The organism is Rhodococcus opacus (assembly GCF_012396235.1).
GTDB lineage: Bacteria > Actinomycetota > Actinomycetes > Mycobacteriales > Mycobacteriaceae > Rhodococcus_F > Rhodococcus_F opacus.
In genome coordinates this window covers 230686-287434 of sequence record NZ_JAAXPA010000009.1, presented here as the reverse complement: position 1 = coordinate 287434, position 56749 = coordinate 230686, and the positions used below count along the sequence as shown (strand labels likewise).

Annotated in this window: 57 protein-coding genes (2 of these 57 running past the window's edge); 34 read left to right on the top strand and 23 right to left on the bottom strand. The window is 68.1% G+C overall.

Translation table 11 applies throughout. The features are described from left to right. The 3 genes from HGB39_RS15245 to HGB39_RS15235 all read left to right on the top strand — a co-directional run. Positions 1-425: the end of a PucR family transcriptional regulator gene (locus HGB39_RS15245; protein WP_005564613.1), read on the top strand. Its footprint begins 814 nt before the window's first position; only the last 425 of its 1239 coding nucleotides appear in the window; the start codon falls outside the window, past its left edge; its stop codon occupies positions 423-425. A gap of 151 nt (positions 426-576) precedes the next feature. After that, on the top strand, positions 577-2223 hold the full coding sequence (locus HGB39_RS15240; protein WP_005564612.1) for a substrate-binding and VWA domain-containing protein: 1647 nt from the start codon (positions 577-579) through the stop codon (positions 2221-2223). Positions 2224-2293: 70 nt separating this feature from the next. Next, on the top strand, positions 2294-2707 hold the full coding sequence (locus tag HGB39_RS15235; RefSeq protein WP_005263040.1) for a DUF1622 domain-containing protein: 414 nt from the start codon (positions 2294-2296) through the stop codon (positions 2705-2707). An 18-nt stretch (positions 2708-2725) separates the two neighbouring features. Here HGB39_RS15235 and HGB39_RS15230 read toward each other — a convergent pair whose 3' ends face one another. Together HGB39_RS15230 and dapD are read right to left on the bottom strand one after the other, a co-directional pair. Further along, positions 2726-4117 carry an amino acid permease gene (locus tag HGB39_RS15230; RefSeq protein WP_005263042.1) on the bottom strand — a complete coding sequence of 464 codons (1392 nt, stop codon included), beginning with the start codon at positions 4115-4117 and terminating at the stop codon, positions 2726-2728. 4 nt (positions 4118-4121) lie between these two features. After that, the gene (dapD, locus tag HGB39_RS15225; RefSeq protein WP_037206621.1) at positions 4122-5075 is read right to left on the bottom strand and encodes a 2,3,4,5-tetrahydropyridine-2,6-dicarboxylate N-succinyltransferase; all 954 of its coding nucleotides are present in this window, start codon (positions 5073-5075) and stop codon (positions 4122-4124) included. 140 nt (positions 5076-5215) lie between these two features. Here dapD and HGB39_RS15220 point away from each other — a divergent pair, with 140 nt between their 5' ends. The 11 genes from HGB39_RS15220 (at position 5216) to HGB39_RS15170 (ending at position 14678) form a co-directional block, all read left to right on the top strand. Beyond that, positions 5216-6169 carry an SMP-30/gluconolactonase/LRE family protein gene (locus tag HGB39_RS15220; RefSeq protein ID WP_005263044.1) on the top strand — a complete coding sequence of 318 codons (954 nt, stop codon included), beginning with the start codon at positions 5216-5218 and terminating at the stop codon, positions 6167-6169. Between the two features lie 41 nt (positions 6170-6210). Continuing rightward, complete coding sequence (dapE, locus tag HGB39_RS15215; RefSeq protein WP_005564609.1) at positions 6211-7284, top strand: succinyl-diaminopimelate desuccinylase; 1074 nt, start codon at positions 6211-6213, stop codon at positions 7282-7284. A 42-nt stretch (positions 7285-7326) separates the two neighbouring features. Continuing rightward, the gene (locus HGB39_RS15210; protein WP_005564607.1) at positions 7327-8124 is read left to right on the top strand and encodes an LOG family protein; all 798 of its coding nucleotides are present in this window, start codon (positions 7327-7329) and stop codon (positions 8122-8124) included. Beyond that, positions 8124-8681, top strand: coding sequence for a cytokinin riboside 5'-monophosphate phosphoribohydrolase (gene log / locus HGB39_RS15205; protein WP_043788732.1), 558 nt, complete (start codon positions 8124-8126; stop codon positions 8679-8681). The genes HGB39_RS15210 and log overlap by 1 nt, the downstream gene beginning before the upstream one ends. A gap of 84 nt (positions 8682-8765) precedes the next feature. Next, the gene (locus HGB39_RS15200) at positions 8766-10541 is read left to right on the top strand and encodes a long-chain-acyl-CoA synthetase (RefSeq protein WP_043788729.1); all 1776 of its coding nucleotides are present in this window, start codon (positions 8766-8768) and stop codon (positions 10539-10541) included. Positions 10542-10635: 94 nt separating this feature from the next. Further along, entirely contained in the window at positions 10636-11535 is a 900-nt protein-coding gene (gene folP / locus HGB39_RS15195; protein ID WP_005264628.1) for a dihydropteroate synthase, read from the top strand. Continuing rightward, positions 11532-12491 (top strand): glucosyl-3-phosphoglycerate synthase, encoded by a 960-nt coding sequence (locus HGB39_RS15190; protein WP_011598038.1) that lies wholly within the window; start codon positions 11532-11534, stop codon positions 12489-12491. The genes folP and HGB39_RS15190 overlap by 4 nt, the downstream gene beginning before the upstream one ends. A 52-nt stretch (positions 12492-12543) precedes the next feature. Beyond that, entirely contained in the window at positions 12544-12855 is a 312-nt protein-coding gene (locus HGB39_RS15185; RefSeq protein ID WP_005239244.1) for a DivIVA domain-containing protein, read from the top strand. After that, entirely contained in the window at positions 12852-13427 is a 576-nt protein-coding gene (locus HGB39_RS15180) for a DNA-3-methyladenine glycosylase I (RefSeq protein WP_005573402.1), read from the top strand. The genes HGB39_RS15185 and HGB39_RS15180 overlap by 4 nt, the downstream gene beginning before the upstream one ends. A 150-nt stretch (positions 13428-13577) precedes the next feature. Next, a complete protein-coding gene (locus HGB39_RS15175; RefSeq protein WP_003936084.1) occupies positions 13578-13745 on the top strand; it encodes a DUF3117 domain-containing protein in 168 nt (55 codons plus the stop codon). Positions 13746-13835: 90 nt separating this feature from the next. Beyond that, positions 13836-14678 (top strand): putative RNA methyltransferase, encoded by an 843-nt coding sequence (locus HGB39_RS15170; RefSeq protein ID WP_043793466.1) that lies wholly within the window; start codon positions 13836-13838, stop codon positions 14676-14678. A gap of 9 nt (positions 14679-14687) precedes the next feature. Here HGB39_RS15170 and glgA read toward each other — a convergent pair whose 3' ends face one another. Continuing rightward, positions 14688-15857 (bottom strand): glycogen synthase, encoded by a 1170-nt coding sequence (gene glgA / locus HGB39_RS15165; RefSeq protein ID WP_005264634.1) that lies wholly within the window; start codon positions 15855-15857, stop codon positions 14688-14690. A 121-nt stretch (positions 15858-15978) separates the two neighbouring features. Here glgA and glgC point away from each other — a divergent pair, with 121 nt between their 5' ends. Next, a complete protein-coding gene (gene glgC, locus HGB39_RS15160) occupies positions 15979-17193 on the top strand; it encodes a glucose-1-phosphate adenylyltransferase (protein ID WP_005239253.1) in 1215 nt (404 codons plus the stop codon). A gap of 24 nt (positions 17194-17217) precedes the next feature. Here the strand turns inward: glgC and HGB39_RS15155 are convergent, their stop codons facing one another. Beyond that, on the bottom strand, positions 17218-17856 hold the full coding sequence (locus HGB39_RS15155) for an O-methyltransferase (RefSeq protein ID WP_005239255.1): 639 nt from the start codon (positions 17854-17856) through the stop codon (positions 17218-17220). Positions 17857-18139: 283 nt separating this feature from the next. Between HGB39_RS15155 and sigE the strand changes: the two genes are divergently transcribed. The 4 genes from sigE to tatB all read left to right on the top strand — a co-directional run bounded on the left by sigE (position 18140) and on the right by tatB (position 21264). Then, complete coding sequence (gene sigE, locus HGB39_RS15150) at positions 18140-18772, top strand: RNA polymerase sigma factor SigE (RefSeq protein WP_005239257.1); 633 nt, start codon at positions 18140-18142, stop codon at positions 18770-18772. A gap of 16 nt (positions 18773-18788) precedes the next feature. Further along, complete coding sequence (locus HGB39_RS15145) at positions 18789-19151, top strand: DNA-directed RNA polymerase sigma-70 factor (RefSeq protein WP_005264635.1); 363 nt, start codon at positions 18789-18791, stop codon at positions 19149-19151. Positions 19152-19245: 94 nt separating this feature from the next. Continuing rightward, on the top strand, positions 19246-20769 hold the full coding sequence (locus HGB39_RS15140; RefSeq protein ID WP_064080477.1) for a S1C family serine protease: 1524 nt from the start codon (positions 19246-19248) through the stop codon (positions 20767-20769). 69 nt (positions 20770-20838) lie between these two features. Next, positions 20839-21264 (top strand): Sec-independent protein translocase protein TatB, encoded by a 426-nt coding sequence (gene tatB, locus HGB39_RS15135; RefSeq protein WP_005264637.1) that lies wholly within the window; start codon positions 20839-20841, stop codon positions 21262-21264. 66 nt (positions 21265-21330) lie between these two features. Here tatB and HGB39_RS15130 read toward each other — a convergent pair whose 3' ends face one another. The 5 genes from HGB39_RS15130 to HGB39_RS15110 all read right to left on the bottom strand — a co-directional run bounded on the left by HGB39_RS15130 (position 21331) and on the right by HGB39_RS15110 (position 26739). Then, entirely contained in the window at positions 21331-22467 is a 1137-nt protein-coding gene (locus tag HGB39_RS15130) for an Mrp/NBP35 family ATP-binding protein (protein WP_005573467.1), read from the bottom strand. Between the two features lie 23 nt (positions 22468-22490). Then, complete coding sequence (locus HGB39_RS15125) at positions 22491-23369, bottom strand: lytic transglycosylase domain-containing protein (RefSeq protein ID WP_005573468.1); 879 nt, start codon at positions 23367-23369, stop codon at positions 22491-22493. Between the two features lie 294 nt (positions 23370-23663). Continuing rightward, complete coding sequence (locus HGB39_RS15120; protein ID WP_043793477.1) at positions 23664-24833, bottom strand: lytic transglycosylase domain-containing protein; 1170 nt, start codon at positions 24831-24833, stop codon at positions 23664-23666. 116 nt (positions 24834-24949) lie between these two features. Beyond that, complete coding sequence (locus tag HGB39_RS15115; protein ID WP_005264640.1) at positions 24950-25471, bottom strand: DUF1003 domain-containing protein; 522 nt, start codon at positions 25469-25471, stop codon at positions 24950-24952. Then, complete coding sequence (locus HGB39_RS15110; RefSeq protein WP_005264648.1) at positions 25468-26739, bottom strand: magnesium transporter MgtE N-terminal domain-containing protein; 1272 nt, start codon at positions 26737-26739, stop codon at positions 25468-25470. Before HGB39_RS15110 ends, HGB39_RS15115 begins: the two co-directional genes overlap by 4 nt. 71 nt (positions 26740-26810) lie before the next feature. On the opposite strand from HGB39_RS15110, the gene HGB39_RS15105 reads away from it, so the two are divergent. The 6 genes from HGB39_RS15105 (at position 26811) to HGB39_RS15080 (ending at position 32904) form a co-directional block, all read left to right on the top strand. After that, entirely contained in the window at positions 26811-27773 is a 963-nt protein-coding gene (locus HGB39_RS15105) for an HpcH/HpaI aldolase/citrate lyase family protein (protein WP_005573471.1), read from the top strand. Positions 27774-27840: 67 nt separating this feature from the next. After that, the gene (locus tag HGB39_RS15100) at positions 27841-28332 is read left to right on the top strand and encodes a general stress protein (protein ID WP_005239275.1); all 492 of its coding nucleotides are present in this window, start codon (positions 27841-27843) and stop codon (positions 28330-28332) included. Positions 28333-28582: 250 nt separating this feature from the next. Beyond that, the gene (locus HGB39_RS15095; protein ID WP_005573472.1) at positions 28583-29947 is read left to right on the top strand and encodes an ABC transporter substrate-binding protein; all 1365 of its coding nucleotides are present in this window, start codon (positions 28583-28585) and stop codon (positions 29945-29947) included. Continuing rightward, entirely contained in the window at positions 29944-30891 is a 948-nt protein-coding gene (locus HGB39_RS15090) for a carbohydrate ABC transporter permease (protein WP_005573473.1), read from the top strand. The genes HGB39_RS15095 and HGB39_RS15090 overlap by 4 nt, the downstream gene beginning before the upstream one ends. A gap of 2 nt (positions 30892-30893) precedes the next feature. After that, on the top strand, positions 30894-31730 hold the full coding sequence (locus HGB39_RS15085) for a carbohydrate ABC transporter permease (RefSeq protein WP_005239292.1): 837 nt from the start codon (positions 30894-30896) through the stop codon (positions 31728-31730). Between the two features lie 4 nt (positions 31731-31734). After that, entirely contained in the window at positions 31735-32904 is a 1170-nt protein-coding gene (locus HGB39_RS15080) for an ABC transporter ATP-binding protein (protein WP_005573474.1), read from the top strand. On the opposite strand, the gene HGB39_RS15075 is transcribed toward HGB39_RS15080, so the two are convergent. Then, positions 32874-34409 (bottom strand): MFS transporter, encoded by a 1536-nt coding sequence (locus HGB39_RS15075; protein ID WP_005573475.1) that lies wholly within the window; start codon positions 34407-34409, stop codon positions 32874-32876. The two genes, HGB39_RS15080 and HGB39_RS15075, sit on opposite strands and share 31 nt — an antisense overlap. 90 nt (positions 34410-34499) lie before the next feature. Here HGB39_RS15075 and HGB39_RS15070 point away from each other — a divergent pair, with 90 nt between their 5' ends. Then, on the top strand, positions 34500-35591 hold the full coding sequence (locus tag HGB39_RS15070; RefSeq protein ID WP_043793479.1) for a winged helix DNA-binding domain-containing protein: 1092 nt from the start codon (positions 34500-34502) through the stop codon (positions 35589-35591). Here HGB39_RS15070 and HGB39_RS15065 read toward each other — a convergent pair. Further along, positions 35581-36447 (bottom strand): hypothetical protein, encoded by an 867-nt coding sequence (locus HGB39_RS15065; RefSeq protein ID WP_005264657.1) that lies wholly within the window; start codon positions 36445-36447, stop codon positions 35581-35583. The genes HGB39_RS15070 and HGB39_RS15065 overlap by 11 nt on opposite strands. After that, positions 36437-37132: a metallophosphoesterase family protein gene (locus HGB39_RS15060; RefSeq protein WP_005264659.1), complete on the bottom strand. Its 696-nt coding sequence runs from the start codon at positions 37130-37132 to the stop codon at positions 36437-36439. Before HGB39_RS15060 ends, HGB39_RS15065 begins: the two co-directional genes overlap by 11 nt. A 65-nt stretch (positions 37133-37197) precedes the next feature. Here HGB39_RS15060 and HGB39_RS15055 point away from each other — a divergent pair, with 65 nt between their 5' ends. Continuing rightward, positions 37198-37785: a suppressor of fused domain protein gene (locus HGB39_RS15055; RefSeq protein ID WP_169695219.1), complete on the top strand. Its 588-nt coding sequence runs from the start codon at positions 37198-37200 to the stop codon at positions 37783-37785. Here the strand turns inward: HGB39_RS15055 and corA are convergent. Continuing rightward, on the bottom strand, positions 37782-38873 hold the full coding sequence (corA, locus tag HGB39_RS15050; protein WP_005571688.1) for a magnesium/cobalt transporter CorA: 1092 nt from the start codon (positions 38871-38873) through the stop codon (positions 37782-37784). The genes HGB39_RS15055 and corA overlap by 4 nt on opposite strands. Positions 38874-39019: 146 nt before the next feature. On the opposite strand from corA, the gene HGB39_RS15045 reads away from it, so the two are divergent. The 3 genes from HGB39_RS15045 to HGB39_RS15035 all read left to right on the top strand — a co-directional run bounded on the left by HGB39_RS15045 (position 39020) and on the right by HGB39_RS15035 (position 41800). Continuing rightward, positions 39020-39874: a PHP domain-containing protein gene (locus tag HGB39_RS15045; protein WP_005571687.1), complete on the top strand. Its 855-nt coding sequence runs from the start codon at positions 39020-39022 to the stop codon at positions 39872-39874. Further along, positions 39871-40230 (top strand): hypothetical protein, encoded by a 360-nt coding sequence (locus tag HGB39_RS15040; RefSeq protein ID WP_005571685.1) that lies wholly within the window; start codon positions 39871-39873, stop codon positions 40228-40230. Before HGB39_RS15045 ends, HGB39_RS15040 begins: the two co-directional genes overlap by 4 nt. Before the next feature lie 376 nt (positions 40231-40606). Further along, a complete protein-coding gene (locus HGB39_RS15035; protein ID WP_005571683.1) occupies positions 40607-41800 on the top strand; it encodes an NAD(P)-dependent malic enzyme in 1194 nt (397 codons plus the stop codon). An 82-nt stretch (positions 41801-41882) separates the two neighbouring features. Here the strand turns inward: HGB39_RS15035 and HGB39_RS15030 are convergent, their stop codons facing one another. The 4 genes from HGB39_RS15030 to HGB39_RS15015 are packed head-to-tail and all read right to left on the bottom strand — an operon-like array spanning position 41883 to position 45427. Beyond that, positions 41883-42587, bottom strand: a complete 705-nt coding sequence (locus HGB39_RS15030; protein WP_005560757.1) for an ABC transporter permease — start codon at positions 42585-42587, stop codon at positions 41883-41885. Further along, the gene (locus HGB39_RS15025; RefSeq protein ID WP_005560756.1) at positions 42584-43282 is read right to left on the bottom strand and encodes an ABC transporter permease; all 699 of its coding nucleotides are present in this window, start codon (positions 43280-43282) and stop codon (positions 42584-42586) included. Before HGB39_RS15025 ends, HGB39_RS15030 begins: the two co-directional genes overlap by 4 nt. Positions 43283-43286: 4 nt before the next feature. Further along, positions 43287-44444 (bottom strand): ABC transporter ATP-binding protein, encoded by a 1158-nt coding sequence (locus HGB39_RS15020; protein ID WP_005560755.1) that lies wholly within the window; start codon positions 44442-44444, stop codon positions 43287-43289. Between the two features lie 11 nt (positions 44445-44455). After that, complete coding sequence (locus tag HGB39_RS15015) at positions 44456-45427, bottom strand: ABC transporter substrate-binding protein (RefSeq protein WP_005560754.1); 972 nt, start codon at positions 45425-45427, stop codon at positions 44456-44458. 143 nt (positions 45428-45570) lie between these two features. Between HGB39_RS15015 and HGB39_RS15010 the strand changes: the two genes are divergently transcribed. Continuing rightward, on the top strand, positions 45571-46512 hold the full coding sequence (locus tag HGB39_RS15010; RefSeq protein WP_005560753.1) for an ABC transporter substrate-binding protein: 942 nt from the start codon (positions 45571-45573) through the stop codon (positions 46510-46512). Here the strand turns inward: HGB39_RS15010 and HGB39_RS15005 are convergent. The 3 genes from HGB39_RS15005 to HGB39_RS14995 are packed head-to-tail and all read right to left on the bottom strand — an operon-like array spanning position 46471 to position 49827. Beyond that, positions 46471-47391: an alpha/beta hydrolase gene (locus HGB39_RS15005; protein ID WP_005560751.1), complete on the bottom strand. Its 921-nt coding sequence runs from the start codon at positions 47389-47391 to the stop codon at positions 46471-46473. The two genes, HGB39_RS15010 and HGB39_RS15005, sit on opposite strands and share 42 nt — an antisense overlap. Before the next feature lie 7 nt (positions 47392-47398). Then, the gene (locus tag HGB39_RS15000) at positions 47399-48229 is read right to left on the bottom strand and encodes an SDR family NAD(P)-dependent oxidoreductase (protein ID WP_005560749.1); all 831 of its coding nucleotides are present in this window, start codon (positions 48227-48229) and stop codon (positions 47399-47401) included. Beyond that, positions 48226-49827 (bottom strand): flavin-containing monooxygenase, encoded by a 1602-nt coding sequence (locus HGB39_RS14995; RefSeq protein WP_005560746.1) that lies wholly within the window; start codon positions 49825-49827, stop codon positions 48226-48228. The genes HGB39_RS15000 and HGB39_RS14995 overlap by 4 nt, the downstream gene beginning before the upstream one ends. A gap of 70 nt (positions 49828-49897) precedes the next feature. Here HGB39_RS14995 and HGB39_RS14990 point away from each other — a divergent pair, with 70 nt between their 5' ends. The 3 genes from HGB39_RS14990 to HGB39_RS38650 all read left to right on the top strand — a co-directional run bounded on the left by HGB39_RS14990 (position 49898) and on the right by HGB39_RS38650 (position 51610). Then, positions 49898-50545: a TetR/AcrR family transcriptional regulator gene (locus HGB39_RS14990; protein ID WP_005239342.1), complete on the top strand. Its 648-nt coding sequence runs from the start codon at positions 49898-49900 to the stop codon at positions 50543-50545. A gap of 93 nt (positions 50546-50638) precedes the next feature. After that, positions 50639-51052, top strand: a complete 414-nt coding sequence (locus HGB39_RS38655; protein ID WP_247607419.1) for a hypothetical protein — start codon at positions 50639-50641, stop codon at positions 51050-51052. Between the two features lie 90 nt (positions 51053-51142). Beyond that, positions 51143-51610 (top strand): hypothetical protein, encoded by a 468-nt coding sequence (locus HGB39_RS38650; RefSeq protein WP_247607418.1) that lies wholly within the window; start codon positions 51143-51145, stop codon positions 51608-51610. Here HGB39_RS38650 and HGB39_RS14980 read toward each other — a convergent pair. From HGB39_RS14980 to HGB39_RS14970, 3 genes are all read right to left on the bottom strand, one after another. After that, positions 51607-52323, bottom strand: a complete 717-nt coding sequence (locus HGB39_RS14980) for an AAA family ATPase (protein ID WP_039950361.1) — start codon at positions 52321-52323, stop codon at positions 51607-51609. The two genes, HGB39_RS38650 and HGB39_RS14980, sit on opposite strands and share 4 nt — an antisense overlap. 8 nt (positions 52324-52331) lie before the next feature. Further along, positions 52332-56108 carry a multifunctional oxoglutarate decarboxylase/oxoglutarate dehydrogenase thiamine pyrophosphate-binding subunit/dihydrolipoyllysine-residue succinyltransferase subunit gene (locus tag HGB39_RS14975; protein ID WP_043786942.1) on the bottom strand — a complete coding sequence of 1259 codons (3777 nt, stop codon included), beginning with the start codon at positions 56106-56108 and terminating at the stop codon, positions 52332-52334. 111 nt (positions 56109-56219) lie between these two features. Beyond that, positions 56220-56749, bottom strand: the final stretch of a protein-coding gene (locus tag HGB39_RS14970) for an ABC transporter ATP-binding protein (protein WP_081276557.1). 3343 nt of this gene lie beyond the right edge of the window; only the last 530 of its 3873 coding nucleotides appear in the window; its start codon lies beyond the right edge, outside the window; the stop codon is at positions 56220-56222.

Here is a 56749-nt window from a genome sequence, read left to right as displayed (position 1 = left end):
TTCCGCTCACCGCCACGGCAACCCGGGTTCGCACCGCCGGTATCCCCGCGGCTGCCGACCAGGTCCACGAACTCCTCGACCTCGCCCATCAGCTGGCGCTGGAACCGGGTCTCTACGAGATGGACGATCTGGCGCTCGAATACCAGCTCACCCGGCCCGGACCGGGCAGAAGCCACCTGGCGCGGCTCCTCGAGCCGTTGCAGGGCTCACCCGAACTGATCGAAACGCTCGAGGTGCACATCGGCCACGATCTCAATCGGCAGCGCACCGCGAAGCAGATGCACCTTCACACCAATACGGTGGACTACCGGCTCAAGCGGGTGGCGCAGCTGACGGGCTGCGATCCGACCCGCCCGTCCGGGCTGCGGCAGATCCAGGCCGCGCTCGTCGCCCGCCGGCTCGAGGTCGCACAACTCGAGCGCTGACTCGCTGGTCGCCCCCGAGGCGGAAGAGGGCACCGCCCCGTCACTAGCGCAGCATCGTACGCTGCACCGTTCGCTACGATGTGGGGCGGATCATATTCGGTCCGGGTGTGTCGGTGGTCGTCTCGTGACCGAAATGTTAGGGAGGCAGACGATGGCCGGAGGGCGTCATTCGAGCGCGGGGCAGGAGCGCGGTGGTCGCTCGCCCGGGTTCTACGCGGTGTGCGCCGCTGTCGTGATCGGGCTCGTGGCCTCCGTGGTCGTCGTCGTTCAGGCGGTGCGCTCCTGGGCCGACGACTGCGATCAGGTCACCGACTACACGCTCGCCGCCGACCCGAGCATCGTGCCCGCTCTGAACCGCATTCTCGGCGAGGCGAAGGACACCGACCTGGGCTGCGCGAACGTCGCTGTCAGCGGCGCGACGTCCGGCGACATCGCGGGACGGCTCGGCAAGGGGACCGACGCCCCGGATCTCTGGATCCCCGACACCGGCGCCTGGGTGGGCAAGGCGGCACTCACCGCAGCCGGTCCGGTCGAGGTGATGTCGGGTTCGATCGCATCGTCGCCCGTTGTCCTGGCGTCCCGCGAGGCGGACGCCCCCACGGCGCCGACGTGGCTCGCGGCCCTCCAGATCAAGGACATCCAGCTGGGCAACCCCCTCGTGACCGGGGTGGCGCAGGCTCCGATCAACGCGGCACTCGCCGAGGGCCAGGCCGATCCCGTGTCCGCGGGGACGGTGCGGGCGGCGCTGGTCCCGCTCGCGCAGGAGGAGAGTGCACGCACCGCGGACGAGCCCGTTGGCGAGGAGATGCTGCAGGGCGTCGTCGACAACGGCGGAGTTGCCGTGGCCACCGAACAGTCCGTGCTCGACTTTTCCGACGGTGACGGCGCGCGCACGCTCACCGCGACGGTGCCCCCGACGGGCAGCAACTTCATGAACTTCCCGCTCGTCGTCACGTCGCCGGCCCCCGACCGGCACTACAAGGCCACCCAGGTGGCACGTGCCGTCGCCGCGGTTCTCGGTGGCGAGGAGGCCCGCGCGGTACTCGCGGAGCACGGATTCCGCGGACCCGACGGGAGTCCACTGGCCGACGGCCGCGGTGTCGGCAGGGTCACCAAGCTCGCGCTCGAGGACGAGTCGGCACTACAGGACGCCCTCGGCGGGTGGGCGTTGATGGCATTACCCATTCGCACGCTCGTCGCGATCGACGTGTCGGGGTCGATGGAGACCCCCGCAGGCAGCCGGTCGCGCATGGATCTCACGGTCGATGCCGCACTCGCCGGCAATGCGATGTTCCCGGACAGCGTGTCGGCGGGGTTGTGGGCGTTCTCGCAGGGCCTCGGTGGGGGACCGCAGGACTACAAGGAGATGGTCTCGATCCGCCGCTACGACACGGTGGTCGACGGTCTCACGCAGCGCCAGCTGATGGCGCAGCAGGCGGGGAAGGTCGACGCGCTGATCGGCGGCGGCACCGGTCTGTACGACACGACGCTCGCCGCGTTCCGGACGGTGCAGGAGACGTACGACCCGCGCGCTGTGAACAGTGTGATCATCCTGACCGACGGCGCCAACGAGGATCCGGACTCCATCACGAAGGAACAGCTCCTGAGCATCCTGCAGCGTGAGACGGATCCGGCCCGGCCCGTCATCATCGTGACGATCGGCATCACCGACGACGCGGACGCGGCCACGCTCGCCGAGATCTCGCGGGTGACCGGAGGATCGAGCTACGTCGCGAAGGATCCCGCCGACATCGCCAACGTGTTCGTCAACGCGTTGGCCGCCCGCGGTCGGAGCTAGACGCCTGGCGTGATGCTTGGAACGACCGGGCTCGACTGCGAACACCGTCCCGAACAGGAACACTCACACCATGGACACTGTCAGGTTCTTCGAACTCGCAACCGAAGTGTTCGAAGTGCTCGGTGTCCTCGCGATGATTGTCGGGTTCCTCTTCGCCTTCTTCCTCGCGGTGCGCGCGTGGAAGCGGACCGGAGACGGCACTCAGGCGTTCAAGACCCTGAGGGAGTCGCTCGGCGGCGCGATCCTGCTCGGCCTGGAATTGCTCGTCGCGGCAGACATCGTCAAGACGGTCACGTCGACACCGTCACTGACCGATGCCGCCGTCCTGGGAGTGATCGTGCTGATCCGCACCGTGCTGAGCCTGTCCATCGAGATCGAAATCGACGGTGTCGCACCGTGGCGGAAGGCGTTCGTGACCGGACCGCAGGTGCTCGCCCATGCGGCGCGCTCGTCCGCGGGGCAGGAGTCGAGTTCGGGCCGGTGAGTCGCCGGCCCGAACCGGTCACACCGTCTGCGACCGCTTGCGCAGCCGGGTGTTGAGCACACCGAGCGCCGCGATCGCGAGGAACAGGACGCACGTCGAGATCAGCTGGGTGCGGGCGTCGGTGTCGAAGAGCATGAGCACGACGAAACCGGCGAGCATTGCGAGCGTGACGTAGCTGAGCCACGGGAACAGCCACATCCGCACGGTCAGCTTGCCCTCGCGTTCGAGCCGCGGGCGCAGTCTCAGATGCGAGACGACGATGAAAATCCAGATGACCAGGAGCGCCGAACCGACGGCGTTCAGGAGAAGTCCCAGGAGGTCGTCCGGCAGCCACCAGTTGAGCAGGACGCTGACGAAACCGAAGAACACCGACAGCAGCACCGCATTGAGGGGTACCCCGGAATTCGAGATCCGGGCCATGAACGCGGGACCGTCGCCGCGCCGGGACAGCGAGTACGCCATCCGCGACGTGCCGTAGATGTTGGCGTTGAACGCCGACAACAACGCGACCACGACCACCAGTTCCATGAACCCGGCCACGTACGGGATGTGCGCCTGGTTGAGGACGGCCACGAACGGTCCGCTCTTGAGGTCCGAGGAATCCCAGGGAAGGACGAGGACCATGATCGAGATCGAACCGAGGTAGAAGACGCTGATACGCCAGACGACGCTGCGCACCGCCACGGCGATCGACCGCTCGGGATCCTCGGATTCGGCGGCGGCGATGGTCACGATCTCGATGCCGCCGAAGGCGAACGCCACCACCAGCAGTCCCGCGGCGACACCGGCGAAGCCTTCCGGCATGAAGCCGCCGTGGCCGAAGAGGTTGGTGGTGCCCACCGGTTCGGTGTCCGGCAGCAGGCCGAACACCAGCAGCACGCCGATCACCAGGAACGCGATGATGACGGTGACCTTGATGGCGGCGAACCAGAACTCGAACTCGCCGAAGTTGCTGACCTTCGCGAGGTTGACGGCCGCGAAGAAGATCACGAACACGAGGGCGACGACCCACTGCGGCACGCCGGGCAGCCAGCCGCTCACGATGCCGGAGGCGCCGGTGATCTCGGCGCCGAGCACCATGATCAGCATGAACCAGTAGAGCCAGCCCATCACGAATCCGGCCCACTCGCCGATGCCGATCCGCGCGTAGTGCGAGAAGGATCCGCTGGCGGGGATCGCCGCTCCCATCTCGCCGAGCATCCGCATCACGAAGACGACGATGATGCCGGCGAGAAGGTAGGAGACGAGGACGGCGGGACCGGCGGTCGCGATGCCGACACCGGTGCCGAGGAACAGTCCGGCACCGATCGCGGAACCGAGGCCCATCATCGTGAGGTGACGGACCTTCAGGCCCCGGCCCAGGGTGCTGGTCGAATCGCTCACGGTGCCGGGTGTTCGCGTACCGCTCACCGGGTCAGTCGTTTGCGTGCAGAGCGGCGTTCAGTTCCACGCCGGTGCCCTTCCACGGCACGACCTCGACGGCTCCCGACACGGAGTTACGACGGAACAGCAGGTTGGACTGGCCGTTGAGTTCCTTGGCCTTCACGACGGTGCCGTCCGGCCCGGTGACCTTGGTGCCCGCGGTCACGTACAGGCCGGCCTCGAGGACGCAGTCGTCGCCGAGCGAGATGCCGAGACCGGCGTTGGCGCCGAGCAGGCAGCGCTTGCCGACGGAGATGGTCTCCTTGCCGCCACCGGACAGGGTGCCCATGATCGACGCACCGCCGCCCACGTCGGATCCGTCGTCGACGACGACGCCCGCGGAGATACGGCCTTCGACCATGGAGTTGCCGAGCGTACCGGCGTTGAAGTTGACGAAGCCCTCGTGCATCACGGTGGTGCCGCTTGCCAGGTGGGCGCCGAGGCGGACGCGGTCGGCGTCGGCGATGCGGACGCCGGACGGCACGACGTAGTCGACCATGCGCGGGAACTTGTCGACACCGAACACGGTGACCACGCCGCGGATGCGCAGACGCGACCGCACCTTCTCGAAGCCCTCGACCGCACAGGGACCGAAGTTGGTCCACACCACGTTGGACAGCAATCCGAACAGACCGTCGAGGTTGACGCCGTGCGGGGTCACGAGGCGATGCGAGAGGAGGTGAAGGCGCAGGTAGGCGTCGTGGGCGTCGACCGGCGGCGCCGACAGGTCGGCGATGGTGGTGCGCACCACGACCTGGTCGACCTCACGCGCCTCGTCGGGTCCGGCGAGAAGTGCCAGATCGGAGGGGATGTCGCCACCCTCGATCCGCACGGTGCCCGCGTCGTCGAAGTTTCCCAGCTCGGGCGCCGGGAACCAGGTGTCGAGGACCGTGCCGCCGACGGTCACGTTGGCGATGCCTACTGCTGATGCTCCCTGTGTGCTCACGGCAGTAAAGGTTACTGCCTCATTACTCGGGCATTCCCAGCGGTCGTTATCGGGCGTGATCGAATCGAAACCGAGCGGGTTCCGGCGATGTGGGGGACCATGCACGGGGCACGTGGGACACACCGGGAAAGGTCGTGGGAATGCGCATGTCGCACTGGGGTCGATTCATCGGAGGAGGCGTCCGGGCCGTGGCCGCGGGTGCGCTGCTCGCCGGGGCCGTGTCGGTGGTGGCGCCGCAGACCGCGTCCGCCGCTCCGGTGTGCCCGGGCGCCGGCCAGGCACCGGTCCTCGTCGGGCGGGTGCCGGGAGCGGCGCTCGAGGGAGTCGCCGTGGACGGCGGCGGCCGTCTTTACACGACGGACCTTCTGAGCGGGCGGGTGTTCCGCCTCGACGCCCCGGGAGCCCCCGCGGTCCCGGTCGCGACGGTGCCGGACGGCGGGGCCGGGGCGCTGGCCTGGGCGTCGGACGGTTCACTGCTGGTGGGGTACGGCGCGGACGCCCGCGTGTTCCTCGGCGACATCCTGCGTCCGGGTGCGATCGCGAAGCTGAACACCGCGACCAACGTGCTCACCCCGTTCGTATCGGGACTGAGCGCGGCGAACGGACTCGATGTCGCCGCCGACGGAACCGCATACGCCACCAACGACTTCGGAACCCAGATCGGACGGGTGTTCCCCGACGGGCGGGTGGAGCCCCACTGGGCGACGCTGCCCAGCGCCAACGGCGCGGTGCTCGGCGCGGACGATCGGTACCTCTACGTGTCGCGGACGTTCGTGAATCCGGGCGTGAGCCGGATCCCGCTCTCGAACCCCGGAGCGCCCGAGAGCATCCTCGACCTGTCCGGTCTCGACACCTTCGCCGCACCCGACGGTCTGGCCCTGGACTCGAGAGGCCGTCCGGTGGTCCCGGCCAACGTGCGCGGCGAGATCTGGCGCCTCGACTCGCCGGGGCGGTACTGCGTGCTGGCGTCCGGTCTGCCGACGTCGAGCATGGTCGTCTACGGGCAGGGGTCCGGCGGCTTCTCGGCGGGACGGCTGTTCCGCATCGGTTTCGACGGTGCGATCTACGAGATCCCGGGCGGCTTCGACGGGTAGCAACGCCCGAGCGGGCGGACGGGTCGGCTTAGGGTGGACGGGTGAGCCCACTCGACCTCCACGCCGATCCCATCGACCTCACCGCCGCCCTGGTGGACATCCCGAGCGTCTCGCACGACGAGTCGGCGATCGCCGCCGCCGTCGAGTCGGCGCTGCGGGAGCAGACCACCGGTTTCGAGATCATCCGAAACGGCAACGCCGTGCTCGCCCGGACCGATCGGGGACTGCCGAGCCGGGTGATGCTCGCCGGTCACCTCGACACGGTGCCGATCGCGGACAACGTGCCCTCGCGGCGTGAGGGCGATCTGCTGCACGGATGCGGAACGGTCGACATGAAGTCGGGTGACGCGGTGTTCCTGCACCTCGCCGCAACCATCGAGAACCTCGCGCACGATCTGACCCTGGTGTTCTACGACTGCGAGGAGATCGCGGCCGTCCACAACGGGCTCGGACGGATCGAACGCGAGAACCCCGACTGGCTGCGCGCGGACGTCGCGATCCTCGGCGAGCCGACCGGAGGCCTCATCGAGGCGGGGTGCCAGGGCACGTTGCGGGTGACGCTGACCACCCGCGGCACCCGTGCGCACTCCGCGAGATCGTGGCTGGGCGACAACGCGATCCACCGCTTCGCCCCGGTTCTGCAGCGGCTGTCGGACTACACCGCGCGGTCGGTGGACATCGACGGCTGCGTGTACCGGGAGGGGTTGTCCGCCGTGCGGATCGCCGGTGGGGTCGCGGGAAACGTGGTTCCCGACGCGGCGGAGATGGACGTGAACTTCCGCTTCGCCCCCGACCGCAGCGCCGAGCAGGCCATCGACCACGTGCGGGAGGTCTTCGACGGCCTCGAGCTGGGTTTCGAGGTCACCGACCTGTCGCCGGGAGCCCTGCCCGGGCTGAGCGATCCCGCGGCCGCGGCCCTGATCGAGGCGGCGGGCGGCGAGTTCCGCGCCAAGTACGGGTGGACCGACGTGTCACGGTTCTCCGCCCTCGGCATCCCGGCCGTCAACTACGGTCCCGGCGATCCGAACCTCGCACACAAGCGGGACGAGCACGTGCCCGTCCAGCAGATCACGGACGTGACGACCGTGCTGCGCGCCTACCTGAGCGCCCCGTGACTGCCCGGTGCCCCGAACGGGCCACCCGCTAGCCTGGGGCGCATGGCACCCGAGAAGAACACTCACGGCCGGAAGTCCTCGTCCGTGAAGCACCGGGGTCCGGTGCAGTTGAGGCGCGCCCGCAAGGACGACACCACCACCGACGAGCGGTTGCTCGACGAGCGGGGCTCGACCGACTGGGTGCACACCGACCCCTGGCGCGTACTGCGGATCCAGAGCGAGTTCGTCGAGGGGTTCGGTGCCCTGGCCGAGGCGCCGCGCGCGGTCACCGTCTTCGGTTCCGCTCGCACACCGGACGGCCACCCGGAGTACGAGGCGGGACGGGCGCTGGGTGCCCGCCTGGCCGAGGCCGGCTACGCCGTCATGACCGGCGGCGGCCCCGGCGTCATGGAGGCGGCCAACCGCGGCGCCAGCGAATCGGGTGGTTACTCCATCGGCCTCGGCATCGAGCTGCCGTTCGAGGAGGGCCTCAACGAGTGGGTCGACCTCGGCATCAACTTCCGCTACTTCTTCGCGCGCAAGACGATGTTCGTGAAGTACTCGCAGGCGTTCATCTGCCTGCCCGGCGGGTTCGGGACGCTCGACGAACTGTTCGAGGCGCTGACTCTGGTGCAGACGCGCAAGGTCACGAGATTCCCGATCGTCCTGTTCGGCACCGAGTACTGGTCCGGGCTCGTGGACTGGTTGCGGGGAACTCTCCAACGCAGCGGCAAGATCTCGGAAGGTGACGTCAATCTCTTGCACGTCACGGACGACGTGGAGGAAGCAGTGCAGATCGTCATACGGTCGCAGCAGGGTGTCGACGAAGCTGCCCTGCTCGGGACGGAGGACCAGTGGTGATGCCGGAAACTGTTCCACCGCAGCCGTTCTCGGTGTGCGTCTACTGTGCGTCCGGCCCCGTGGACGACCACTTCCTGGAGCTCGCGTCCCGGGTGGGTGCCGAAATCGGAAAGCGCGGTTGGCAACTCGTGTCCGGCGGTGGCAACGTCTCGATGATGGGCGCGGTGGCCGAGGCCGCCCGCGCGGCAGGGGCGACAACCGTCGGTGTCATCCCGAAAGCTCTGGTGCACAGGGAAGTCGCCGACGTCGACGCCGACGAGCTGGTGGTCACCGACACCATGCGTCAGCGCAAGCAGATCATGGAGGACCGGGCCGACGCGTTCGTGACGCTGCCCGGCGGTATCGGCACGCTCGAGGAGCTGTTCGAAACGTGGACCGCGGGCTATCTCGGCATGCACGAGAAGCCGGTGGTCCTGCTGGATCCGCACGGTCACTACACCGGGCTGCTCGACTGGCTGGACGGGCTGCGGGGCGGCGGTTTCGTGGCGCAGCGCGCCCTCGACAGGCTGCTCGTCCGGGCCGATGTCGGGGAGGCGCTGGACGCCTGCGTCTCCTGAGGCGCCGCCCGGTCCGCGTCGTGGCGCACGTTGTTACCGTGCAGTAAGGTGACCTGACTCATACTGCAGGCCTGAGGGGATGTCATGCGTTCTGAAGCTCGTTCGACGATCGGGGTGGTCGACCTCGCAAGGCGGCTGCCGGCCATGATTCCGGAGCTGCCGATCATGGCGAGAGGGGTCCTCGGCCTGATCCGGACCCCCGACGCGAGGGAATCGATCGGCCTGGTCTTCCAGCGCGCCGCCGCGGCGCACCCGCGCCGCACGTTCCTGCGGTTCGAGGGCGAATCGCTGAGCTACCGGAACGCCAACATCCGCGTGAACCGCTACGCGCACGTGCTCGCCGACCTCGGCGTGGCACGCGGGGACGTCGTCGGGATCCTCGGTAAGAACTCACCCGAGACGCTGCTCATCGCACTCGCCGCGGTCAAGATCGGCGCCGCCGCCGGGATGCTGAATCACAACCAGCGCGGAGACGTGCTCGCCCACAGCATCTCGCTGCTCGACAGCCGGGTCCTGGTGGCGTCCGAGGCGTCGAGCGAGGCCATGGACTCGCTCGACGAACCACCCGCCGTGCCCTCGGTGCTGTACTTCGACGACCTCGACCGTCTCGCCGAGAAGGCCGGGGACGACAACCCCGAGGTGTGCGAGCAGATCCAGGCCCGGGAGAAGGCCTTCTACATCTTTACCTCCGGCACCACGGGACTGCCGAAGGCCAGCCTGATGAGCCACTTCCGCTGGCTCAAGAGCATGTCCGGACTCGGCAACATGGGCGTCCGGCTGCGCGGCAGCGACGTCCTGTACTGCTGCCTGCCGCTCTATCACAACAACGCGCTGACGGTGTCGCTGTCCTCGGTGCTCGGGTCGGGTGCGACGCTCGCACTGGGCAAGCAGTTCTCGGCGTCCAAGTTCTGGGCCGACGTCGAACTGAACCGGGCCACCGGGTTCACCTACATCGGCGAGCTGTGCCGGTACCTGCTGAACCAGCCCGAGAAGCCCGGCGACCGCGACAACTCCATCCGGCTGATGGTCGGGAACGGTCTCCGTCCGGAGATCTGGTCCGAGTTCACCACCCGGTTCGGGATCTCCCGGGTCGCCGAGTTCTACGGCGCCAGCGAGTGCAACATCGCGTTCGTCAACGCCCTCAACGTCGACCGGACGGCAGGCATCTGCCCCCTGCCGCACGCGGTGGTCGAGTACGACGAGGACAGCGGATCGCCCCGGCGGCACTCCGACGGCAAGCTGCGGAAGGTACGCACCGGCGACGTCGGACTGCTGCTGTCGAAGGTGACGGACCGTGCGCCGTTCGACGGATACACCGACGAGGAGGCCACCGACAAGAAACTCGTCCGCGACGGCTTCGACGACGGCGACTGCTGGTTCGACACCGGCGACCTGGTGCGCCGCCAGGGCTGGTCGCACGTGGCGTTCGTCGACCGGCTCGGCGACACGTTCCGCTGGAAGGGGGAGAACGTCGCGACCACCGAGGTCGAGGGCGCACTCCTCGCGCATCCGGCGGTCGAGCACGCCGTCGTCTACGGCGTCGAGATCCCCGGGACCGACGGTCGCGCGGGGATGGCCGCGGTGACGTTGCACGAGAACGAGAAGTTCGACGGCGCCGACGTCGCGGAGTTGCTGTTCCAGCGGCTGCCGTCGTACGCGGTGCCGCTGTTCGTCCGCGTCGTCGATTCCCTCGAGCAGACGTCGACGTTCAAGAGCCGCAAGGTGGAACTCCGCAAGGAGGGTTACGACGTCGAGGACACCGACACGTTGCACGTGCTGTCCGGGCGCAGCGACGGCTACAAGCCCTCGTACGACGGGTACGTCGACGAAGTGGCGAAGGGTTCGCTGCCCAAGGGGTGATGCGGCTACGCCGCCCGTGAGTACTTGTTAACCGCCCGCCGTTAACAAGTACTCACGGGTGGTTTCGATTTCGCTGCGTGCCAATATTGGTGACATGGCCGAGACCGACGTACCGCCCGCGCCCGACCACCCGTCGCCCACGCTGTGTGGGCGCCCCGTGGCGGTCGATCGTGCGCTGGTGATGGCCATCGTGAACCGGACACCCGATTCGTTCTACGACCGCGGTGCCACATTCACCGATTCCGCCGCCATGTCGGCGGTCGAACGGGCTGTGGACGAGGGTGCCGACCTCGTCGACATCGGGGGTGTGAAGGCCGGACCGGGTGACGTCGTCGACTCCGCGGAGGAGACCCGGCGGGTGGTGCCGTTCGTGGCCGCGATCCGCGAGCGCTACCCGGAATTGCTCATCAGCGTCGACACCTGGCGCAGCGACGTGGCCCGGCTCGCCGTCGCCGAGGGCGCCGATCTCATCAACGACACGTGGGCCGGCGCCGACCCTGCGCTCGTCGAGGTCGCCGCGGAGACGGGCGCCGGCATCGTCTGCTCACACACTGGGGGAGCGGTTCCGCGGACCCGGCCGTTCCGTGTCCGCTACACCGACGTCGTCGCGGACGTCCTCCGGGAAGTGGTGTCGGCCGCCGAGAACGCGGCCCGGCTGGGTGTGCCCGCCGATTCGATCCTCATCGATCCGACCCACGATTTCGGGAAAAACACCTATCACGGGCTCGAGTTGTTGCGGCGAATGGAAGATCTTGTAAATACCGGATGGCCAGTGCTCATGGCGCTGAGCAACAAGGACTTCGTCGGGGAGACTCTAGGGGTAGATCTCGTCGAGCGGTTGGAGGGAACATTGGCAGCGACAGCGATGGCCGCCGCAGGAGGCGCCCGTGTCTTCCGTGTCCACGAAGTTGCCCCCACGCGTCGAGTGGTGGACATGGTGGCCGCGATTCAAGGCCGGCGCGCACCGTCCCGCACCGTGCGGGGGCTGGCATGAGTGCCGTGGGGGCCCGGGCGGCCCGCACGATGGTGGCGGAGGAGCGGACCCCTCGCAGCTGGGCCGAGGCGAACAGCTGGGACCAGCCGTCGTGGAGCATCGCCGAACTCGAACGGGCCAAGGCCGGGCGCACCGTGTCGGTGGTCTTGCCGGCGCTCAACGAGGAGGAGACCGTCGCCGCGGTGGTGGATACGATCCACCCGTTGCTCGGTGGTCTGGTGGACGAGTTGATCGTGCTCGATTCCGGATCGACGGACCTGACGGCGGAACGCGCACGCGCGGCGGGCGCCACCGTCATCAGCCGGGAGGAGGCGGTGCCGGCGTTCCCGCCCGTGGCGGGCAAGGGCGAGGTGCTGTGGCGTTCCGTCGCCGCGAGCACCGGTGACCTCATCGCCTTCGTCGACTCGGATCTCATCAACCCGGATCCGGCCTTCGTCCCGAAGCTGCTGGGACCGCTGCTGACGGCCGACGGCATCCATCTCGTGAAGGGCTACTACCGCCGTCCGCTCCGCCTGAGCGGCACGGAGGACGCCAACGGAGGTGGCCGGGTGACCGAGCTCGTGGCGCGTCCCATGCTGGCCTCGCTCCGGCCGGAGCTGACGTGCGTGCTGCAGCCGCTGGGCGGCGAGTATGCGGGCACCCGGGAGTTGCTGTCGGCGGTTCCGTTCGCCCCCGGCTACGGCGTCGAGATCGGCCTGCTGCTCGACACGTACGACCGTCTCGGGCTCGGAGCGATCGGCCAGGTCAATCTGGGGGTGCGCAAGCACCGCAACCGCCCGCTGTCCGAACTCGGGGTGATGAGCAGGCAGATCATCGGCACGATGATGCGGCGCTGCGGGGTGCCCGACTCCGGGGCGGGTCTGACCCAGTTCCTGGTGGACGGCGACTCCTTCGTTCCTACGACGACGGACGTCGCGCTGGCCGATCGCCCACCGATGAACACGGTGTGCCCCTGACCGCGCGCACCTGAGGGAGGTTGCTGTCGGACGTCCGTGACAGGATCGGGGCATGGTGACAGCCCTGCTCTATCTGCTCGTCATGGCGTTTGTCGGCGCGATGCTGTTCCTCGCCGCCAGTGCGGTGTTCGGCCGTTCCGAGGAACTCGCGCCCCTGCCGCCCGGCACCACACTCACGGCCCTGCCTGCCGAGGGCGTGACGGGCGCTGACGTGGAGGCGTTGCGATTCCAGCAGACGCTGCGGGGGTACAAGGCCAGCGAGGTCGACTGGGCGCTGTCCCGGCTGGGCCGTGAAATCGATTCGCTGCGTGAGCAGTTGGCGGCGGTCGAAGCCGCGTCCGAACGGCCGGGGGATGCCTCGTGACAGCCCCCGAGGACCGGGTGCGGTGCGCGTGGGCGGTCGACACGGACGGGTCCCGGCTGTACCGGGACTACCACGACCTCGAGTGGGGTCGTCCGCTGCACGGCCGCGACGAGTTGTACGAAAGGCTGTGCCTCGAAGCGTTCCAGTCGGGACTGTCGTGGATCACGATTCTCCGCAAGCGCGAGGCCTTCCGGGCCGCGTTCGCCGGGTTCGATCCGGAGGCGGTGGCCCGGTACACGGAACGGGACGTGGCGCGCCTGCTCGAGGACGCTTCGATCGTGCGGAACCGGGCCAAGATCGAGGCGTCGGTGAGCAATGCGCGGGCCCTCCTGGAGTTGTCGGACACCGACCTCGACACCCTGCTGTGGTCGTTCGCCCCGCCGCCGCGCCCGAGCCGCCTCGCCACGGTGAACGACGTCCCGGCCGTCACACCGGAGTCCACCGCGATGGCGAAGGAATTGAAGCGCCGAGGGTTCAAATTTGTGGGCCCTACCACGGCTTATGCACTCATGCAGGCCACCGGGATGGTGGACGACCACGTGGCCGCCTGCTGGGTCCCGATCACTGCCTGAAGTGCCGGTGGACCTGCCTATTCGTGACTCAGGTTCCCGGTACTCGTGTCCATAGGGAAGAATGGATGTCACAAGCCTCGCCGAGTGTTGGCGGGGTGCCAAAATTTGTCGAGGCGCAAGCAGGCAGCGCAGATCTGGAGGGAGCAGAGGATGGCGGCCATGAAGCCCCGGACCGGGGACGGTCCCCTCGAAGCAACCAAAGAGGGACGAGGAATCGTCATGCGGGTTCCGCTCGAGGGTGGTGGACGTCTGGTTGTCGAGCTCACCCCGGAGGAAGCTGCCGCACTCGGTGAAGAGCTCAAGGGCGTCACCAGTTAGTCGAGTGCGGAGAGAACCTCACAGGGCAGGCCCCGTCGCCGTTCTCGGTGCGGGGCCTGTTCCGTGTCCGGAACCGGGAGGCGAACGTTCGTGCTGGCCGATGTGACCGACCTGCTGGCGTGCCCGCAGTGCCGGTCTCGCGTGGAACTCGACGAAGGCGCGATCCTGTGCGACCAGGGGCATGCCTTCGATGTGGCGCGTCAGGGTTACGTGAGTCTGATGACCGGGGCCGGTGGCAAGTTCGACGGCGACAGCCCCGAAATGATCGCCGCACGTGCGGACTTCCTCGGCGGCGGCAGCTTCGATCCGCTGATGGACGCCGTCGCCGACGCGGTGGTGGCGGGCACCGGGCCCGGCGACGATCCCCGGATCCTCGAGATCGGCGCGGGCACAGGCCACTACCTGGCGCGCGTCCTCGACGCCGTCCCGACCGGCCGGGGAATCGGACTCGACGTGTCCAAGTACGCGGCGCGGCGCATCGCCAAGGCCCACCCACACGCCGGCGCAGTGGTTGCCGACGTGTGGCAACACCTTCCGGTGCGGGACCACGTGCTCAGCCACGTACTGTGCGTGTTCGCGCCGCGCAACGCCGACGAGGCACACCGGGTGCTCGGCGAGCGCGGCTCCCTGGTGGTCCTCACCCCCACCGAGCGGCACCTGGGGGAGCTCGTGGACCTGCTCGGCATGGTCCGGGTGGACAACCGGAAGGTCGAGCGGCTCGGGGCCGCGATGTCCGGGCGGTTCGAGCGCACCGACCACGCGGCCGTGGAGTACCTGATGTCGTTGTCGCACCTCGACGTGGCCCGGCTCGTCGGGATGGGGCCGTCGGCGCGGCACCTCACCCCCGACCGGCTCGCATCCTCGATCGCCGCGCTGCCGCAGGACTATCCGGTGACGGCGTCGGTGACGGTGTCCACCTACGCCCGGCTCTGAACACCTCGGTCAGCGCCTCGACAGCGCGTCCTGGTAGACGTCGAGGGTCTGCTGTGCGATGGCCGCCCAGGAGAACTCGGCGATCGCCCGCGCCCGTCCGGCCTTGCCCATCGCCTGGGCGGTGCCGACGTCGGCGGCGATTGCGTTGACCGACTCGGCCAGCGCCTGTTCGAACGCCTCGGGCTCGTACGAGTTGTAGTGCACCAGACGGCCGGTGACCCCGTCCTCCACCACCTCGGGGATACCGCCGACGTCGGACGCCACGACCGCGGTCTCGCAGGCCATGGCCTCGAGGTTCACGATCCCCAGCGGCTCGTACACGGACGGGCACACGAAGACGGTTGCGGCCGACAGGATCTCCCGCACCTGGTCGGTGGGCAGCATTTCCCGCACCCAGAACACGTTGCCCCGGTGCGCGGCGAGCGCGGCCACGGCCTGCTCGGTCTCGGCGGCGATCTCCGGGGTGTCGGGTGCGCCCGCGCACAGCACCAACTGGATCTCGGGCGCGAAGTGGTGGGCTGCGGCGATCAGATGACCGACACCCTTCTGCCGGGTGATGCGGCCGACGAACGCCACCATCGGCTGGTCCGGGTCGACGCCGATCTTCGCGAGGGCGGAGTCTCTCGGACCTGCGGGCCCCGCATGCCAGACCGACGTGTCGATCCCGTTGCGCACCACGTGGACCCGGTGCGGGTCGACGAACGGGTACGCGTCGAGGACGTCGAGTCGCATCCCGGCGCTCACGGCGATCACCGCGTCGGCGTGCTCGACGGCGTTGCGCTCCGACCACGAGGAGATGCGATAGCCGCCGCCCAGCTGCTCCGCCTTCCACGGCCTCCGTGGCTCGAGGGAGTGGGCGGTGAGGATGTGGGGGACGTCGTACAACGCGGACGCCAGATGGCCCGCCAGGCCGGTGTACCAGGTGTGGGAGTGCACGACGTCGGCACCGGTCGCGGCGTCGGCCATGCGCAATTCGGCGGACAGCGTCGCGAGTGCCGGATTGGCCCCGGCCAACGCGGGATCGGGGGTGTGCACGACCGCTCCGACGCGCGGAGCGCCCATACAGTGCACGTCCACCTCACACAGCTGCTTCAACTGAGCAACCAGTTCGGTGACGTGTACACCCGCACCGCCATAGATCTCCGGTGGATATTCCTTGGTCATCATCGCCACCCGCACCGGCCTAACGTAACCGTCCGGGACGCTTCGGGCCACCGCTCTCGGACACATTCAGGTATCGGAGAAACGGTGACTCGGCGCTTCGCTGGCGGGGGGAGTGGCCGCCCGATAGGTTGACAGGGTGAGGAGCCAGCCACATGTGCTTGGAATCGTGCTCGCCGGCGGCGAGGGCAAACGTCTCTATCCGCTCACCGCGGATCGGGCGAAGCCCGCTGTGCCTTTCGGAGGCGCCTACCGGTTGATCGATTTCGTGCTCAGCAATTTGGTCAATGCGGGATACCTCCGCCTGTGTGTTCTGACGCAGTACAAGTCGCACTCGTTGGACCGCCACATCTCTCAGACGTGGCGACTGTCCGGGTTCGCGGGTGAATACATCACTCCCGTTCCCGCGCAGCAACGTCTGGGCCCGCGCTGGTACACCGGTAGTGCGGACGCGATCCTGCAGTCGCTGAACCTCGTCTACGACGAGGATCCCGAGTACATCGTCGTGTTCGGTGCCGACCACGTGTACCGGATGGATCCGGAGCAGATGGTGCAGCACCACATCGAGTCGGGTGCCGGCGTGACGGTGGCCGGGATCCGGGTGCCGCGCAGCGAGGCGTTCGCGTTCGGTTGTATCGACAGCGACGAGTCGGGCCGCATCGTCCAGTTCCTCGAGAAGCCGGCGCATCCGCCGGGAACCCCGGACGACCCCAACATGACGTTCGCGTCGATGGGTAACTACGTGTTCACCACCAAGGTGCTGGTCGACGCGATCCGGGCGGACTCCGAGAACTCCGACTCCGACCACGACATGGGCGGCGACATCATCCCCGCGCTCGTCGAGGCGGGCGAGGCGTCCGTGTACGACTTCAAGGACAACATCGTTCCCGGCGCCACCGACCGCGACCGGGGCTACTGGCGCGACGTGGGAACGCTCGACGCGTTCTACGACGCCCACATGGATCTCGTGTCGGTCCACCCGATCTTCAACCTCTACAACCGCCGGTGGCCGATCCGCGGTGAGACGGAGAACCTGGCGCCCGCCAAGTTCGTGCAGGGCGGCCTCGCGCAGGAGTCCGTGGTCGGGGCCGGGTGCATCCTGTCGGCGGCCACGGTGCGCAACTCCGTGCTCAGCTCCAACGTGATGGTCGACAGCGGCGCGACGGTCGAGGGCAGCGTCCTCATGCCCGGTGTGCGCATCGGCAAGGGCGCCGTGGTGCGCCGCGCCATCCTCGACAAGAACGTGGTCGTCGGCGACGGCGAAATCATCGGCGTCGACCTCGAGCGCGACAAGCAACGCTTCGCCGTCAGCAACGGCGGCGTCGTCGCCATCGGCAAGGGCGTCTGGATCTAGCGGGAGGGCCCCGGAACGGGGCTCTCAGAGCTTGGACGCGCAGAGCAGTCCGTCGCCGATCGGCAGGAACACGCGGATCAACTGGTCGTCCTCGGCGAGGGCCTTCGCGGCCTCGCGGACGGCGACGGTCGCCGCGTCACGCTGGCTCGGGTCGACGACCCGCCCCCCGTGCAGGGCGTTGTGCAGCACGATGGCGCCGCCCGGACGCAGCAGGCGGACCCCTTCGCGGACGTAGTGCGGGTGATCGACCGGTGCGCTGTCGACGAACACCAGGTCGTACGCCCCGTCGGCGAGCCGCGGCAGGACGTCGAGTGCCCGGCCGTTGATCAGCCGTGTCCGGGCCGGTGCGATGTCGTTGGTCCGGAACGACAGCTTGGCGGCCCGCTGGTGCTCGGGTTCACTGTCGATGGTGGTGAGGACGCCGTCCTCGCGCATGCCCCGGAGCAGCCACAAACTGCTCACACCCGCGCCGGTTCCGACCTCGACGACCGTCTTGGCGTCCAGCATGCGGGCAAACAGGGCTAGAGCAGCACCGACCGCGGGAGGTACCGGTCCGGCACCGAGGTCGTCCGCCCGCTCCCTGGCCGCACCGAGGGCCTCGTCTTCACGGACAGCCCCTTCTGCGTGGGTGAGTATCCGTTCGGCGTTTGTCTGCACGCACATGAGGCTATCGGGGTCTCGTCGTCGCCGCTGCGAGGCGCGCTCGACAACGATGCCGCGACCTGCCCGGCCGCGATTCTCAGGAATACCTCAGCTTGCTCACACCGCACACATATCGCGATGGGAAAGAGTATGTCCAACGCCAGATCCGAAGACCGCCCGGCGGGGAGATCACGACGACGGAGGAAAGTCCGAGAATCCGGGAACAAATCCCGGCCCTCGGGAGTTGACGCCTATACCACGTTCAGTGATCTGCGGTCCTGAGTAGGAGGATCCACTTAACTCGATGAGCAACCACACGATGGCTCCAGACGAGAGAAACACCGACGAGCAGCTGTCGGACGCCGAGCTGACGGGCACGGCTGTGTTCGATGCCACAGGCGAGAAGTCCGCCATGCCGTCCTGGGACGAACTCGTCCGCGAGCACGGCGACCGAGTCTACCGACTGGCCTACCGGCTGTCGGGCGACGCGCAGGACGCCGAGGACCTCACTCAGGACACGTTCATCCGCGTGTTCCGGTCCCTGTCCGACTACCAGCCCGGCACGTTCGAGGGCTGGCTGCACCGCATCACCACCAACCTCTTCCTCGACATGGTCCGCCGTCGTAACCGCATCCGCATGGAAGCGCTCCCGGAGGACTACGATCGTGTCCCGGCCGACGGGCCGAACCCCGAGGAGATCTACCACGACGCCCGCCTGGACGCGGATCTGCAGGCAGCGCTCGATTCGTTGGCCCCGGAGTTTCGCGCCGCGGTCGTGCTGTGTGACATCGAAGGACTGTCCTACGAGGAGATCGGTGCCACACTGGGTGTCAAGCTCGGAACCGTGCGTAGTCGCATCCACCGCGGCAGGCAGGCTCTGCGTGAGCATCTGGCTGTGAACGGAAAGGTTGACTCCGATCAGATCGGCGTCGGGTAGTTACCAGGAGGGACGAATGACGCAGGGGCGTGTACCTCGCCAGTTTGGCTCCACCGAACACCTGGCGAGTGAGGCGATCGCCGCCTACGTCGACGGTGAGCTCCGGATGTCCGCTTATCTGCGCGCCGCCCACCACCTGTCGATCTGCCCCGAGTGCGCGTTCGAGGTGGACTCCCAGCAGCAGGCTCGGCGTGCCCTGCGCCGCAGCGGCGACGTCGCCATGCCCTCCGGTCTCCTGGGTCTGCTGAGCCAGATCCCCAGTTGCAACCAGGGCGATCCCGCCGACAAGTCCCCGTTCGACTCCCACTCCCCGGATTCGCCGGTCACGAGCGCGTACTCGATCACGAGCCGGATCTGGTCCCGGCGCCGGCGCCGTTGAGCGCATCCGGACCGACGACGGCGGTGTCCGCGCTGAGCGAGGCATCGGTGATACTGGGGCGCGTGACTGACGCACACGAGGGGGACACGACAGCGTGACGGCGGATTACAAGACTCCGGGTTCCGATACGACGGCACCCGACGATCCCGTGGCGGACGAGGCGGGCACGCTCCGCCCGGCGGACGCCCCACGGCTCGATCCGAGGCCCGTCTACCGCCCGCAGATCGACGCAGCGTCCAGCCGCGCGTTCGGCCGACCGGGTGGCGTCACCGGTTCCTTCGCCCCGTCGGATGCCCGGCGTGAGAGCGAACCCCCGGTGAAGGTCGGTGCCCCCGACCCCGTGCTGGCGGAGGCGTTCGGCCGGCCGGACGGCGAGGTCGACACCATTCAGCGTGATCCTCACCGGAAGCCCGCGACCCCGGCGGGCGAGGCACCGCCCGCCGACCCCTGGCGAGATCCCGATGCGGGCGTCGAGCTCGGCTCCCCGGCGCTGCACGCCGAAGAACATTCGCGCCCGCCCGCTCCCGCGCTCAGCGCCCGCGAGGTCCTGTTCGGCGGCAAGGTGGCGCCGAAGGCCCTCGTCGCGCTCGGCGGAATCGTGCTCGCGATCGGTCTGGTCGGTGGCCTCCTCGCCGCCGTGATCACCGCCGATCGCAGCTCGCTCACCAGCCAGAGCGTCACCCTCGTCCAGGGTGGCGGCGAGGAAGACCTCGGCCAGTCGCCCGTCGCGCAAGTCGCGGACGCCGTGCTGCCTGCCGTCGTCTCCATCCAGGTGGCGGTCGGCGACCAGGGCAGCACCGGTTCCGGTGTCGTCATCGACGGCGCCGGCTACATCGTCACCAACAATCACGTCATCTCCGCCGCGGCCACCGCCCCCGACGGCGGCAAGATCCAGGTGATCTTCTCGGACGGGACCAAGGCCGAGGCCCAGATCGTCGGTCGCGACATCAAGACCGACCTGGCCGTACTCAAGGTTTCCGCCGACAACCTGACGGTCGCGGAACTCGGCAAGTCCGGCGACGTGCAGGTCGGTGAGGACGTCGTCGCGGTCGGATCGCCCCTCGGGCTCAGCAAGACCGTCACCCGCGGAATTGTCAGCGCCCTGCACCGTCCGATGCGACTGTCCGGCGAGGGCTCCGACACGAACGCCGTCATCGACGCCGTCCAGACCGACGCCGCCATCAACCACGGCAACTCGGGCGGCGCGCTCGTCGACGACACCGGCCGGGTGATCGGCATCAACACCGCCATGCTCAGTGAGTCCGGCGGCTCGGTGGGTCTCGGCTTCGCGATTCCCATCGACGACGTCACGACGGTCGCTCAGACCCTCATCCGGGACGGCCGGATGCACCACCCGGACATCGGCGTCAACGCCCGCACCGTCGTCAACGACAACACCAGCGGTGCCCAGGTGGCCAATGTCCGCTCTGACAGCCCGGCCGCGCGGGCCGGGATCATCGAGAACGATGTGATCGTCAAGGTCGGCGACCGCACGGTCACGAGCGCCGACGAACTGGTCGTCGCCGTCAACCTGCAGAAGATCGGCGAACCCGTCCGGGTTCAGCTGATCCGCGAGGGCCGACTCGTCGATGTCGACGTGACCCCGGCCTCCGACTGACTCGAATGGTTGCTGTGAGATCGCTCCGTCACCTGGGCACACACCCTCACCGCACAGTAGGCTGACCACGTGTTCGGCAACATTGGTTGGGGCGAGTTCATGGTCCTCCTCGTCGCGGCTCTGGTCATCTTGGGACCCGAGCGGCTTCCGGGTGCGGTCAGCTGGGTAACGAAATCACTGAGGCAGGTCCGTGAGTATGCGAGCGGCGCCAGCCAGCAGCTCAAGGACGAGCTCGGTCCGGAGTTCGAGGATCTGCGCAAGCCGCTGTCGGACCTCAATCAGCTGCGCGGCATGACACCGCGCGCGGTCATCACCAAACACCTGCTCGACGGTGACGATTCGATTCTCACCGGCAACTTCGACAAGCCGAGTTCGGTGTCGTTCGACAAGCCGGGAACGAAGGCCGTCAGCGCCGATCCGTCGGCGCCCACTCCACCGCAGAGCAAGCCGCTCGCGGCAGGCGAGCGCCCCCCGATCGACCTCGACGCAACATAGGCCCTCCGGGCTCGTGCGCCTTTCCGGTTGTTCCAGCAACCAGAAAGGCGCACGAGCGCGCAGCGCCTAGAGGTGGCGGGTGGTGTCGATCCCCAGCGACATTCCGGCGAGTCCACGCTTGCGGACGGCCAGCTTGTCGGCGATGTCGCGGAGTGCCGTCGCGGCCGGCGAATCCGGGTGGCCGAGAACGATGGGAACACCGCCGTCGCCGCCTTCACGGACCGCCTGCTCGAGCGGGATCTGCCCCAGCAGCGGCACCTTCGCGCCCACGGCCTTCGTCAGTCGGTCGGCGACGGCCTGCCCGCCGCCGGACCCGAAGATGTCCATCCGGCTGCCGTCGGGCAAGTCCATCCAGGACATGTTCTCGACGACTCCGACGATCCGCTGACGGGTCTGCAGTGCGATGGCGCCTGCGCGCTCGGCCACCTCGGCGGCCGCCTGCTGCGGGGTCGTGACGACGAGGATTTCCGCACCGGGGATCAGCTGTGCGACGGAGATGGCGACGTCGCCGGTGCCGGGCGGCAGATCGAGCAGCAGAACGTCCAGGTCGCCCCAGAAGACGTCGGCGAGGAACTGCTGCAGCGCGCGGTGCAGCATCGGCCCACGCCACACGACCGGGGTGTTGCCCTGGGTGAACTGGGCGATCGAGATCATCTTCACGTCGTGCGCGACGGGCGGCATGATCATGCGTTCCACCTGCGTGGGCTTGGCGTCGGTGCCGAGCATGCGGGGAACGGAGTGTCCGTAGATGTCGGCGTCGAGCACGCCCACCGACAGTCCGCGGGCCGCGAGTGCGGCGGCCAGGTTGACGGTGACGCTGGACTTGCCGACACCGCCCTTGCCGGACGCGACCGCATAGACGCGGGTCAGCGAGCCGGGCTGGGCGAACGGGATGACGGGCTCGGCCGAGTCTCCGCGCAGCGACTTGCGGAGTTCGGTGCGCTGCTCGTCGCTCATCACGTCGAGTTCGACGCGGATCGCACCGACACCGGGGACGTCCGCCACGGCCTTGGTGACCCGGTCGCTGATCTCGGTCCGCATCGGACAGCCCGCGGTGGTCAGGTAGATCGCGATGTCGACGCTGTCGTCGGCCGCGATGTCGACGCTCTTGACCATCCCGAGTTCGGTGATCGGTTTCCGGATCTCGGGATCCTGGACGCGCGCCAGGGCGCTACGTACAGCGGACTCGCTCAGGACTGGCATGACTCAATGGTAAGGATGTGCGCTCAGTGGATGCGCGGCAGGTCCGCGGCCGCCGGGATGATTCCGCTGGAGTAGCCGGCGGACCATGCGAGCACGTTGGCCACGTAGGCGGCGGAGTTGTTGTATCGGTGCACGGCCTTGGCGGCCTGAATCGGATCCTTGACGTTCAATCCGCCGTCGCACAGGTACTTTCCGGTGGTCAGCGCGGAGTCGAAGAGGTTCTGCGGATCGGCGACGCCGTCGCCGTTGCCGTCGCCCGCATAACGATTCCACGTCTCGGGGAGGAACTGGGTGGGTCCGACGGCGCGGTCGTAGTTGGCGTCGCCGTCCAACTTGCCCCCGTCGGTGTCGCGGATCACGGCGTTGCCGCCGAGGGTGCCGTCGAGGACGGGGCCGAGGACGGGCTTGAGCATGTTGCCCTTGTCGTCCGCCTTGCCGTCGTAGGCGTGGGTGGACTCGACGCGGCCGATTCCGGCGATGAGCGTCCAGTACATGCCGCAACCCGGCTGTTCGACCGCGAGGATGCGTTCGGCGTTCTGGTACGCCGAGACGCTGATGGCCGGGATGCCGAGCGCGCCCTGGGCGATGCTCGCCGGAAGGGGAGGGGTGGCCTGGACGGGTGCGAGCGCCGGCGCAGCGGGCGCTGCTTCGGCTGCCGGTGCGGCCTCGGCGGCCGTCTCGGCCATGGGGGTGACGGCTTCCGCGGCCTCGGGTGCGGTGTCAGTCGCCTCCTGGGCGACGTCGGCGACCTCCGACGAGGAGCTCGTGGAAAGGAAAGGGACCTTGGGTGCGGCGCCGGCCGTGTTGGCTGCGGTGATCAGTCCGATGGGGACGAGTCCGGTAAGCGCGATGACCGAATTGCGGCGGATATGGGAGTCCGTCTTCTTGTTGTGCCGACCCACTCGATTGCCTCCTGCGACCCCCGTCTCGGGGTGTTCCGTTCAACTGACCGGATCGAGGCTACCTGATTCGATACGCTTCCGTTATCCAACCGTGATCAAACGGACTTGTATCGCACGGTTCCGTTACTCCGAAGGCACGTGAGCGAGCGTAACGAACACGGCAAGGTCACGCCAGGACGTCGAGGGGCCTCAAGGTTGTCGGACGGAGCGGGCGGTCGTGCCGTCAGGAACCCGGACACCCGAACACTCCGCCGCGCGCCCTGCAAGCAGAGCGCGCGGCGGAGGCGGGGGTGACTATCGGGGAACGGCGTCGGCCGGAGGGGCGCCCGGGGCGGGCTCGACCGGGCCGGGCGTGACGGATGCCGGGGCGCCGGGGTCGGCGGGCGGGCAGAAGATCAGGCAGGGCAGTTGCGGCAGCGGCGGGAGTCCAGGAATCGGCGGGGCCGGAGCGGGCGCCGCGGGAGTGGCCGCGCCGTCCGTGGACGGCTGCGGGGTGGTCGCGAGATCGCGTGGAAGGTCCGATTCGGCCGCGGCGGCGTCGGCGAGACGCCCGGGCGACGGCGAGGCCGACTCCGACAGCTGGCTCGGCGTCGGAGTTCCACCGTTCCTGTAGGCGTTCGACCAGGTGATGACGTTGGCGGCGTACGCGGCAGAGTTGTTGTACCGCAGGACCGCGCGAGTTTCCTGGAGCGGATCGCGGAGGTCGAGACCACCCGAGCAGAGGTAGCGGGCGGCCGCCAGCGTCGCGTCGAACACGTTGTTCGGATCGGCCACGCCGTCCGCGTTGCCGTCGGACGCGTACTTGGCCCACGTGGACGGAATGAACTGCATCGGTCCGACGGCGCGATCGTGCCCGGGGTCGCCGTCCGTGGCGCCGCGGTCGGTGTCTCGGATGACCTCGTTGCCGGCCAGCCGGCCGTCGAGAACGGGGCCCAGGATCGGGGTGAGCGTGGTGCCGACCGAGTCGGTCCGGCCGCCGCCGGCATGCCCTGATTCGATGCGGCCGATACCGGCCAGCAGATGCCACGGCAGACCGCACTTCGGGGCCTGCGCCATCATCTCGAGTTCCGCGGACCGGTACGCGTTGAGCACGATCTCCGGGATGCCCAGAGCGCTCAGGATCACCGGTGCGGCGATGAGCCCGGTGCCGGACGGCGACATCGGAGATGTGGGATTTGTCACCGCGGGCAGCGGCGCGGGCGCGGGCGGCGGGGGAGCTGCCCTCTGGGACCGCGCGATCCGGGGTGTCGGCGCCAGGATTCCCGACGGCGGGAAGTACGCGGCCTGGGGCGTGGTTCCCGGCGTGATCGAAGCTGCTCCGAGCGTCGTCGCCCCGCCGGTGGAAGAGACGGCACTCGTGCCGACGGATGCGCCGCTGACAGCAGAACCGCCGGTCGAGGACCCGAGGGTGGCAACTGCGCCCACTGTCAGGGCAGTCACCGTCAACAGTCCACGTATCCGCACTCGATCACCCCCTGCGGTGCTCTTCCTTTTCGCACACCGCATACATCCGAGAAGATGTGGCTGACGTTACATATACGTGATCGACCCTGCCGGAGTTTGCGGGGATTCGCCGAGCCTCATTTGCGCCGGGTACGCGTGTCTTCCTCGTCGCCCAGCAGCGACTTGATCTCGTCGAGTTCGCGCCGCAGGTAGTCGCGGGTGGCGACCTCACCGATCGCGATGCGCAGAGCCGCCAGTTCCCGTGCGAGGAACTCGGTGTCCGCCTTCGTCTGCTCGGCGCGCGAGCGGTCCTCCTCGAGGGAGACGCGGTCGCGGTTCTCCTGGCGGTTCTGCGCCAAGAGGATCAGCGGCGCCGCGTAGGCGGCCTGAGTGGAGAACGCCAGGTTGAGCAGGATGAACGGGTACGGGTCCCACTGCAATCGGACGGCGAAGACGTTGATGATGATCCAGACGATCACGACCACCGTCTGAATCATCAGGTAGCGGCCCGTGCCGAGGAACCGGGCGAAGTTCTCGCTGGCCCGGCCGACGGCCTCCACGTCGTACGTGACCCGGAAGCGGCGGGTACCCCGCGGGGTGTCGAGGCGCTGTCGGTCGGACAGGCTCCGGGCGGCTGCGCTGGCTGATTTCTCGCTCATCCGTCGATCTCCTCTTCGCGCCAGTCCTCGGGGAGGAGGTGGTCCAGGACATCGTCGACGGTGACCGCACCGATCAGGTGGTCCTCGTCGTCGACCACCGGCCCGCACACCAGGTTATAGGTGGCGAAGTAGCGGGTCACCGACGTCAGGGAATCCTCGGGTGCCAGCCGTGGCATATCGGTGTCGAGCAGTCCGCCGACCAGGCTCGCGGGCGGCTCGCGCAGCAGTTTCTGCAGGTGCACGCAGCCGAGGTAGCGGCCGGTCGGGGTCGCGGTCGGTGGGCGGACGACGAACACCATGCTCGCGAGGGCGGGGGTGACGTCCGAGATCCGGGCGCGGGCCAGGGCCTCGGCGACCGTCGTCGACGCGGTGAGGACCACCGGCTCCGGAGTCATCAGACCACCCGCGGTGTCGGGGGAGTGCTCGAGCAGCCGGCGGACCGGCTCGGAGTCCTGCGGGTCCATCAGCTGCAGCAGCGATTCGGCCTCGGTCTCGGGAAGCTCACCGAGGAGGTCGGCGGCGTCATCGGGGTCCATGGCCTCGAGGACATCCGCGGCGCGCTCGACCTCGAGGTGCATGAGCAGGTCCGTCTGGTCGTCGGAGGGCAGTTCCTGGACGACGTCGGCGAGGCGTTCGTCGTCGAGTGCGAGAGCGAGTTCGTGGCGGCGTTTCTCCGGGAGGAGCCGCATCGCGTTCGCGACGTCGGCCGCGCGCATGCCCTCGAACTGCGTGAGCAGCGCCGAGACGCCCTGGCCGGGCATCGCCAGGTCGGTCTGCGTGAGGCCCTGGACGTGCTGCCATTCGACGACGTGCATGGCGGCGCGGCGACCGAGTCGGCCACGGTGCCCGCGCACCGCGACCTTCGACACCACCCAGTCCCGGGTGCGGGTCTGCTCGATGCCCAGATCGACGACGATGATGTCGGCGTCCCGCAGCTCCTCGAGTTCCGGGTCGTCCACGCGCACGTGGGAATCCGCCACCTGGGCGAGGGCGAGCACCTCGCCGGGCCGCTGCTGGAATCGGCGAAGACTGACGTTGCCGGTGGTGAGTGTCACCGAGCTCGGTTCGATGGCGGTGACGCGGAGCATCGGGACGAAGATGCGTTTGCGCGTGAACAATTCGATGACCAGTCCGAGGACGCGCGGCTGCTGCCGGCCGACGCGCGCGGTGATCACCACGTCCCGGACGCGGCCGATCGACTCCCCATCGGGGCCGAGCACCACCAGGCCGGCCAGCCTGGCTGCAAAAACCTTGTTCGCAGCTGCCATGATTGCCAGGCTAGATCCTTGTACAGAAATACAGAGAATCGAACACCTGCGAAAGTGGAGGATCGTCCGTCATGAGTTCCGTCTACAGGCCACGGCGATCGGTGCTCGCCGTTCCGGGCAGCAGCCGCAAGATGATCGACAAGGCGAAGGGACTGCCCGCGGACGAGATCTTCCTCGACCTCGAGGACGCGGTGGCACCGCTCGCGAAGCAGGAAGCGCGCGGCACCATCGCCGAGGCGCTCGCCGAGGACGGGTGGGGCGACCAGATCAAGGTGGTGCGGGTCAACGACTGGACCACCGAGTGGACGTACGCCGACGTCGTCGAGGTCGTGGGACGTGCGGGTGCCCACCTCGACGCGATCCTGCTGCCGAAAGTGCCGGACGCCAGCCATGTTCAGGCCCTCGACCTGCTGCTGACCCAGATAGAGAAGGCCAACGGGCTCGAGGTCGGCCGGATCGGAATCGAGCCGCAGATCGAGAATGCGATCGGGCTCACCAACATCGACGCCATCGCGACCGCCAGCCCCCGCGTGCAGACCCTGGTGTTCGGTCCCGCCGACTTCATGGCGAGCATCAACATGCGCACGCTGGTCGTCGGGGAGCAGCCGGACGGCTACGACCGCGGCGACGCCTACCACCACATCCTGATGACCATCCTGATGGCCGCCCGCGCGCACGGGGTGCAGGCCATCGACGGTCCCTACCTGCAGATCCGCGACGTGGAGGCGTTCCGTCGGTCGGCACAGCGCACGGCCGCGCTCGGCTTCGACGGCAAGTGGGTGCTGCATCCCACCCAGATCGAGGCAGCGAACGACGTGTTCAGCCCCCGTCAGGACGATTACGACCGGGCCGAACTGATCCTGGACGCCTACGAGTTCCACACCTCCGCGGCCGGCGGCGGTCGCGGTGCCGTGATGCTCGGCGACGAGATGATCGACGAGGCGAGTCGCAAGATGGCGCTCGTGATCTCGGCCAAGGGGCGCGCCGCGGGTATGAAACGGACCACCGAGTTCGTGCGACCCGACGAGAAATAGCCTCAGCAGGCAGAATGGTTGTCACAGGACCGATCCTGAGAGAACCACACGAGGAGACCAGCTGACGATGACGAATCCACTCGGACAGTCCAATGGGGCGCGGCGTGGGGCTCTGCCGGAACCCCCCACGGGCTGGCCCATCGGTTCGTATCCCACCTACGCCGAGGCGCAGCGCGCCGTCGACTACCTCTCCGATCAGGAATTCTCGGTGGAGGACGTCACCATCGTGGGTGTCAACCTCATGCAGGTCGAGCGGGTGCTGGGCCGCCTCACCTGGGCGAAAGTGATTGGCGGGGGCATCGTTTCGGGCGCCTGGCTCGGCGTGTTCTTCGGTTTGCTGCTGGGCATCGTCACGGGCGGTTTCCTGGCGCCGCTCGTCGTCGGCATCGTCGGCGGGATCATCTTCGGGCTGATCTCCACGACGATCCCGTACGCGGCGACGCGGGGAACCCGGGACTTCGCGTCGACGATGCAACTGGTCGCCGGCCGGTACGACGTGCTGTGCGAGCCGAAGTCGGCGGAGAAGGCCAGGGACATGCTGGCCAAGCTGGCGCTCTGATCGGCGCTCTCGCCTCGACCTGCGGGTTGCGGCCGGGTCACGGATTACGTCCTATTCGCGACGTTCGCGGCGATTTCACCCAGTTCGCCGACGATGTCGGATAGGTTTACGGCGCAATGCGTGGGCCCAGGCCCGCGCCGAAACCGTGACCTGCCGGTGGAGTGCGCGTTCCGGCAGGAACAAGTGTGCGGGCCCGCGTGCCCAGCCGTACCGCGACTGGATCCGTGAGGGGCCGCTCGAGGAGGCGGCTGTGCTACATCGCACCAAGCCCGGACGCTCGCTGAAGTGGGGACTGATCGGTGCGGCCGCCGTCCTCACCGTTCCCCTGCTGGCTGCGTGCGGGTCGTCCGAAGAGGGCATCGTCCTCAGCTTCTACACGGCTGCCGACGGCGCCGAACAATATGCGGAGGCCGCGGCCAACTGCACGGCCGCGGCAGGCGGCCGGTACACCGTGGAGCAACGCACGCTGCCGAAGGGCGCGGACGATCAGCGGCTCCAGCTGGCTCGCCGGCTCACCGGAAACGACACGTCGCTCGACATCATGACACTCGACGTGGTGTGGACCGCCGAGTTCGCCGAGGCCGGCTGGGCGGTGCCGCTCCCACCCGGCATCGCGGCGGAGGTCAGCGAGGGCACGCTCGAAGGCCCCCTCGAATCCGCGAAGTGGCAGGACCAGCTGTACGCCGCGCCGCTGAACACCAACACCCAGTTGCTCTGGTACCGCAAGGACCTCATGCCGGACGGGCAGCCGCCGCAGACGTGGGATCAGATGATCGACATTGCGGAGGGCCTCGCGGCGGAGGGCCGGCCCAGTTGGATCGGGGTGCAGGGCAAGCAGTACGAGGGTCTGATGGTGTGGTTCAACACCCTGCTCGCGAGCGCGGGCGGGTCCGTCGTCGCCGAGGACGGGACCACCGTGACGGTTGCCGACGGCGACGCCGCGCTGAAGGCGCTCGAGGTCATGAAGCGGGTGGCCACCGCGGAGGGTGCCGACCCGTCGGTTTCCCAGGGCGACGAGGCGTCGTCCCGGCTGGGGATGGAGAGCGGAAAGGCTGCGTTCGAGGTCAATTGGCCGTTCGTGCTGCCGGGCATGATCGAGAACGCCGAGAAGGGGGACCTGCCGTTCATCGACGAGAAGGGCAACCCGACGTCTGTGGACACGGGCAACACGGTGCTCACCGTCGACGGTCAGCAGAACTTCCTCCCGGCGCCGTACCCGTCGGTGATCCCCGGGCGACCGGCCGAGGTGACGATCGGCGGGTTCAACATCGCGGTCGCGAAGACCAGCCAGCACCCGGACCTGGCGTTCGAGGCGGTGTCGTGCCTGCGGAACGAGGAGAACCAGCGCAACAACGCCGTCGACGGTGGTGTGCCGCCGACGTTGGCGAGCCTGTACGACGACCCGGCGTTCCAGGAGGCGTACCCCGCGTGGCGTGAGGTGCGGGAGAGCCTCGAGACGGCATCCGTCCGCCCGGTGTCACCGGCGTACCAGAGCATTTCGACCCTGATCACCGACACGCTGAATCCGGTCGGTGACATCGACCCGCCGCGCACCGTCGACGAACTCGCCGAACAGGTACGCAAGGCTGTCAACTCGGAAGGGCTGATCCCGTGACGACCGAAACCGTGCAGGCGGACCGGGCCGAAGAGCCGAAAGTCGCGTCGAAGAAGCAGATCTCGGAAGGGAAGAAGGCCGAACGCCGACTGGGTTTGTGGTTGGTGGCTCCCGCCGCGATCCTCATGGTCGCGGTCACGGCCTACCCCGTCGTCTACGCGGTGTGGCTGAGCCTGCAGCGTTACGACCTCCGGTTTCCCGACGACCGCAAATTCGTGGGCCTCGCGAACTACGTATCGGTGCTGTCGGACGCGTACTGGTGGCAGGCCTTCGCGGTGACGGTGGGCATCACGGTCGTGTCGGTGGTCATCGAGTTCGTCCTGGGCCTGATCCTGGCGCTCGTGATGCACCGGACGCTGGTCGGGAAGGGCATCGTGCGGACGGTGGTGCTGATCCCGTACGGCATCGTCACCGTGGCCGCCGCATACAGCTGGTACTACGCGTGGACCCCGGGCACCGGGTATCTCGCCAACCTGCTGCCCGACGGCAGCGCCCCGCTGACGCAGCAGATTCCGTCGCTGGCGATCATCGTGCTCGCCGAGGTGTGGAAGACGACGCCGTTCATGGCGCTGCTGCTGCTCGCCGGACTGGCCCTCGTTCCCGACGACCTCCTCAAGGCCGCGCAGGTCGACGGCGCCGGGGCGTGGACGCGGCTGGTGCGGATCATCCTGCCGCTGATGAAACCCGCGATCCTCGTGGCGTTGTTGTTCCGCACCCTCGACGCGTTCCGGATCTTCGACAACATCTACGTCCTCACCAAGGGCGCCAACGACACCGGATCATTGTCGATCCTCGGCTACGACAACCTGTTCAAGGCGTTCAACCTCGGTATCGGCTCGGCGATCAGCGTCCTGATCTTCCTCTGCGTCGCACTGCTCGCGTTCGTGTTCATCAAGCTGTTCGGCGCCTCGGCTCCCGGGTCCGACACGGAAGGAAACCGATAGCCATGGCCGTCGTCGACACACCTCGCCGCAAGATCAGCTGGTCCGTGGTCAACCTGCTCGTCCTGCTCTACGCACTGGTCCCGGTGCTGTGGATCGCCAGCCTGTCGTTCAAACCCGCGGGAACGATCAAGGACGGTAAGTTCATTCCGCAGAAGTGGACACTCGACAATTATCGCGGGATCTTCCAGACCAACGCGTTCACCAGTGCGCTGATCAACTCCATCGGCATCGGCCTCATCTCCACCGTGATCGCCGTCGTCATCGGCACCATGGCCGCCTACGCCATTGCCCGGCTGGACTTCCCGGGCAAGAAGCTGCTGGTCGGTGTGGCCCTGCTGATCGCGATGTTCCCCCAGATCTCCCTCGTGAGCCCGCTGTTCGACATCGAGCGCAGACTGGGGCTGTTCGACACCTGGGCGGGTCTGATCCTCCCGTACATCACGTTCGCCCTCCCGCTGGCCATCTACACGTTGTCGGCCTTCTTCAAGGAGATTCCCTGGGAGCTCGAGAAGGCGGCCAAGATGGACGGCGCCACTCCGGCGCAGGCGTTCCGGAAGGTCGTGGCACCGCTGGCGGCACCGGGCATCGTCACCGCCGCGATCCTGGTCTTCATCTTCTGCTGGAACGACCTGTTGTTCGCGATCTCGCTGACCTCGACGGAACGGTCCATCACCGCGCCGGCCGCGATCGCGAACTTCACCGGCGCCTCCCAGTTCGAGGAGCCGACGGGCTCGATCGCCGCGGCCGCAATGGTGATCACGATCCCGATCATCATCTTCGTGCTGTTCTTCCAACGACGCATCGTGGCCGGTCTGACCTCCGGCGCAGTGAAGGGATAATTCTGTGGCCGAAATCGTGCTCGACAAGGTGACGAAGCTGTACCCGGACGGCGCCAAGGCGGTGAGCGACGTCGACATCACGATCGCCGACGGCGAATTCATCATTCTGGTCGGACCGTCCGGTTGCGGAAAGTCGACCACTCTCAACATGATCGCCGGGCTGGAGGACATCTCGTCCGGTGAACTGCGCATCGCGGGGGAGCGGGTCAACGAGAAGGCGCCGAAGGACCGCGACATCGCGATGGTGTTCCAGTCGTACGCGCTGTACCCGCACATGACGGTGCGGCAGAACATCGCGTTCCCGCTCACCCTGGCGAAGATGTCGAAGTCGGACATCGCGGCGAAGGTGGACGACGCCGCCAAGATCCTCGACCTCACCCAGCACCTCGATCGCAAACCGGCCAATCTGTCGGGCGGACAGCGGCAGCGGGTCGCGATGGGCCGGGCGATCGTCCGCAGCCCCAAGGCGTTCCTGATGGACGAGCCGCTGTCGAACCTCGACGCCAAACTCCGCGTCCAGATGCGCACCGAGATCGCCCGGCTGCAACAGCGACTCGGCACCACCACGGTGTACGTCACGCACGACCAGACCGAGGCGATGACCCTCGGCGATCGGGTGGTGGTGCTGCGGGGCGGCGTGGTCCAGCAGATCGGGGCGCCGCAGGATCTGTACGACCACCCGAACAACCTGTTCGTCGCCGGGTTCATCGGCTCGCCGTCGATGAACTTCTTCCCGGGGCAGCTCACTGCCGACGGGGTGTCGACGCCGCTCGGCGAGTTCACACTGCCTCCGGAGACACGCGACACGATCGGGTCGTCGAACACGGCGAAGGACGTCGTCGTCGGGATCCGGCCCGAGCACTTCGAGGACGTGGGGCTCGTGGACGAGGGGCAGAGGGCGGCCGGTGCCACGTTCACGGCCAACGTCGAGGTGCTCGAGTCGATGGGTTCGGACAAGTACGCCTATTTCACGGCCGAGGGACCGCAGGTGACCTCCCGGGAACTCGAGGAGCTCGCCGCCGACTCGGGGACCGCGGTCGCAGGCGGCGGGCAGCTGGTCGCCCGGTTGTCGACCGAATCGTCCGCGGCGCACGGCAGGCCGGTGGAATTGTGGTTCGACCGGGCGAAGATCGCCCTGTTCGATCAGGACTCGGGAGCCAACCTCACGCTCTGACCAGAGCGCTCACCCGAACCTCTGGTGTTCGCTCCGCCGAGGCCACCGACCGTGCCCCATTCGGCCGCGAGGGCGGTCGCGTGGACCTCGTCCTCCTCCTCGTCGGACGGGGTGCGGGTGGTGCGCGTGATCCCGAAGAACGGCAGCAGCCCGGCGAGGGCGGCCGCGGTCGCGCCGACGACGAACGCGATCACGTACGCCGATTCGGTCGGGACGTCCGTTCCGTCGATGGTGATGCCGGCGAGCAGGGTCGCGAGCAGCGCACTGGCGAATGAACTGCCCACGGACCGGGCGATGGAGTTGATGCTGTTCGCGACGCCGGTCTCGTCCTGCCGGACCTCGGCCACGAGCAGCGACGGCAGCGACGCGTAGGCGAGGCTGATGTACGTGTTGACCAGCAGGATGGCCGCGATGACTTCCCACGTGCGGTCGTGGGCGAAGACGAACACGACGAAACCGCTGACGCCGACGACGCTCGCGGCGATGAGGACGGCACGGGAACCGAAGCGGTGGATCAGTTTCCCGCTGAGGATCGAGGCGAGGACGCCGCTGATCGCGCCCGGCAGCAGGTACACGGTGCTGGCCTCGAGGACGGTGGCCCCGAAGCCGTATCCGGCCACCGCGCGCGGGGTCTGGACGAAGTACGAGCTGCCCAGGAACATCACGAACATCGACATGCCGACCACGAGCGCGGACAGGTGGGTGACGAGGACGGGTGGGTTGGTCAGCAGCCGGGGCGCGACGAGTGGGTCCGTGATCCTGCGTTCGTAGAGGAACCAGCCGATCAGGACCAGGATTCCGGCGATTCCGCTGACGATGGTGACGGGCGACGTCCAGCCCCAGGTTCCGCCCTCGGCGAGCGGCAGCAGGACGAGGACCAGGCCGGCGGCGAGACCGGCCGCGCCGATCCAGTCGATGGAACCCGTGCCGACGCGCGGGCGGCGGGGGATGGCGATCCAGGCGAGGACGAGTCCGGCGGCGGTGATGGCCGACGACAGCCAGAAGATGCGGTGGAAGTCGGCGCCGTCGGAGACCAGCACACCGGTGAGGACGATGCCGAAGCATCCGCCGAATCCGAGGGTGCCGGAGAAGATCCCCATCGCCCCGGTCAGCTTCTCGGCGGGAAGTTCGTCACGCAGGACCGCGATGCCGATGGGGAACAGCGCGAACGACACGCCCTGGAGCACGCGGGCGAAGATCAGCACTCCCACGGACGTCGACAGCGCACCGATCAGGGAGCCGAGCAGGACGACCACGAGCACACCGAGCAGGACGGGTCGTTTGCCGCGGAGATCGGCGAGGCGGCCGAGGACGGGTGTCGCGGTGGCGGCCGCGAGGAGGTTCGCGGTGAGGAGCCAGCCGACGGCGGTGGGGCCGACGTCGAGTTGCGCACCGATGGTCCCGACGATCGGCACCACCAACGTCTGCAGAACGGCGACAATCATCACGACGAAGCACATGACGGGCAGGAGAGCCCTGGCTGCGGTGGTCGATCCGGCGGCCATGGGGTCCTCCTGGAGGGGTCGGTGAACGGGCGTAATCAAATACGGTACTGGGGCTAACTAACGAAGGGGTTCACGGTGGGGTCCGACCGCATGTCGAATCGAGCGCTGGGCAGGGCGACACTGGCCCGGCAATCGCTGCTGAGCCGTTCGGACGCGTCCGCCCTCGACATGATCGAGCACCTCTGCGGACTGCAGGCCCAGGCTCCGGCCCCGCCGTACTTCGCACTGTGGGCGCGGTTGACACGATTCCGCGCCGAGTCGCTGTCGGACCTCATCGAGAAACGCGCGGTGGTGCGGATCGTCGCGATGCGCGGGACGGTGTTCGCCCTGTCGTCCTCGGACGCGCTCTCGTTCCGTCCGCTGACGCAACCGCTGCTCGACCGCGACCTCCACACCAACACGCAGTACCGGTCGAGTCTCGACGGGATCGACCTCGGCGCCCTCGCCGCCGCGGGACGCGAACTGGTGCGTGACGAACCCCGCACGCAATCGCAGATGCGGCCCCTGCTCGAGGAGCGGTTCCCCGGCCGCGACGGCGCCGCGCTCGCCCACGGGGTGCGGGGACTGGTCCCGATGGTCCAGGTTCCGCCGCGCGGGCTGTGGGGCAGGTCGGGGCAGCCGGCGCTGTCGACGCTGGAGTCGTGGGTGGGTCGTCCACTGTCCGCCGCGCCGTCCATCGACACGATGCTGTTGCGCTACCTCGCCGCGTTCGGCCCCGCGAGCGCGCGGGACGCCCAGGCCTGGTCGGGACTGACCCGGCTCGGTGAGGTCCTGGACCGGCTGCGGCCGGAACTCCGGGTGTTCGCGGGGGAATCGGGTCCGGAACTCTTCGACCTTCCCGACGCACCCCGCCCCGACCCGGGCACCCCCGCCCCCGTCCGCATCCTCGCGCCGTTCGACAACGTGCTGCTCTCGCACGCGGACCGCGGGCGCCTCCTCGACGACGACGTGCGGAAGAAGGTCTTCACCCAGAACGGCATCATCAAGCCTGCCGTCCTGGTGAACGGCAGGGTCGCGGCGTTCACCACGACGGTGGTCGAGAAGTCCCGTGCGGTACTCGACGTGGAGCCGTTGGCGAAGATCGCGAAGACGCACCGCACCGCGATCGAGGCGGAGGGCGGGCGACTGTTGAAGTTTGCGCACCCCGACGCGCCCGAGCGCGTCGTGCGGTTCACGGACTAGCCGGTTTGTGCCTGCGCGGTGCGAGATGACTGAGCTCGGCGATGATCTCGTCGTTCCAGACATGCTGGCGCACAAGGCGGTACCGCTCGCGCGCCACCCACAGGTAGGCCTCGGCGTCGGTGTGGTCGGGCAGCATCTCCGCGGCCCGCAGCATCCGGACCACCGGCAGGAACTCCTCACCGAACCAGCGCCGGGCCACGGTCTCACGGCTGAGGAATTCGCCCACCTCCTGCATGAGCCGGAAGCCCCACGCCTCGACGCTCTGGCTGATCTCGGCGTACTCCCAGGGATCGGTGACGACCACGGCCGCCCGCTGCGGCCCGCTCAACGGCACCCGCGTGAGGAACAGGCGGCGGTGATCCTTGATGACCAGGTCGCCTCGCTGCGCGATCCCGTCGGGGGAGATCTTGGTCTGGATCTCGGTGACGTAGGCGTCGATCGTGCTCCAGTGCATCGCGTACGCGATGGAGACGCGGTGGTGGCCGTCGCTGACGAAGTGCATGGACCCGATCCGATACACCTGGATCGGCGGCACCGACTCGCCCCGGCGCTGCGCGGCCGCCAGCCGTTGCCAGCGCTCGCGCACGCGGGTGGACGTGGGCCGGAAGAACCGGTCGAAGTCGCGGGTCCGGTCGACGCTCCCGACGATGGAGTTGACCGGGATCACCTGCAGTCCGAGCGATCGTTCCCCGACCCGTCCGACTGCCGCGACCACCTCGTCGAACGGCAGGATCTCGTTGACGTCGTCCGGTTCGCGGCGAAGCCAGCTGACCAGCCGCGACAACTCGGCGCGACGACGCTGGCGGGTGAAATCGTTCTCCGCGTCGGCGGCGGGGAACCCGGTGTCACGTGCCATGCCTGCGCCTGACGATGGTGGGGTCGGCACCCGGGGCCAACTCCATCAGGGTGAATCCCACGGTGTTGATCACCGTCGTCGCGCCGAGCGTGCGGTCCTCGGCCGCCCGGCCGTACGGGTGGACGTGCCCGTGAATCATGACGCGGGCCTGCAACCTGCCCGCCAGGGTCTCGAAGCATTCGAAACCCCGGTGCGGTGGATCCTCCTGGTCGCCCACTCCGCGGGGTGGGCTGTGCGTGAGCAGCACGTCGACGCCGGACACACCCGAGCGGCGTGCGTGCCACGCACTCGTCAGCGCCAGGTTGCGCGCCCGCCGCCGCTGCTGCCGCTCGGTCCACTGATTGGGGCCGTCGTTGTAGCGGATCGACCCACCCAGGCCCGCGATGCGCAGGCCAGCGATCCGCACGATCCGGCCGTCCGCGTTGACCGCGCCGCAGGGCCCCGGCCACGCCGAGGGCAGACCCGCCCGCATCCATCCGACACGTCCCGCGGAGTAGCCGGACAGATCGGCGTCGTGGTTGCCCGGCACGAAGACGCACGGCGCGTCGAGCGCGTCGATAAGGTACTCCAGGTAGTCGAACGGGAGATCGCCCGCACCGAGGATCAAGTCGACGTCCATGGCACGCACCTGCGAACTCCACAGCGACTCGATCGTCTCGTCGGACACTGCGAGTACCGAGACCATGCTCCGACGCTACCGGCTCGCGAGGCCGGAGGACGGGTGAGCGGCTTCGGTGGTTTGATTGCGGGGTGACTGACAGCGTTGTGGCCTCTGTTCGCGCGCACCTGCTGAGGCAGATCGGGGGACCGGAGCCGACTGCGGCATCGGTGACGTTCCTGGGCGTCGAGCCGCTGGACGTGCTGCGGTTCGCACCCGACGACGAGGATCTGGTTCGCTACGTGACCCTGGGGTGCTCCCGGCACCCGATGGGCGACCCCGGCGAGCTGGTGGCCGACCCTCTCCGGGGCCCCCGCGCCGAACTGATCCTCACCCTGCGCGGCGGGGCCGGGGTGGCGTCGGGAGTGGCGCGCACACTCGCGGTCCTGGCGGCGGCGCCGTCGGTGGAAGGCGTGGTTCTCGTCGAGGACGCGTTGCTCGACCTGGGGGAGCCGCTGTGGAAGGACACACCGTTCACAGCCGTGCTGCTCGGTGAGTCGTCCGTCCCCGACCTCCCGCTGCCCGAACCCGCGGAGGCCGTGCGGTTCCTCGCGGTCGTGCCGATCACCGGCACCGAGGCGGCGTGGGTCCGACTGCGCGGCGCCGGCGCACTGCGCGACGCCTGGGCGGAGGCGGGCATCGACGTCCGCGATCCGCACCGCGGTGCCGCGTCCCTCTAGAGCCAGTGGTTCCGGCGGAACGTGACGAACAGGCCCACCGTCACCGACGCGATCACGAACACCACGCCGTGATAGCCGTACTGCCAATGTAGTTCGGGCATGTTGTCGAAGTTCATGCCGTAGATGCCCGCGATCATCGTCGGCACTGCCGCGATGGCCACCCACGCCGAGATCTTGCGCATGTCGGTGTTCTGCTGCACGGCGATCTTGGCGAGGGCGGCATCGACGAGTGAGCTGAGAACCTCGTCGTATTCGGCGATCCGCTCGGCGACGGTGGTGTGGTGGTCGAGGACGTCACGGAAGTAGCGGCGGATCTCCTTCGGCACCGGATTGCCCGGGGATCGCGTCAGCCGGAGCAGCGGATTGGACAGCGGGTTCACCGACTTGCGGAGTTCGACGATCTCGCGCTTGAGAAGGTAGATGTGTTCGACCGCGACGCTGCTGCGCGGACTGAACACTGCCTCCTCCATGCCGTCGACGTCCTCCTCGATGGCCTGGGTGACCTCGAGGTACGTGTCCACCACGTGGTCCGCGACGGCGTGCAGCACCGCGTACGGGCCCAGTGCGAGCCGCTCCTGGTTCGCCTCCAGCGCGTGGCGGACGTTCGCGAGCGGGGAGTGGTCACCGTGCCGCACGGTGATGACGAAGTCGGCGCCCACGAACACCATGATCTCGCCGGTCTCGACGATCTCGCTGGCGGTGGCCACCGACTCGTGCGGCACGTAGTTGACGGTCCGCAGCACCAGGAACAGCACGTCGTCGTAGCGTTCCAGCTTCGGCCGCTGGTGGGCGTGGACGGCGTCCTCGACCATCAATTCGTGCAGCCCGAACGTCTCGGCCACGCTCTCCATCTGCCCCTCGTCGGGGGCGAGCAGCCCGACCCACACGAATCCTTCACCCCGTGTGCGGACCTCGGCCATCGCGGCCTGGTGCGTGTACTTGCCGGGAAGCCTCGTGCCGTCGACATACACACCACAGTCGACGATGGCGCGCGCGGTCGGGATGCGGATCCTGGGGCCCGGGTCCTTGTCACCTCTGCGCTGATCCTTGTCGCTGCCGCGCTTGGGGAGCGAGGGCACAGGCGGCACGGGCCCCTCCCTTCACCGTCGAGTCGGAAACGCTGCTGGTGAATCGTACGTCAGCACCCGCTCCGGGCCGGCGGCGTCGCACGACACGCCAGGCCTCCGGGCCGCACGCTCGGACCCCGCGCCGCGACACCTGACAGACTGGTCTGGTGCTCATCGATCTCCACACTCATTCGACGGCCTCCGACGGAACCGACAGCCCGGCGGACCTGGTGCGCGCCGCGGGGGCGGCGGGACTCGACATCGTGGCGATCACCGATCACGACACGACCGCGGGGTGGGCCGAAGCGGCCGCGGCGTTGCCTGCGGGGCTCGCGCTGGTGCGCGGCATGGAGATGTCCTGCGAGGGGCGCGGTGAGGACGGACGCCCGGTCGCGGTGCATCTCCTCGCCTACCTGTTCGATCCCGCGCACGCGGCGTTCGCACGCGAGCGGGAACGGTTGCGGAACGAGCGGATCGTGCGAATCCGCGCGATGGCCGAGTTGATGATGGAGGACGGTCTGCCCATCGACGCCGACGAGGTGCTCGCGGAGGCGGGACCCGCGGCGGGGCGCCCGCACCTGGCCAGGGCTCTGATGCGCGCCGGTGTGGTGGGCAGCGTCGGTGAGGCGTTCGTGGATCTGCTGGCCCCACGCGGCAGGTACTTCGTCGACAAGTCGGACACCCCCCTCGACGACGCCGTGCAACTGGTGGCGGAGGCCGGGGGCGTGAGCGTCCTCGCCCACGGACGGGCCCGCACGAGGGGACGACTACTGTCACTCGATCACGTCCGTGACCTGGCGGGAGCCGGTCTCCACGGGCTAGAGGCACATCACCCCGACCACTCGTCGGACGACGCGCGGGTACTGCAGGAACTGGCCGACGAGTGCGGTCTGGTCGTCACAGGCTCCTCCGACTACCACGGCACGAACAAGGCCATCCGGCTCGGCGAGTTCTCGACGGACACCGACGAATTCGACACCCTCGTATCGAAAGCATCCGGGGTGCAGGTGGTCTCGGCATGAACACGCACGAGTCCGAGCGGTACGAACCTTATGCTCCCATCCTCCCGCGGACGGTGACGGCCACCGGACCGCGACGCAGCCCTCTCGTGGTCCGCGCACTGCGCGCCCTCAGCGGGGCCGTCGCCGCCGGCGTGGTGATCCTCTGCCTCGTCGTGATCGGCTCCGCCTACGTGGGCGGCGGCCGGGGCTTTCCCGGCCCGGGGACGATCTCCATCACCGCACACCTGGTCGCGTCCGTGTTCGTGATCGTGGCGCAAAGGTGTGCGGACCGCCGCGACGGTCTCGTCGCCGTGGTCGCATCCGTCGCCGTCCTCGCGGCGGCGGCGCTTCTGCTGGCTACCCAGTGGTGGGGTTGACGGACGCCCGGCGCGTTATGTGAAACCGGCTCTCACAGTGACCCACGGGTAACTTGTTCTCACAGGTAGAGGCCAGAAAACGTGAGACATCTGACTCTCGTGGCAATTTGATTGTGCATCGATATTCGTGCCAGACTTAGCACCACTCCGACGTCGGCGCCACCGCCCTTCGGCGGGGGTTTATGGCAGTGTTGCCAGGGCTCACCCGCCCGTGCCATGACGCTTCGGAAGTTCTGCGGCCATCGTGATCGCGCACCCCGGAAGCTTCACCCTCAGTTGTCGTTCGTGGAGTAACTGTGAAGATCAGCGCCGATCCTCACGGTTACTTCTCAGTAACCCGGCCCCGAGTGAGCCTGGACTTAGCAGGAGTGTCATCGTGTCCATCGTGTCCGAACCCACCACACCGCAGAAGGTCGAGCTGACCGACGAGGAGATCTTCGCCGGCCACATCGGGGGGAAGCTCTCGGTTGAGACCACGACCGCCCTCGATACGCAGCGCGCCCTGTCCATCGCCTACACGCCCGGCGTCGCGCAGGTCTCCCGCGCCATCGCCGCCGACGAAACCCTCGCCGACCGGTACACCTGGACCAGCCGCCTGGTGGTCGTCGTCTCCGACGGCTCCGCGGTACTCGGTCTCGGGGACATCGGCCCCCGGGCCTCCCTGCCCGTGATGGAGGGCAAGTCCGCCCTGTTCAAGAACTTCGCGGGCCTGAACTCGATCCCGCTGGTCCTCGACACCAAGGACCCCGACGAGATCGTCGAGACCCTGATCCGGCTGCGCCCGAGCTTCGGGGCGGTCAACTTGGAGGACATCTCCGCGCCGCGCTGCTTCGAGATCGAAAAGCGCGTCATCGAGGCCCTGGACTGCCCGGTCATGCACGACGACCAGCACGGCACCGCCATCGTCGTCCTGGCCGCCCTCAAGGGTGCGGTCAAGGTCCAGGACCGCGACCTCCACCAGCTGCGGGTCGTCATCTCCGGTGCCGGCGCCGCCGGTGTCGCCTGCGCGAACATCCTGCTCGCCGCGGGGATCGCCGACGTGACGGTCCTCGATTCGAAGGGCATCGTGTCCGCCGACCGCAAGGACCTGAACGAGATCAAGGTCGATCTGGCCGCACGCACCAACCCGGCCGGCCGCCGCGGCGGCACCGCCGAAGCCCTCGACGGGGCGGATGTGTTCCTCGGGGTGTCCGCGGGCACCGTGCCGGAGGAGCTGATCGCGACGATGGCGCAGGATTCGATCGTGTTCGCGTTGTCGAACCCGGACCCGGAGATCCACCCGGACATCGCCCGTAAGCATGCGGCGATCGTGGCCACCGGACGCTCGGATTTCCCGAACCAGATCAACAATGTGCTGGCCTTCCCCGGTGTGTTCCGGGGCGCGCTCGATGCCGGTGCCCGCCGGATCACCGAAGGTATGAAGCTCGCCGCCGCCGAGGCAATCCTCTCGGTCGTCGGTGACGAGCTGGCTGTAGACAAGATCGTTCCCAGCCCGCTCGATCCTCGCGTCGCCCCCGCTGTCGCGGAGGCAGTCGCCGCCGCTGCTCGCGCAGAAGGCGTCACCGACTAGCGAGAATCCGTCGAGCACCCCGATCCGGAACCCGCACCCACGGTTCCGGTGTCGGGGTGTTTGCCGTTGGGTGACGTGTTCGCTACGACGCGCGGTCGGCGATCTGTTCGGCGCTCGGATTGCGGCGCAGACGGCCGGTCCCGGGAACGGACGCCCACACCGCCAGCGCGAGCAGGCCGTCCACGACCAGAGCGAGGATCGTCACGAGCAGCGCACCGACGAGCACCCGGTCGTACTGGCGCAGCGCCAGTCCGTCGAAGATGTAGCGGCCCAGGCCGCCGAGATTGACATACGCAGCAACCGTTGCAGTCGCGATGATCTGCAGGGTGGCGTTGCGCAGCCCGCCGAGCATGAGCGGCAGCGCATTCGGGGCCTCGACACGCGTGAGGACCTGCCACTCGGTCATCCCCATCGCGCGGGCGGCGTCCACGACCGTCCGGTCGACGTTCGCAACACCCGCGTACGTGCCCGCGAGCACCGGCGGGATTCCGAGGATCACCAGGGCCAGGATCGGCGGGATCAGTCCCAGTCCGAGCAGCAGCACCAGGAACGTCAGCAGACCCAGTGTCGGCAACGACCGGAGCGCGTTGACGAGACCGACCACGACCACGTCACCCTTGCGCAGATGCCCGATGATCAGACCGATCGGCACCGCGACCACCGCGGACAGGGCGACCGCCAGGAAGCTGTACCAGAGGTGCTCGAGGATGCGGGCGCCGATTCCGGTGCTGCCCGACCAGTTTCCCGGATCGACGATGTACTCCCATGCGCCGCCGAAGATGTTCACGAAGCCTCCCCTGCGGCCGGGGCCGCCGACTGTCCCGCGACCAGCGGCGTGCGCCGGACCCTCTGCTGCCGGGTCCACGGTGTCAGTGCCCGGCCGACCAGGAACAGCAGCAGGTCGAACGCGAGGGCCAGAACGACGATCGCGATGATCCCGGCGAGGATCTGGTCCGGGTAGTCACGCTGGTAACCCTGGGTGAACAGGGTGCCGAGACCGCCGATCCCGATCAGCGAACCCACCGACACCAGCGAAATGTTGGTCACGGCCACCACTCGCACATTCGCGACGAGAACGGGTAGCGCGAGGGGCAATTCGACGGTCAGGGCCCGGCGGAGCCGGGTGAAGCCCATCGCGGTGGCCGAGTCGACGACGTCGGCGGGAACTGAGTCGAGGGCCTCGGGCACGGCGCGGATGAGCAGGGCGGTGGAGTAGATCGTCAGCGCGATCACCACATTGAGCGGATCCAGGATCTGCAGTCCGACGACGGAGGGGATTGTCACGAACAATGCCAGCGACGGAATCGTGAACGCGATGCCCGCGACGATCAGCGTGATCTTCCGCAGCCAGGACGCACCCCGGATCGCGGTCCCGACCGGGACCGCGATGAGCAACCCGATCAGGAGCGGAACCAGCGCGAGGTAGAGATGGGTCTTCGTCAGGTCGACGACGACCGAGAAGTTGTCGATGAGCCACCGCATGAGATCACGGCCCGTCCGGGGTTGCCGGTTGGGCAGTGAAGAAGTGCTCACCCCTCGCGCGATCCTCGGCCGCCCGCTGCTCGGCCAGCTTCGCGATCACCTCGGAGCCGAGGATGCCGCCGGTGACCGCGCCGTCCGGGTCGACGGCCACTCCGATGCCCGACGGAGACGAGATGGCCGCGTCCAGGGCCTGCCGCAGGTCGGAGCCGGGGGAGAAGAGGGATCCGCCCGCCGCAGTGCATTCGGAGACGGGCCGTCCGGCCCGCGCCCCCTCGACGCCGGTGACGTCGATCCACCCCCGCGGTACGCCCGCGTCCGTGACGACCAGGACCCATTCACCCCGCTCGAGCCGGAGCGCCGGCAACTCCTTCTCGGTCGCCGTCCGGATGGTGTGCAGCGGAACCTGATCTGCCGTCCGGAACGACAGTCCGCGGTACCCGCGGTCGCGTCCCACGAACGAGGCGACGAAATCGGTGGCCGGCGCGGACAGCACCGTGTCGGGCGCGTCGTACTGCTGCAACCGGCCACCCGGCCCGAAGACCGCCACCCGGTCGCCGAGTTTGACGGCCTCGTCGATGTCGTGGGTGACGAACACGATCGTCTTGCGCATCTCGGCCTGCAGGCGCTGCATCTCGGCCTGCAGATCTTCGCGGACAACGGGATCGACGGCGCTGAACGGCTCGTCCATCAGCAGGATCGGCGGGTCGGCGGCCAGCGCCCGCGCGACCCCGACACGTTGTTGCTGCCCGCCGGACAGCTGCCCGGGATAGCGGGACGCCAGCGCCGGGTCGAGTCCGACCCGTTCGAGCACCGCCAACGCGGCCTTGCGGGCGTTGCGTCGTGAGTCGCCGCGCAGCACAGGCACGGTCGCGACGTTGTCGACCACCGTGCGGTGCGGCAGCAGTCCTGCGCTCTGGATGACGTAGCCGATGCCGAGCCGAAGCTTCACCGCGTCGGTCTGGGCGATGTCCCGGCCGTCGACCGTGATCGTTCCCGCGGTCGGGGTGATCATCCGGTTGATCATCCGCATCGACGTGGTCTTGCCGCACCCGGACGGCCCGACGAAGACCGTGAACGATTCGGCGTCGATCTCCAGGTCGAGGCTGTCGACCGCCGTCGTGCCGTCCGGGTACCGCTTGGTGACTCCCGAGAATGTGATCACGGCAGGCTCCTCTACGAGACCGGCTTGTCGAGCCCCTGGTCCGTCACCCACTGCTTCGCGGCCGCCGTCGGCTCGGTTTTCGCGTCACCCGACACGGAATCGTTGAGCGCGACAAGCTCTTCGGTGGTCAGCTTCGCCGACAGTGCGTCGAGCGCCCGGGTCAGCTTGTCGGAGGACTTGGTGGCGCGCACCACCGGCACGACGTTCTGCGCCGCGAAGTTGTTCTGCGGATCCGCGAGCACGACGAAACCGTTCTGCGCGATGGCCGGGGACGTCGTGAAGATGTCGGCGGCCGTGATCTGTTCCGACGCGAGGGCGTCCACCGTGGCCGGACCGCCGCCGTCGGCGATCGGGACGAAGTTGTCGGCCGTGATGTCCAGGCCGTACTTGGCCTTCAGGCCGGGCAGGCCACCGGGGCGTTCCTGGAATTCGGCGGGTGCACCGAACTTGACCTCGTTCGAGTGCGCCGCGAGATCCGCAATGGAGGTGAGGTTCCAGCGCTGCGCCGTCTCCTTCGTGACGACGACGGCGTCCTTGTCCTCGGCCGGGGCCGGCGTGGTGATCGTCAGTTCCGAACCCAGCGCGGCCGGCAGCGCGGCGTCCACGTCGGCGGCGCTCGTGGCCGTCGAATCCGGGTCGAGATACTGCAGCAGGTTGCCCGTGTAGTCGGGGATGACGTCGATCGACCCGTCCTTGAGCGCAGGAATGTAGGCCTCACGGCTGCCGATGTTGAACTTCGTCGTCACGTCGAACCCGTTGGCACGGAGGACCTCGGTGTAGATGTTCGCGACCGTCTCCGATTCGGGGAAGTTCGCGGATCCCACGATGATCGTGTTCGGGTCGTCACCCGATCCCTCGCCGCCGGCGGACAGGGGGTCGGATCCGCCACCGCACGCCGCGAGCGACACGACGGCCACCGTCGCGAGAGCGATAGTGCCAACGGAGCGGCGGGTGAAGCCCGACAGAATTCGTGAGGTGCGCATGAGCGTCCTTCCCGTTGTCACCGGCGCCGGACCTGCCGACGGAACCCGGTGGACGCGTGTCCGCGCCATCGGTTGGCCAGTGTAACGATAGGGGCGGACAGAGCACGGTTTTCGACCAGCTCGAGGTAAACGAAAGGCGCGACGTGGCACACACACGGACAGACGGATCGGCCGAGCGCCCGGCGGCATGGTCCCGGGCCCTGATCGCCGGGTCCGCGCTGCTACTGGTCGCGGGGGTGGCGTCGGGATGCGCAGGTGGTGACACGACCCTCGACGGTTCCGCGGGGCAGGGGCAGGGCGAGATCGTGGTGGGTGCGGGTGACGGCGCGGAGAGCCGGATCCTGGCCGAAATCTATGCGGGTGCCCTGCGTTCGACCGGGGCGCCGGTCGTCACCGACGGGGGACTGGGCGACCGGACCGCGTACCTCGGGCAGCTCGATGCCGGAAACGTCACGCTGGTGCCGGAGTTCACGGGCCGGTTGCTGCGCTACTACGCCCCCGAATCGGCGGAGACGGAACAGGACGATGTGTTCGAGGCGTTGAGCAAGGCTCTGCCGCAGGGGCTTTCGATCTCCGACTTCGCGGCTGCCGAGGACAGGTCGGCGCTGGCCGTGACCTCGCAGACGTCGGGGCAGCTGGATCTCACCACCCTGGACGAACTCGTTCCCTCGTGCAGCAGGAGCACTGCCGTGCTCGCCCCGGCGTTCGAGGCCGACGCGCTTCCCGACCTCACCGGCTGCACGTTCGCGCAGACCCGGACAGTGGCCGACGACGCTGCGGCCGTCGGCGAACTCGCCGCCCCGGTATCGGCGGACGGAGCCGTGCGGGTGGCCGGGGTGACCACCGCGTCACCGGACGTGTCGGACGCCGATCTGGTGCTGCTGGCGGACGACGATCACGTGTTCACCGCACAGAACGTGGTGCCGCTGTTCCGGATCGGAACTCTCACCGAAGCCCAGCTGAAGGCGTTGAACGTCGTGGCGGGTGAGCTGACGACCGCGGACCTGGCCGACATGATCGGCCAGGTCCGCGGTGGTGCAGATTCAGCCGACGTGGCGCGGGTGTGGCTCGACGCTCATCTGTGAACCCAGGAACGCCCCGAGTTCCGCGACCGCATCCGCGGCCTCGCGGACCAGGGACGCCTGCAGGTGGGCGACGTGCCACAGGCGGGCGTACTCGGTGAGCGTGACGTCCACGTCCGACTCGTTCAGCTTGTCGACGAATTCCATGATCTGCGGGTAGAGCACCTCGTCGACCCCGACGTGGATCAGCGTCGGCGGTAGTCCCGCCAGATTTCCGTGCAGCGGTGCGTAACCCGGATCGTGTGCGTCCCCGTTGCCCAGGTACTTCTCGGCGGCGTCGAACGACCACGCTGTGTTGACCACGAGATCCCGATCCCGGGACGTGTCACGCCTGCCGGGATCGACCCACGGGGCGATCAGCGCCAACGCGGCCGGAGTGACACCGTGCCGGTCGATCAGACGCCGCGCGGTGGCGACCGTCAGGCCACCGCCCGCCGAATCGCCCGCGATGGCGAGTTGCTCTGTCTCGTAACCGTGTTCGGTGTTCAGCTCCATGTACGCCGCGACCGCGTCCTCGAGCCCGGCCGGGAACGGATGCTCCGGAGCCAGCCGGTAGTCGAGGGTGTAGACGACACTGCCGGATTCTCTCGCGATGTGAGCGGCCAGCGAACGGTGCGTGGCGAGCGAACCGATCGTGTACGCCCCACCGTGCAGGTAGAGCACGGCGGTCCGGCGTTCGGTGGCTCCCACCGTGATTCGCTCCGCCGGCCGCCCGGCCAGCGAGGTCGGGCGGACGACGGCACCTGCAGGGACCTGCTGCAGCGGAGCGCCGAGGTCGAGGATCGCCCTCTGGACGGTGTGCGGAAGCCGGGCGTCGAGGCTGAGGCGGTAGAAGGGCCGGAGGGCCGCCGCGACGACCGGCAGCGGCAGGTGGAAGCTCATCGGTACCTCAGTTCGACTTGGGGAGGACTCGTCCGGCGACGGTGGCAACCACACGCTGGTAACTCGGTCCGACGAGCCGCACCCAGGCGTCGAGGAACTTGGCGTCGGCGCCGATCAGGACGCGCGGCTTGCCCTTGCGGACACCGTTCACGATGGTCTCCGCGGCCGCCTCCGGAGTGGTGCGAGCGAGTTTCTGGTCGAAGAACTTCGCGAACGTGTCGAGGTCCTCGCCCGGTCCCGCGGTGGCGTTGCGGGCGATGGCCGTCTTGATGCCACCCGGGTGCACACACGTCACCTTGACGGGGTGCTTGGCGATCAGCATCTCCTGGCGCAGCGACTCGGTGAAACCGCGCACCGCGAACTTCGCCGAGTTGTACGCGCTCTGACCCGGCATGGACAGCAGCCCGAAGAGGCTCGAGACGTTCACCACGTGGCCGTCGCCCGACGCGATGAGATGCGGCAGGAAAGCCTTGGTGCCGTTGACGACTCCCCAGAAGTCCACGTCCATGATCTTCTCGATGTCCTTGAACTCGGACTTCTCGAACTCACCGTGGTAGGCGATGCCGGCGTTGTTGTACACCTGGTTGATCTTGCCGAAGTGCGCCCGCACGTCGTCGGCGTACGCGAGCACCGCCTCGCGCTGGGTGACGTCCAGGTGATCGGCCTTGACCTCGGCGCCCAGTGCCTCGGCCTGGCGTGTCGTCTCGGCGAGCCCGACCGTGTCCATGTCCGAGATCGCCAGTCTGGCACCCCGGCCTGCCAGGTTGAGGGCGAGCGCCCTGCCGATACCGGAACCGGCTCCGGTGATCACGACTACCTTGCCTGCGAACTCGCTCACTGTGCTGTCACCTTGTCGTCGTCGAGGTCGATCTGTGCCGGGATGGCGGCGGGGCCGGGGGTCTTGCCGTTCACGTGCACGGGTGCAGGAAGATCGGCGGTGGCCACGCTGTCGTACGCGGTGAGGTCGAAGCGCTTCGTCTCGTTCCGGAACTGGAACGTGAAGCCCGGCCACAGCGTGGTGTTGTTGCCGTGCTTGTCGAGGTACCAGCTCGCGCACCCACCGTTGTTCCAGACGCTGTGCGACAGCTTCTCCTGGAGTTCGGCGTTGTACCGGTCCTGGGCGTTCTGACGGACCTCGATCTTGCCGATGCCGTACTTGTCGAGCGTCTGCAGGGCGTCGACGAGGTAGTTGAGCTGCGACTCGATCATGAAGACCATCGAGGTGTGGCCCAGGCCCGTGTTCGGACCCACCAGGAAGAACATGTTGGGGAAGTTCGCGATCGCCGCGCCCTTGTAGCCCTGCTGTCCGCCCTCGTCGAAGACGTCGGCGAGCGAGCGCCCGTCCTTGCCGAAGATGCCCTCGAACGTGGGGGAGTCGGTGACGTGGAAGCCGGTGGCGACGACGATGGCATCGACCTCGCGGACGGTGCCGTCCTTCGAGACCACCGAGTTGGCCGTGACCTCGGCGATGCCGTCGGTCACCAGGTCGACGTTGTCCTGCGCGAGGGTGGGGTAGTAGTTGTTCGAGATCAGCATGCGCTTGCAACCGATCTGGAAGTTCGGCGTGACCTTCTTGCGCAGATCCTTGTCCTTGATCTGGCGACGCAGGTGGCGCTCGGCCGCCAACTGCAGCGGCTTCATGAAGACCGGGGCCTTCGCGAGACCGACGACCTGGCTCTCGCGCATCCAGTAGATGCCGGTGCGGCACAGCTTCTGGAAGCCGGGGAGGTACTTGAACGCGGTGTGCTCGAGCTTCGTGTACTCGCGGTCCGCCCGGGGCAGGATCCACGGCGCCGTGCGCTGGTACACGTCGAGGTGCGACACCTTCTTGCCGATGGCGGGCACGATCTGGATGGCCGAGGCGCCGGTGCCGATGACGGCGACGCGCTTCCCCGTCAGGTCGGCGTCGTGGTTCCAGCGGGCGGAGTGGAAGATCTCGCCCTGGAACCCTTCGATGCCTTTGATGTCGGGGAGGGACGGCTCGCACAGCGCGCCGACCGCGGACACGAGGACCTTCGCGACGAAGTTCCCCTTCGTGGTGGTGACCTCCCAGCGGGTGGTCGACTCGTTCCAGTGGGCGGACTGCACGTCACAGCCGAAGAGGTGCTTGTCGCGCACCTTGTACTTGTCGGCCACCGACTGGATGTACTTCTGGATCTCCGGCTGCGTCGAGAACGACCGTGTCCACTCCGGGTTCAGTGCGAACGAGTAGGAGTACAGATGTGAGGGAACATCGCACGCCGCACCCGGGTACGTGTTGTCTCGCCAGGTACCACCGACGTCGGTGCCGCGTTCGAGCACGAGGAAGTCGGTCTTGCCTGCCTGGGTCAGCTTGATCGCCGCGCCGAGGCCGGCGAACCCGCTGCCGATGATCAGCGTGTCGATGTGCCGGACACCTGCGGTGGTGGCGGAAGTATCTGTGACGGGGAGACTCATGTAAGAAACAATAGGGCGCTATTGAGGGGCAGTCAATAGCCTATTGACCTTCATTCAGTAGTCTTGTCTCATGGACGTCGTGAAGCGGACCCGTCTCAGCCCCGAACAACGGCGCGCGCAACTGATCGATCTCGGCGCGAAGATGCTGGCGCAGCGCCCGTTGGAGCAGATCTCCGTCGAGGACATCGCCGATCAGGCGGGTGTCTCCCGCGGCCTCCTGTTCCACTACTTCGCGTCCAAGCACGACTTCCACCTCGAGATCGTCCGGCACACCAGCAGCGAGATGCTCGCCCGCACCGCCCCCGACCCGTACGTCGGGGAAGCGCGGGATCCGATGCAGATCCTGCGCTCGGTGCTCGCGTCGTACGTCGACTACGTCAGCGAGAACCGGGGCACGTACGTGTCGCTCCTGCGGGGAACGGCGAGTGGCGACCCGGATATGCGCGCCGTCTTCGAGGAGACCCGCGCCGTGATGTCCGAACGGACCCTCGAACAACTGCCTGCGATCGGAATCGAGCCCACCCGGGCGGTCGAACTCGCGGTCCGGGGCTGGATCGCCTATGTCGAGGAAGTCACGATCACCTGGCTGCGCGACCCGCACCTGACCCGCGACGAACTGATCGAACTCAACGTTCAGGCCCTTCCCGCGCTCGCCGTCGCCGCCGCACCCGAGATCGCCGCCGCGCTGGTGTCGGCCACCACGACCCGACACCCCTAGTACTCGGGGCACGCCCGTAGTACCCGCGGGTGACACCGGTTTCGTTCCCCGGCGTGACGTGGTGACGCATGCGACGTTTCTAGCGTTCTCGTCATGACCACCCTCGATCTCCGCTCCCGCGTCGTCGCGTCCCGCCAGGTGCCGCTGGCGGTGATGGTCGCCGCGATGTCCGTCCTCGCGCTGGTGTGCGCCGTCGGCCTCCTCAGCGACGACCGGACCGTGCTCGGGGTGTCCGTGTGGCTCGAGCCGCTGAAGTTCGCGGTCTCCTTCGCGCTCTACGGGGCCACTTTGGCGTGGTTGCTGACCCTCCCGCACCGAGGCAGCAGATGGACGCGCGCGATGGCGACGGTGTTCGCCGTGACCGGCATCCTTGACGTCGGATTCATCGCGGTGCAGGCTGCGCGCGGAACGTTCAGCCACTTCAACACGTCCGACGACGCCGTCAACACGATCGGCCAGTACGTGTTCATGACCGATGTCCCGGACTGTTCGTCGCGAACCTCGTGATCGCCCTGATTCTGCTCTTCCAGCGCGTGGGGGATCGTCCCCTCACCCGAGCGAGCCATCCATGCAGGCCTGTTCCTGGCGGTGGCCGGGATGGCACTCGGCTACCTCACGGGATTCCAGGGTCGCCAGACGACTACCGACGCGAACGGCCGCGTCGCCGAACTCGCCGCGCGGCACAGCGTCGGCGTCACCGACGAGAATCCGGGACTGCCGGTCACCAACTGGAGCACGTCCGGCGGCGATCTCCGCATCCCGCACTTCGTCGGACTGCACGGCCTGCAGGTGATGCTGATCGGCGCCCTCGTTCTGAGCGTCCTCGCGTCGCGGATTCCGTGGCTCCGCAGCGAGGGAACCCGAGCCTCCCTGATGGCCGTGCTGGCGCTCGCCTACGCCGGGCTGCTCGCCGTGCTCACGTGGCAGGCGTTCCGCGGCCAGCCGCTGATCCACCCCGACGCGCTCACCCTCGCCGCCCTCGGCGGACTCCTCGCCGCCACCGCCCTCGCCGTCCGGGCCGTGAGGTCGTTGGCGGAAGCTGGGCAGCAGGCGGGGCCGGCCTAGAGATGCCGCAGGAAGCGGTCGGGTCCGTCGAGGAACGACCGCCAGTTGCGGACGAGGTCGAGCTGATTCCACTCGGGGTAGTCGATGCCCTCGTCGGTGAGTTCCCAGATCGCGGCGCCGGGCGCGGCAGCGAGGAGGGGAGAATGCGTCGCCATGATCACCTGCGAGCCCTCCTCGGCGAGATCCGCGATCACGCCGAGCAGCGCCAGGCAGGACTGGAACGACAGCGCGGCCTCCGGCTCGTCCAGAATCCACAGGCCCACGCCGATCGGACGGTCGGCGACGTACCGCAGGAACGACTGACCGTGCGAGAGCTGGTTGAACGACGGATCGTCCGCGCGGGGACGTGACTCGTCGGCCGCACCGAACAGCGAATGCATCGACTCGGCACGCAGGAAACACCCGCCGTACGGCTGCGGCCGGGCGCCGACACACGTGAGGTGAGTGCCGAGGTCCGCGTCCTCGGGGCTGGATCCCGCCGACCACAACCGGTCCTGCGCCCCGCGGAACCCGCCCTGCCAGGCCGCGGCGATCGACTCGACCAACGTCGACTTCCCGACACCGTTCTCACCCACGATCACCGTGAGCGGCCGCTCGAATGCCAGCCCGTTGTCGCACAGTTCCGCCACCGAGGGCAGGTCCAGATACCACGAAGCCGGGTCGAATCCGCTCCGTGGAGTGAACTCGACCCGGCTCAATGGCAGATCAGTCAATCAAACGCTCAGCTGAACGCTTCGTCGATGATCTCCTGCTGTTCCACAGCGTGCACCTTGCTCGAACCCGAGGACGGTGCCGACATCGAACGACGCGAGATGCGCTTGATTCCGGACAGCTTGTCGGGCAGCAACTCGGGCAGAGCGAGACCGAAGAACGGCCACGCACCCTGGTTCGCCGGCTCCTCCTGAACCCACCGGAACTCGGTGGCGTTCGGGTAGCGGTCCAGCGTCTCGCGGAGACGACGGCTCGGAACCGGGTACAGCTGCTCGATACGGACGATCGCGATGTCCTCGCGGTTGTCCTTCTGCTTCTTCGCCAGCAGCTCCCAGTACAGCTTGCCGCTGACGAGGAGGACACGACGAACCTTGTCGCGTTCGGCGTCGCCCGTCTCGTACGTGGGCTCCTCGAACACCGAGCGGAACTTGCCGGTGGTGAAGTCCTCGACGTCGGAGACCGCGGCCTTGTTCCGCAGCATCGACTTCGGTGTGAAGACGACCAGCGGGCGGCGGATTCCGTCGAGCGAGTGACGACGCAGCAGGTGGAAGTAGCTGGCCGGGGTGGACGGCACGGCCACGGTCATCGAACCCTCGGCGCACAACTGCAGGAAGCGCTCGATCCGACCGGACGTGTGGTCGGGACCCTGACCCTCGTGGCCGTGCGGCAGCAGCAGCACGACGTCGGACAGCTGGCCCCACTTGGCCTCACCGGACGAGATGAACTCGTCGATGATCGACTGCGCGCCGTTGACGAAGTCACCGAACTGCGCCTCCCACAGCACGAGCGCGTCCGGGTTGCCCACGGAGTAGCCGTACTCGAAGCCGACGGCGGCGAACTCGCTGAGTGCGGAGTCGTAGACCAGGAACTTTCCGGGGTTCTCGCTGCCCAGGTTCTGCAGCGGGGTGTACTCGGCGCCCGTCTTGCGGTCGATGAGGACCGAGTGACGCTGCGTGAACGTGCCGCGCTTGGAATCCTGGCCGGACAGGCGAACCATCTTGCCCTGGTCGACCAGCGAACCGAATGCGAGCAGCTCGGCGAACGCCCAGTCGATCTTGCCCTCGCGGGACATTTCGCGGCGCTTCTCGATGACCGGCTTGACGCGCGGGTGCACGGTGAAGCCCTCGGGTACGTTGACGAACGCGTCGCCGATCCGCTCGAGCACCGACTCGTCGACGGACGTCTTCAACTTCGTGGGCAGCACCTGGTCGAGCTCGACCGACTCACTGGGCTCCGGCGTGTACTTCTCGAGTTCGCGAACCTCGTTGAACACCCGTTCCAGCTGGCCCTGGTAGTCGCGGAGTGCGTCTTCGGCTTCCTTCAGCGAGATGTCGCCGCGGCCGATCAGGGATTCGGTGTAGCTCTTACGCACGCTGCGCTTGGTGTCGATCACGTCGTACATCGCCGGCTGCGTCATCGACGGGTCGTCGCCCTCGTTGTGACCGCGACGGCGGTAGCAGATCATGTCGATGACGACGTCCTTCTGGAACTTCTCCCGGAAGTCGACAGCGAGCTGGGCGACCCAGACGCAGGCCTCGGGGTCGTCGCCGTTCACGTGGAAGATCGGCGCGCCGATCATCTTCGCGACATCGGTGCAGTACTCGGACGAACGCGAGTACTCCGGGGCGGTGGTGAAACCGACCTGGTTGTTGACCACGATGTGCACGGTGCCGCCGGTGCGGTACCCGCGCAGCAGTGCCAGGTTCAACGTCTCGGCCACGACACCCTGACCGGCGAACGCGGCGTCGCCGTGCAGCATGAGTGGCAGGACGGTGAAGCCGTCCTCACCCTTGTCGAGGATGTCCTGCTTCGCGCGGACCAGGCCCTCGAGGACCGGGTCGACCGCCTCGAGGTGCGACGGGTTGGCCGTCAGCGACACGGTGATGTCGTTGTCGCCGAACATCTGGATATACGTGCCCTCGGCGCCGAGGTGGTACTTCACGTCGCCGGAGCCGTGCGCGGCCGCCGGGTTCATGTTGCCCTCGAACTCGGTGAAGATCTTCGAGTACGGCTTGCCGACGATGTTCGCGAGAACGTTGAGGCGACCGCGGTGCGGCATGCCGATGACGACCTCGTCGAGCTGGTGCTCGGCGGCCTGGTCGATGACGGCGTCCATCATCGGGATGACGGACTCGGCGCCCTCCAGGGAGAACCGCTTCTGGCCGACGTACTTGGTCTGCAGGAACGTCTCGAACGCCTCGGCGGCGTTGAGCTTGCTCAGGATGTACTTCTGCTGAGCGACCGTGGGCTTGACGTGGTGCGCCTCGACCCGGTCCTGCAGCCACTGCTGCTGCTCCGGCTCCAGGATGTGCGTGTACTCCACGCCGACGTGGCGGCAGTACGCGTCGCGCAGCACGCTGAGCACGTCGCGCAGCTTCATCTTCTCCTGGCCGTGGAAGCCGCCGACCTTGAACTCGCGGTCGAGGTCCCACAGGGTCAGGTCGTGCGTGCGGACGTCCAGGTCCGGGTGGCTGCGGAACTTGTCCTTGACGAACTGCAGCGGATCCGTGTCGGCCATCAGGTGACCGCGGTTGCGGTACGCGGCGATCAGTTCGAGAACACGGGTGTTCTTGTCGACGGCGCCTTCGGGCACGTCCTTGCGCCAGCGGACCGGCTCGTACGGGATGTGCAGCGCGTGGAAGATCTCGTCGTAGAACTCGTCGCTGATCAGCAGGTTGTGGATGGTCCGGAGGAAGTCGCCGGACTCGGCACCCTGGATGATGCGGTGGTCGTACGTCGAGGTGAGCGTCATGAGCTTGCCGACGCCGATCTCGGCGAGGCGCTCGTCGCTCGCGCCCTGGAACTCGGCGGGGTACTCCATCGCGCCGGCACCGATGATGGCGCCCTGGCCGTTCATCAGTCGCGGCACGGAGTGCACGGTGCCGATGCCGCCGGGGTTGGTGAGCGAGATCGTGACACCCGAGAAGTCCTCGGCGGTGAGCTTGCCGTCACGCGCGCGCCGGACGATGTCCTCGTAGGCGCTGTAGAACTGCGTGAAGTTGTGGGTGTCGGTGTTCTTGATCGCGGCGACGACGAGGGACCGACTGCCGTCCTTGCCCGGCAGGTCGATGGCCAGACCGAGGTTGGTGTGTGCGGGGGTGACCGCGTTGGGCTTGCCGTCGATCTCGGCGAAGTGCCGGTTCATGTTCGGGAACGCCTTGACCGCCTGCACGATCGCGTAACCCAGCAGGTGCGTGAACGAGATCTTGCCGCCGCGGGTACGGGCGAGGTGGTTGTTGATGACGATCCGGTTGTCGAACATCAGCTTCGCAGGGATGGCGCGAACGCTGGTGGCGGTCGGAATGGCCAGCGAGGCCGACATGTTCTTGGCGACGGCAGCAGCTGCGCCGCGGAGAACCTTCGACTCGTCTACGGCAGGAGCGGGAGCGGACGCCTTCGCGTCCTTCGCCGCGGTCTCCTTCGCGGGTGCGGCTTTCGTGGAGGCCTCGGTCTTCGGGGCAGCAGCCTTCGGAGCTGCACCGTTGGGTGCAGTCTTCGGCGCGGCACCGTTGGCCGTCTTGGTCTGAGGCTTGGGTGCGGTCTCGGACTCGGGAACCGGGGGAGTCGACGCCTTGGCGGAGGGAGCGGCAGCAGGTGCGGCGGTGGTGGTGCCGTTCGTGCCGTGTCCGTTGGCTGCGCCTGCCTTGGCGGCGGCGTCGGGAGAGTAATCCGTCAGGAATTCGTGCCAACTCGCGTCCACGGACGACGGATCGTCCTGGAAACGCTGGTACATTTCGTCAACCAGCCACTGGTTCTGTCCGAACTGGGATGTAGAGCTGCTGCTCACGGCAGGTGTTCGCCTCGTTTCTATTTCGGTACCCGATCAGAGCGCCTATATACATGAGACTAGCCCTCGCGTGTGACGTGTAGATCGCCAGGCCTGCACGTGTGAGCTGTCTCACGGCCAACCGATGGGGTCACCATCGATGACGGTTCTCGCCCCGCGATTATTCCCCGCCCCGGTCTCCGCCGCATCCCACAGTCCCGAATAGTGGCCACCGGCATAGCGCAGGGTGGCGTGCGATCCGGTTTCGACCACCCGCCCCTCGTCGATGACGAGGATCACATCTGCCCGGGCCGCGGTGGCCAGTCGGTGTGCCACCACCACCGACGTCCGGGTGCGGGTCACCCGGCTGCTCGCCTCGAGAACTACCTGCTCGGTGGCCGGATCGAGCGTCGCGGTCGCTTCGTCGAGCAGCAGCAGGTCGGGGTCGACCAGCTCGGCCCGGGCGAGCGCGATCAGCTGGCGTTGGCCGGCCGACAGGCCCTGCCCGCGCTCGCCGATGGGGTGACGCATCCCACCCCGCAATCCGGCGATCGTGCCCAGTGCGCCGACCGCGCGTGCAGCGTCCTCGATCTCTTCGCGGCTCGCATCCGGGCGTCCGTACGCGATGTTGGTGGCGACGGTCCCGGTGAACAGGTGGGCTT

Bases quoted from the DNA above. Each gene is read 5' to 3' on its own strand.
- HGB39_RS15005 (WP_005560751.1), bottom strand. From the start codon at position 47,391: ATGAGCTTCCACCTGCCGCTGCCGGTCGTCGCGGCGGCCCTCCGGCCC.
- HGB39_RS15115 (WP_005264640.1), bottom strand. From the start codon at position 25,471: ATGAGCGAGAAATCAGCCAGCGCAGCCGCCCGGAGCCTGTCCGACCGA.
- HGB39_RS15100 (WP_005239275.1), top strand. From the start codon at position 27,841: ATGACGAATCCACTCGGACAGTCCAATGGGGCGCGGCGTGGGGCTCTG.
- HGB39_RS15110 (WP_005264648.1), bottom strand. From the start codon at position 26,739: ATGGCAGCTGCGAACAAGGTTTTTGCAGCCAGGCTGGCCGGCCTGGTG.
- HGB39_RS15040 (WP_005571685.1), top strand. From the start codon at position 39,871: ATGAACACGCACGAGTCCGAGCGGTACGAACCTTATGCTCCCATCCTC.
- HGB39_RS15015 (WP_005560754.1), bottom strand. From the start codon at position 45,427: ATGCGCACCTCACGAATTCTGTCGGGCTTCACCCGCCGCTCCGTTGGC.
- HGB39_RS14995 (WP_005560746.1), bottom strand. From the start codon at position 49,827: ATGAGTCTCCCCGTCACAGATACTTCCGCCACCACCGCAGGTGTCCGG.
- HGB39_RS15175 (WP_003936084.1), top strand. From the start codon at position 13,578: ATGGCGGCCATGAAGCCCCGGACCGGGGACGGTCCCCTCGAAGCAACC.
- HGB39_RS38655 (WP_247607419.1), top strand. From the start codon at position 50,639: ATGACCACCCTCGATCTCCGCTCCCGCGTCGTCGCGTCCCGCCAGGTG.
- HGB39_RS15065 (WP_005264657.1), bottom strand. From the start codon at position 36,447: ATGGCACGTGACACCGGGTTCCCCGCCGCCGACGCGGAGAACGATTTC.
- HGB39_RS15220 (WP_005263044.1), top strand. From the start codon at position 5,216: ATGCGCATGTCGCACTGGGGTCGATTCATCGGAGGAGGCGTCCGGGCC.
- HGB39_RS15075 (WP_005573475.1), bottom strand. From the start codon at position 34,409: ATGGCCGCCGGATCGACCACCGCAGCCAGGGCTCTCCTGCCCGTCATG.
- HGB39_RS15200 (WP_043788729.1), top strand. From the start codon at position 8,766: ATGCGTTCTGAAGCTCGTTCGACGATCGGGGTGGTCGACCTCGCAAGG.
- HGB39_RS15190 (WP_011598038.1), top strand. From the start codon at position 11,532: ATGAGTGCCGTGGGGGCCCGGGCGGCCCGCACGATGGTGGCGGAGGAG.
- sigE (WP_005239257.1), top strand. From the start codon at position 18,140: ATGAGCAACCACACGATGGCTCCAGACGAGAGAAACACCGACGAGCAG.
- HGB39_RS15070 (WP_043793479.1), top strand. From the start codon at position 34,500: ATGTCGAATCGAGCGCTGGGCAGGGCGACACTGGCCCGGCAATCGCTG.
- HGB39_RS15240 (WP_005564612.1), top strand. From the start codon at position 577: ATGGCCGGAGGGCGTCATTCGAGCGCGGGGCAGGAGCGCGGTGGTCGC.
- HGB39_RS38650 (WP_247607418.1), top strand. From the start codon at position 51,143: ATGGCACTCGGCTACCTCACGGGATTCCAGGGTCGCCAGACGACTACC.
- HGB39_RS15145 (WP_005264635.1), top strand. From the start codon at position 18,789: ATGACGCAGGGGCGTGTACCTCGCCAGTTTGGCTCCACCGAACACCTG.
- folP (WP_005264628.1), top strand. From the start codon at position 10,636: ATGGCCGAGACCGACGTACCGCCCGCGCCCGACCACCCGTCGCCCACG.
- HGB39_RS15155 (WP_005239255.1), bottom strand. From the start codon at position 17,856: ATGTGCGTGCAGACAAACGCCGAACGGATACTCACCCACGCAGAAGGG.
- HGB39_RS15235 (WP_005263040.1), top strand. From the start codon at position 2,294: ATGGACACTGTCAGGTTCTTCGAACTCGCAACCGAAGTGTTCGAAGTG.
- HGB39_RS15185 (WP_005239244.1), top strand. From the start codon at position 12,544: ATGGTGACAGCCCTGCTCTATCTGCTCGTCATGGCGTTTGTCGGCGCG.
- HGB39_RS15105 (WP_005573471.1), top strand. From the start codon at position 26,811: ATGAGTTCCGTCTACAGGCCACGGCGATCGGTGCTCGCCGTTCCGGGC.
- HGB39_RS15130 (WP_005573467.1), bottom strand. From the start codon at position 22,467: ATGCCAGTCCTGAGCGAGTCCGCTGTACGTAGCGCCCTGGCGCGCGTC.
- HGB39_RS15085 (WP_005239292.1), top strand. From the start codon at position 30,894: ATGGCCGTCGTCGACACACCTCGCCGCAAGATCAGCTGGTCCGTGGTC.
- HGB39_RS15060 (WP_005264659.1), bottom strand. From the start codon at position 37,132: ATGGTCTCGGTACTCGCAGTGTCCGACGAGACGATCGAGTCGCTGTGG.
- log (WP_043788732.1), top strand. From the start codon at position 8,124: ATGCCGGAAACTGTTCCACCGCAGCCGTTCTCGGTGTGCGTCTACTGT.
- HGB39_RS15210 (WP_005564607.1), top strand. From the start codon at position 7,327: ATGGCACCCGAGAAGAACACTCACGGCCGGAAGTCCTCGTCCGTGAAG.
- HGB39_RS14990 (WP_005239342.1), top strand. From the start codon at position 49,898: ATGGACGTCGTGAAGCGGACCCGTCTCAGCCCCGAACAACGGCGCGCG.
- HGB39_RS15025 (WP_005560756.1), bottom strand. From the start codon at position 43,282: ATGCGGTGGCTCATCGACAACTTCTCGGTCGTCGTCGACCTGACGAAG.